The sequence below is a fragment of the Agromyces luteolus genome (assembly GCF_009729855.1).
Lineage (GTDB): Bacteria > Actinomycetota > Actinomycetes > Actinomycetales > Microbacteriaceae > Agromyces > Agromyces luteolus.
This window is the reverse complement of sequence record NZ_WODA01000016.1, coordinates 1-57,671: the sequence shown is the minus strand read 5'-3', so window position 1 is coordinate 57,671 and position 57,671 is coordinate 1. Positions and strand designations below refer to the sequence as shown.

The 57,671-nt window shown below is 72.5% G+C and carries 47 protein-coding genes; 13 read left to right on the top strand and 34 right to left on the bottom strand.

What is annotated here, in order from left to right:
- Positions 1-40: 40 nt before the first annotated feature.
- Positions 41-406, bottom strand: a complete 366-nt coding sequence (locus GLX25_RS08335; RefSeq protein WP_271192406.1) for a YrdB family protein — start codon at positions 404-406, stop codon at positions 41-43.
- A gap of 96 nt (positions 407-502) precedes the next feature.
- Complete coding sequence (locus tag GLX25_RS08330) at positions 503-1,747, bottom strand: ABC transporter permease (RefSeq protein WP_155842056.1); 1,245 nt, start codon at positions 1,745-1,747, stop codon at positions 503-505.
- A gap of 86 nt (positions 1,748-1,833) precedes the next feature.
- Here GLX25_RS08330 and GLX25_RS08325 point away from each other — a divergent pair, with 86 nt between their 5' ends.
- Entirely contained in the window at positions 1,834-2,427 is a 594-nt protein-coding gene (locus GLX25_RS08325) for a TetR/AcrR family transcriptional regulator (RefSeq protein ID WP_155842055.1), read from the top strand.
- A gap of 94 nt (positions 2,428-2,521) precedes the next feature.
- Here GLX25_RS08325 and nagB read toward each other — a convergent pair whose 3' ends face one another.
- From nagB to GLX25_RS08280, 9 genes are all read right to left on the bottom strand, one after another.
- Positions 2,522-3,307 (bottom strand): glucosamine-6-phosphate deaminase, encoded by a 786-nt coding sequence (gene nagB / locus GLX25_RS08320; protein WP_155842054.1) that lies wholly within the window; start codon positions 3,305-3,307, stop codon positions 2,522-2,524.
- Positions 3,292-4,230 carry an ROK family protein gene (locus tag GLX25_RS08315; RefSeq protein WP_166548613.1) on the bottom strand — a complete coding sequence of 313 codons (939 nt, stop codon included), beginning with the start codon at positions 4,228-4,230 and terminating at the stop codon, positions 3,292-3,294. Before GLX25_RS08315 ends, nagB begins: the two co-directional genes overlap by 16 nt.
- Positions 4,227-5,774, bottom strand: a complete 1,548-nt coding sequence (locus GLX25_RS08310) for a glycoside hydrolase family 3 protein (RefSeq protein ID WP_155842053.1) — start codon at positions 5,772-5,774, stop codon at positions 4,227-4,229. Before GLX25_RS08310 ends, GLX25_RS08315 begins: the two co-directional genes overlap by 4 nt.
- Positions 5,771-6,673 carry a carbohydrate ABC transporter permease gene (locus GLX25_RS08305; protein WP_271192407.1) on the bottom strand — a complete coding sequence of 301 codons (903 nt, stop codon included), beginning with the start codon at positions 6,671-6,673 and terminating at the stop codon, positions 5,771-5,773. The genes GLX25_RS08310 and GLX25_RS08305 overlap by 4 nt, the downstream gene beginning before the upstream one ends.
- Positions 6,670-7,668 (bottom strand): carbohydrate ABC transporter permease, encoded by a 999-nt coding sequence (locus GLX25_RS08300; RefSeq protein ID WP_155842052.1) that lies wholly within the window; start codon positions 7,666-7,668, stop codon positions 6,670-6,672. Before GLX25_RS08300 ends, GLX25_RS08305 begins: the two co-directional genes overlap by 4 nt.
- Before the next feature lie 160 nt (positions 7,669-7,828).
- Positions 7,829-9,094 (bottom strand): extracellular solute-binding protein, encoded by a 1,266-nt coding sequence (locus tag GLX25_RS08295; RefSeq protein WP_155842051.1) that lies wholly within the window; start codon positions 9,092-9,094, stop codon positions 7,829-7,831.
- Between the two features lie 70 nt (positions 9,095-9,164).
- Positions 9,165-10,400, bottom strand: coding sequence for an ROK family transcriptional regulator (locus GLX25_RS08290; RefSeq protein ID WP_420837647.1), 1,236 nt, complete (start codon positions 10,398-10,400; stop codon positions 9,165-9,167).
- Positions 10,401-10,571: 171 nt separating this feature from the next.
- Positions 10,572-12,455, bottom strand: a complete 1,884-nt coding sequence (locus tag GLX25_RS08285; protein WP_155842050.1) for a heavy metal translocating P-type ATPase — start codon at positions 12,453-12,455, stop codon at positions 10,572-10,574.
- A 172-nt stretch (positions 12,456-12,627) separates the two neighbouring features.
- Positions 12,628-13,845, bottom strand: a complete 1,218-nt coding sequence (locus GLX25_RS08280; RefSeq protein WP_155842049.1) for an NADP-dependent isocitrate dehydrogenase — start codon at positions 13,843-13,845, stop codon at positions 12,628-12,630.
- A 250-nt stretch (positions 13,846-14,095) separates the two neighbouring features.
- Here GLX25_RS08280 and GLX25_RS08275 point away from each other — a divergent pair, with 250 nt between their 5' ends.
- Together GLX25_RS08275 and GLX25_RS08270 are read left to right on the top strand one after the other, a co-directional pair.
- Complete coding sequence (locus tag GLX25_RS08275) at positions 14,096-14,554, top strand: GNAT family N-acetyltransferase (RefSeq protein WP_155842048.1); 459 nt, start codon at positions 14,096-14,098, stop codon at positions 14,552-14,554.
- Positions 14,555-14,588: 34 nt separating this feature from the next.
- A complete protein-coding gene (locus tag GLX25_RS08270) occupies positions 14,589-14,903 on the top strand; it encodes an MGMT family protein (protein WP_155842047.1) in 315 nt (104 codons plus the stop codon).
- A 49-nt stretch (positions 14,904-14,952) separates the two neighbouring features.
- Here GLX25_RS08270 and GLX25_RS19350 read toward each other — a convergent pair whose 3' ends face one another.
- Positions 14,953-16,824: a sensor histidine kinase gene (locus tag GLX25_RS19350; RefSeq protein WP_155842046.1), complete on the bottom strand. Its 1,872-nt coding sequence runs from the start codon at positions 16,822-16,824 to the stop codon at positions 14,953-14,955.
- Between the two features lie 52 nt (positions 16,825-16,876).
- Positions 16,877-17,548, bottom strand: coding sequence for a response regulator transcription factor (locus GLX25_RS08260; RefSeq protein WP_205719850.1), 672 nt, complete (start codon positions 17,546-17,548; stop codon positions 16,877-16,879).
- A 217-nt stretch (positions 17,549-17,765) separates the two neighbouring features.
- Here GLX25_RS08260 and GLX25_RS08255 point away from each other — a divergent pair, with 217 nt between their 5' ends.
- The 3 genes from GLX25_RS08255 to GLX25_RS08245 all read left to right on the top strand — a co-directional run bounded on the left by GLX25_RS08255 (position 17,766) and on the right by GLX25_RS08245 (position 23,502).
- Positions 17,766-21,440 carry a DUF3376 domain-containing protein gene (locus tag GLX25_RS08255; RefSeq protein ID WP_166548612.1) on the top strand — a complete coding sequence of 1,225 codons (3,675 nt, stop codon included), beginning with the start codon at positions 17,766-17,768 and terminating at the stop codon, positions 21,438-21,440.
- Positions 21,441-21,550: 110 nt separating this feature from the next.
- The gene (locus tag GLX25_RS08250) at positions 21,551-22,141 is read left to right on the top strand and encodes a hypothetical protein (RefSeq protein ID WP_155842044.1); all 591 of its coding nucleotides are present in this window, start codon (positions 21,551-21,553) and stop codon (positions 22,139-22,141) included.
- Positions 22,138-23,502 carry a type III PLP-dependent enzyme gene (locus tag GLX25_RS08245; protein WP_155842043.1) on the top strand — a complete coding sequence of 455 codons (1,365 nt, stop codon included), beginning with the start codon at positions 22,138-22,140 and terminating at the stop codon, positions 23,500-23,502. Before GLX25_RS08250 ends, GLX25_RS08245 begins: the two co-directional genes overlap by 4 nt.
- A gap of 56 nt (positions 23,503-23,558) precedes the next feature.
- Here GLX25_RS08245 and GLX25_RS08240 read toward each other — a convergent pair whose 3' ends face one another.
- From GLX25_RS08240 to GLX25_RS08195, 10 genes are all read right to left on the bottom strand, one after another.
- The gene (locus tag GLX25_RS08240) at positions 23,559-25,367 is read right to left on the bottom strand and encodes an ABC transporter ATP-binding protein (RefSeq protein WP_155842042.1); all 1,809 of its coding nucleotides are present in this window, start codon (positions 25,365-25,367) and stop codon (positions 23,559-23,561) included.
- Positions 25,364-27,247, bottom strand: a complete 1,884-nt coding sequence (locus tag GLX25_RS08235; RefSeq protein WP_155842120.1) for an ABC transporter ATP-binding protein — start codon at positions 27,245-27,247, stop codon at positions 25,364-25,366. Before GLX25_RS08235 ends, GLX25_RS08240 begins: the two co-directional genes overlap by 4 nt.
- A gap of 478 nt (positions 27,248-27,725) precedes the next feature.
- Positions 27,726-28,982: a dimethylargininase gene (ddaH, locus tag GLX25_RS19140; RefSeq protein ID WP_155842041.1), complete on the bottom strand. Its 1,257-nt coding sequence runs from the start codon at positions 28,980-28,982 to the stop codon at positions 27,726-27,728.
- A gap of 130 nt (positions 28,983-29,112) precedes the next feature.
- On the bottom strand, positions 29,113-30,210 hold the full coding sequence (locus GLX25_RS08225) for a Glu/Leu/Phe/Val dehydrogenase dimerization domain-containing protein (protein ID WP_155842039.1): 1,098 nt from the start codon (positions 30,208-30,210) through the stop codon (positions 29,113-29,115).
- A 111-nt stretch (positions 30,211-30,321) separates the two neighbouring features.
- Entirely contained in the window at positions 30,322-31,932 is a 1,611-nt protein-coding gene (gene purH, locus GLX25_RS08220) for a bifunctional phosphoribosylaminoimidazolecarboxamide formyltransferase/IMP cyclohydrolase (protein WP_155842037.1), read from the bottom strand.
- Entirely contained in the window at positions 31,929-32,522 is a 594-nt protein-coding gene (purN, locus tag GLX25_RS08215; protein WP_166548611.1) for a phosphoribosylglycinamide formyltransferase, read from the bottom strand. The genes purH and purN overlap by 4 nt, the downstream gene beginning before the upstream one ends.
- Positions 32,523-32,668: 146 nt before the next feature.
- Positions 32,669-34,264 (bottom strand): APC family permease, encoded by a 1,596-nt coding sequence (locus GLX25_RS08210; protein WP_155842033.1) that lies wholly within the window; start codon positions 34,262-34,264, stop codon positions 32,669-32,671.
- Positions 34,265-34,397: 133 nt separating this feature from the next.
- Complete coding sequence (locus GLX25_RS08205; protein ID WP_155842031.1) at positions 34,398-35,738, bottom strand: cell division protein PerM; 1,341 nt, start codon at positions 35,736-35,738, stop codon at positions 34,398-34,400.
- 104 nt (positions 35,739-35,842) lie between these two features.
- On the bottom strand, positions 35,843-37,243 hold the full coding sequence (locus GLX25_RS08200; RefSeq protein WP_155842029.1) for a hypothetical protein: 1,401 nt from the start codon (positions 37,241-37,243) through the stop codon (positions 35,843-35,845).
- Positions 37,244-37,345: 102 nt separating this feature from the next.
- Positions 37,346-37,849 carry a hypothetical protein gene (locus GLX25_RS08195; RefSeq protein WP_155842027.1) on the bottom strand — a complete coding sequence of 168 codons (504 nt, stop codon included), beginning with the start codon at positions 37,847-37,849 and terminating at the stop codon, positions 37,346-37,348.
- A 362-nt stretch (positions 37,850-38,211) separates the two neighbouring features.
- Here GLX25_RS08195 and GLX25_RS08190 point away from each other — a divergent pair, with 362 nt between their 5' ends.
- Positions 38,212-40,059, top strand: coding sequence for a hemagglutinin (locus GLX25_RS08190; protein ID WP_205719849.1), 1,848 nt, complete (start codon positions 38,212-38,214; stop codon positions 40,057-40,059).
- A 117-nt stretch (positions 40,060-40,176) separates the two neighbouring features.
- On the opposite strand, the gene sucD is transcribed toward GLX25_RS08190, so the two are convergent.
- Together sucD and sucC are read right to left on the bottom strand one after the other, a co-directional pair.
- Positions 40,177-41,085: a succinate--CoA ligase subunit alpha gene (gene sucD, locus GLX25_RS08185; RefSeq protein ID WP_155842025.1), complete on the bottom strand. Its 909-nt coding sequence runs from the start codon at positions 41,083-41,085 to the stop codon at positions 40,177-40,179.
- Between the two features lie 24 nt (positions 41,086-41,109).
- The gene (gene sucC, locus GLX25_RS08180) at positions 41,110-42,276 is read right to left on the bottom strand and encodes an ADP-forming succinate--CoA ligase subunit beta (protein ID WP_166548610.1); all 1,167 of its coding nucleotides are present in this window, start codon (positions 42,274-42,276) and stop codon (positions 41,110-41,112) included.
- A gap of 231 nt (positions 42,277-42,507) precedes the next feature.
- On the opposite strand from sucC, the gene GLX25_RS08175 reads away from it, so the two are divergent.
- Positions 42,508-43,233, top strand: coding sequence for a VIT1/CCC1 transporter family protein (locus tag GLX25_RS08175; protein WP_155842021.1), 726 nt, complete (start codon positions 42,508-42,510; stop codon positions 43,231-43,233).
- Between the two features lie 11 nt (positions 43,234-43,244).
- Positions 43,245-44,102, top strand: a complete 858-nt coding sequence (locus GLX25_RS08170) for a DUF72 domain-containing protein (RefSeq protein WP_166548609.1) — start codon at positions 43,245-43,247, stop codon at positions 44,100-44,102.
- A gap of 1 nt (position 44,103) precedes the next feature.
- On the opposite strand, the gene GLX25_RS08165 is transcribed toward GLX25_RS08170, so the two are convergent.
- The 6 genes from GLX25_RS08165 to GLX25_RS08140 form a co-directional block, all read right to left on the bottom strand.
- Complete coding sequence (locus GLX25_RS08165; RefSeq protein ID WP_240898246.1) at positions 44,104-44,916, bottom strand: FAD:protein FMN transferase; 813 nt, start codon at positions 44,914-44,916, stop codon at positions 44,104-44,106.
- Entirely contained in the window at positions 44,916-45,455 is a 540-nt protein-coding gene (locus GLX25_RS08160; protein ID WP_271192408.1) for an FMN-binding protein, read from the bottom strand. Before GLX25_RS08160 ends, GLX25_RS08165 begins: the two co-directional genes overlap by 1 nt.
- Positions 45,452-46,870 (bottom strand): ferredoxin reductase family protein, encoded by a 1,419-nt coding sequence (locus GLX25_RS08155; protein WP_155842019.1) that lies wholly within the window; start codon positions 46,868-46,870, stop codon positions 45,452-45,454. Before GLX25_RS08155 ends, GLX25_RS08160 begins: the two co-directional genes overlap by 4 nt.
- A gap of 66 nt (positions 46,871-46,936) precedes the next feature.
- Positions 46,937-47,524, bottom strand: a complete 588-nt coding sequence (locus tag GLX25_RS08150; RefSeq protein WP_166548608.1) for an NUDIX domain-containing protein — start codon at positions 47,522-47,524, stop codon at positions 46,937-46,939.
- Positions 47,521-50,040: an ATP-dependent helicase gene (locus GLX25_RS08145; protein WP_155842017.1), complete on the bottom strand. Its 2,520-nt coding sequence runs from the start codon at positions 50,038-50,040 to the stop codon at positions 47,521-47,523. Before GLX25_RS08145 ends, GLX25_RS08150 begins: the two co-directional genes overlap by 4 nt.
- 67 nt (positions 50,041-50,107) lie before the next feature.
- Positions 50,108-51,187 carry a glycerophosphodiester phosphodiesterase family protein gene (locus tag GLX25_RS08140; protein ID WP_155842015.1) on the bottom strand — a complete coding sequence of 360 codons (1,080 nt, stop codon included), beginning with the start codon at positions 51,185-51,187 and terminating at the stop codon, positions 50,108-50,110.
- A 160-nt stretch (positions 51,188-51,347) separates the two neighbouring features.
- On the opposite strand from GLX25_RS08140, the gene GLX25_RS08135 reads away from it, so the two are divergent.
- Positions 51,348-52,157 (top strand): Bax inhibitor-1/YccA family protein, encoded by an 810-nt coding sequence (locus GLX25_RS08135; protein WP_155842013.1) that lies wholly within the window; start codon positions 51,348-51,350, stop codon positions 52,155-52,157.
- A 60-nt stretch (positions 52,158-52,217) separates the two neighbouring features.
- On the opposite strand, the gene GLX25_RS08130 is transcribed toward GLX25_RS08135, so the two are convergent.
- Positions 52,218-53,525: an RNA polymerase sigma factor gene (locus tag GLX25_RS08130; protein ID WP_166548607.1), complete on the bottom strand. Its 1,308-nt coding sequence runs from the start codon at positions 53,523-53,525 to the stop codon at positions 52,218-52,220.
- Between the two features lie 31 nt (positions 53,526-53,556).
- Positions 53,557-54,012, bottom strand: a complete 456-nt coding sequence (locus GLX25_RS08125; RefSeq protein ID WP_155842011.1) for a YciI family protein — start codon at positions 54,010-54,012, stop codon at positions 53,557-53,559.
- 149 nt (positions 54,013-54,161) lie between these two features.
- Here GLX25_RS08125 and GLX25_RS08120 point away from each other — a divergent pair, with 149 nt between their 5' ends.
- Together GLX25_RS08120 and GLX25_RS08115 are read left to right on the top strand one after the other, a co-directional pair.
- Positions 54,162-54,395, top strand: coding sequence for a type II toxin-antitoxin system Phd/YefM family antitoxin (locus tag GLX25_RS08120; RefSeq protein WP_155842009.1), 234 nt, complete (start codon positions 54,162-54,164; stop codon positions 54,393-54,395).
- Positions 54,392-54,802, top strand: coding sequence for a type II toxin-antitoxin system VapC family toxin (locus GLX25_RS08115; protein WP_166548606.1), 411 nt, complete (start codon positions 54,392-54,394; stop codon positions 54,800-54,802). Before GLX25_RS08120 ends, GLX25_RS08115 begins: the two co-directional genes overlap by 4 nt.
- A 13-nt stretch (positions 54,803-54,815) precedes the next feature.
- Here the strand turns inward: GLX25_RS08115 and GLX25_RS08110 are convergent, their stop codons facing one another.
- A complete protein-coding gene (locus tag GLX25_RS08110; protein WP_155842008.1) occupies positions 54,816-55,760 on the bottom strand; it encodes an L-lactate dehydrogenase in 945 nt (314 codons plus the stop codon).
- A gap of 181 nt (positions 55,761-55,941) precedes the next feature.
- Here GLX25_RS08110 and GLX25_RS08105 point away from each other — a divergent pair.
- On the top strand, positions 55,942-57,671 hold a 1,730-nt coding region (locus GLX25_RS08105), incomplete at its 3' end, for a carboxypeptidase regulatory-like domain-containing protein (protein ID WP_205719848.1).

Genomic DNA, 57,671 nt, shown 5'->3' with positions numbered 1-57,671 from the left:
TCGATACGCGCCTCCGGTGCTCCTCGACCACCGGGGGCGGTCAGTCGCGGAACTCGCGGCGCCCGTTGATCACGCCGCTCACCGCGGCGACGACGGCGAAGACGACGGCCACGACCGGCTGGCCCATGATCCACCACGCGATCGCGGCCGTCGAGAAGACGGCGATCTCGACGAGCGCCTTCACGAACGGGTCGACGTGGAAGACCGCCTTCGGCGACCGGAAGAGTCCCCACAGGAGGATCGCGAGGAGCGGCAGCCCGATGCCGATGAACACGCCCGGCCACGGCAGCGCGAACGCGGCGAAGCCGAAGATGCCGAGGGTCACGATCGCGAAGATCTCGAGCAGGAAGCGCAGCAGGTCGTTGGCGCCGACCTTGGGGTTGGGCTCGGGGGTGGCATCGTTCACGAGGTTCAAGCCTAACCGCGCCCGCCGCACGCCGACGCCGCGGCATCCATCGAGCGGATGCCGCGGCGCGGCGATCGTGCGGACGCGATGCGGTCGTCAGCCCACGGGCGCCGCGTCGCGCCCCGAGGACACGCCGGGCTCGACGTCGGTCGAGCCGTCGGCGGCGCGGTCGACGTGCGCGTCGGCCGCGGCGAGCTCCTCGTCGGCGTGCGCCGCCTCGGCGTCGGGCTCGGCGCCGCCGGCCGTGCGGAAGTGGCCGATGAGCGAGAGCACGATGCCCACCGCGGCCCACGTCGCGAGGACGAGCCACGGGAACGCCATGGGCGCGTCGGGGAAGTACGACAGGTCGCGCAGCAGCGTGCCGGCAGCGCCCGGCGGCATCCACTGGCCGATCGCGCCCCACGGCGTCGCGAGGAACTCGACGGGGACGGTCGCGGCCGAGATCGGGTTGCCGACGAGCACGAACAGCGCGGCGCCGACGGCGATGCCCGCGCGGCCCATCAAGGCCACGAGCCCGGTGATCGGGGCGGCGATCGCCGCGACGGCCAGGGCGATGGCCGAGGCGTTCAGCCAGAAGTCGCCCTGGAGTGCGCCGAACCACCCCTGCAGGATCCCCGCGAGCACGAGCCCGCCGGCCACCGAGTAGGCGACGACCGCGACGACCCGGCGCATCGCGCCGATCACGGCGAGCGAGATCGCGATGCCGCCGAGCATGCCGCCGAGTACGAGCGGGAACATCGCGGCGGCGAGACCGGTGCCGCGCGGGTCGGAGTCGGCGAGCGGCACCACGTCGGTGACCGTCACGGTGACCTGCGGGATCTCGGGGAGCGACGGCGCGGCCGGGGCATCGCCGGGCTGGCCGGATGCGGCCTGCTGGAGCGCCGCCTGCACGGCGGCCTGCACGACCTGCTGCAGCTGCTCGGGCAGCGCCGCCTGCACCTGCTCGTCGATGCCGGCCTGGAGCCGGGTCGCGAGGCCGTTCAGCAGCTGGGCGACGGCCGGGCTCGCGGCGGTCGCCGTGAGCACCTCGGGCGCATCGGTGGGCGCGTCGCCGAGGACGATCGCGCCGTAGACCTCGCGCTGCTCGATCGCGGCCACGGCCGCGTCGCGGTCGTCGTAGCGCTCGAGCGCGACGGCGCCCTCGGCTTCGTCGGCGACGCGGTCCTCGACCTGGGTCACGGAGGCGTCGGGGCCGACGATGCCGACCGGGAGGTCCTTCGGCTCGGACGTGACCGACGGCCACGCGAACGCGAGCAGGACGACGCCGACGACGAGGGAGAGGACGGCGCCGATGCCGATCGCGCGGCCGATCGGCGTCCGGTGCGTGGTGTGGGAGGACATGAGCTCGGCTCCTTCATAAAAAACGAATGCTCGTTCTTTATAATGGACCTGCGACGTAGGATCGTCAAGCGACGGGAGGATGCCGGATGCCGAAGGTGAGCGACGAGTACCGCGCGGCGCGACGCGAGGAGATCCTCGACGTCGCGCTCGGATGCTTCGCGGAGCGCGGCTATGCGAAGACCTCGATCGCCGACCTCGTGGAGGCGTCGGGGCTCTCGGCGGGCGCGATCTACGGCAACTTCCCCGACGGCAAGAAGGAGCTCTTCGCCGCGGCGGCCGCACGCGTGCTCGAGTCCCGTCGGATCGAGCTCGCCGAACGTCGGCGGGACGGCGGCCCGCTCGCGCCCGGCGAGATCATCGCGACCCTGCTCGGGGGCATCCGGAACGAGCCGTTCAGCGCGGTGCTCCCCCAGCTGTGGTCCGAGGCCATCATCGACCGCGAGATCCGCGATCTCGTCCAGGTCGTCTTCCTCCGCCTGCGCGGCGCGGTCGGCCTGCAGCTCGCCGAGTGGGCGCGCACGCACCCCGACCGCGTCGAGGGCGAGCCCGAGGCCTGGGCCGAGCGCGTCACGCCGGTGATCCTCTCGGCGGCACCCGGGTTCATCCTGCAGCGCGCGCTCCTCGACGACTTCGACGAGGAGGCCTACCTCGCCGCACTCGGCGAGGCGCTCGTGCACTGAACCGTCCGGTGCATCCGGGCGCTGCGACCGGGTCGGCGGCGCGGCGACGCGGTCCGAGTGCGCCGACGGATGCCGCGGCATCCGCCCGGTCGGCTCAGATGCCCTGCCAGTCGGGCTTGTTCGCCCAGGCGTGCCGGTAGTACCCGGCGTGCGCGAGCTTGGACGCGGCCGCCTCGTCGACGATGACCGTGGCGTGCGGGTGCAGCTGGATCGCCGAGCCCGGCTGGCTCGCCGAGACCGGCCCCTCGACCGCCGCCGCGATCGCCTCGGCCTTGCCCTCGCCGAAGGCGAGCAGCACGAGGTGGCGCGCGCGGAGGATCGTGCCGATGCCCTGCGTGATGCAGTGCATGGGCACGTCGTCGATCGAGTCGAAGAAGCGCGCGTTGTCGGCGCGGGTCTGCTCGGTCAGCGTCTTCACGCGCGTGCGCGAGGCGAGCGAGGAGCCCGGCTCGTTGAACCCGATGTGCCCGGTGCGCCCGATGCCGAGGACCTGCAGGTCGACCCCGCCCGCGGCGTCGATCGCCGCCTCGTAGTCCTCGGCCGCGGTGCGGATGGTGGCCGGATCGCCGTTGGGGACCCGGATGAGCTCGGGCGTCAGCCCGAGCGGCTCCACGACCTCGCGCGCGATGACCTGGCGGTAGCCCTCGGGGTGTCCGGCGGGCAGCCCGACGTACTCGTCGAGCGCGAAGCCGCGCACGCCGGCCACGGAGACGCCCTCGGCGGCGATGCGACGCGCGAGCGCGCGGTACGTGCCGAGCGGGGTCGAGCCGGTGGCCAATCCGAGCACGGCGTCGGCACGGGCCCGCAGCAGGTCGACGACGGCGGATGCCGCGAGCTCGCCGGCCTCCTCCTCGTCGCGCACGATCACGACCTCTGCCATGCCGGCTCCTCCAGTTCCTCTCCGATCAGGGCGGCGCCGACGGCGGCCGCGGGGAATCCGCGCGGGATCACCTGCACCCGGCGGGGCAGGTCGAGCGAGGCGAGGAACGCGGAGTCCTCGGCCCAGTCGGCGAGCACGCGGCGCGTGCCCGCGAGCAGTCGGTCGCCGAGCGCCGAGAGCCCGCCGCCGATCACGATGTCGTCGACGTCGGTCGTGAGCGCGAGCAGGCGCACCGCCGAGGCGACGCCCACCAGGAAGCGCTCGCGCGCAGCGACGGCCGCCGGTTCGCCGGCATCCGCACGGTCGAACAGGTCGATCGCCGGGTATCGGTGCGCGCTCGGCCACAGCGTCGCGAGCGCCGAACCCGACGCCAGCGTCTCGAGGCACCCGCGCTGCCCGCACGCGCAGCGCTCGCCCGCCGGGTCGACCGGGATGTGCCCGATCTCGCCGGCGACCCCGCGCCCGCCGCGGAGCAGGTGACCGTCGAGGACGATGCCCGCCGCGAGTCCGGTGCCGAGGTTCAGGTAGGCCATCGAGTGCGCCCGGATGCCGTCGGCGACGCCGAGCAGGTGGTGCGCGCCGAGCGCGGCCGCCTTCACGTCGTTCTCGATCCGCACCTCGACGCCGAGCCGGTCCGCGAGCCGCGGGCCGAGGTCGAGCCCCTCGAGCCCGAGGTTCACGGCGTGGGTCACGCGACCGGTCCCCGAATCGACCGAGCCGGGGATGCCGATGCCGATCGAGCGGAACGCGTGCGGGTCCACGCCCGCGAGCTCGGACATCCGCTCGACCGTGGCCAGCGCCGTGGCGACGACCGCCTCGGCGCCGAACCCGGTCGGCATGCGGACCTGGTCGCTCAGCTCGCCGTCCTCGCCGATCGCGACGGCCGCGGTCTTGGTGCCGCCGATGTCGATCCCGAGCCTCACGACACCTCCGCCGCGGCGGTCAGCGCGTCCTGGACGAGCTCGGCGAACGTCGCGGCGACGCCCCGCGAGGCGCCGAACGTCGCGAGGTCGGCGTATGCGAGGTCGTCGCTCGGCCAGCCCATGTCGACCGTCACCACGTCGGTGCGCGCAGCGCGGAGTCGCTCGATCGCGTCGACCGCGAAGGCGTGCCGGTGCAGGTCCTTGCCGATCACGACGACCGGGCCGGCGAGGGCGGCCGGGTCGGGCAGCGGCGACGCGGCGTCGACGACGAGCTCGGCGGCACCCGTCAGCCAGGTCGGTGCCGGGCGGCCCGGGTCGGGCGCCGCGACGAGGGCGAAGGGCCCCCACGGCACGGCTCCGACGGCGATGTTCGCGACGGTCTCGATGCGGACGATCGTGCCGACCGAACCGGTCGCGCAGAGCCGGTCGAGCGCACCCGGCGCGACGTGGAACGACGCGGCGACACGGTCGGCGAGGCCGGCGGGCAGGCCCGCCTCGGGCGACGCAGCGGATGCCGCGGGCTCGCCCGCGGGACGTGCGACGACCGCGAGCGCGCGCACGCGCGCCGCGGCATCCGCCACACGCTCGGCCGCGAGGCGGCCCGACGCAACGGCATCGGCGATCGCCTGCGCGATCTGCTCCATCTGCTCGCCCGTGTTGTCGGTGCCGATGCACAGCAGGTCGCAGCCGGCGGCGAGCGCGAGCACGGCAGCCTCGGGGATGCCGCGCCCGCCGCTCGCCCCGGCCATGTCGAGGGCGTCGGAGACGATGACGCCCTCGTACCCGAGCTCCCCGCGGAGCAGGCCGTGCAGGATGCGGGGAGACAGGGTGGCAGGGTGCTCCGCGTCGAGCTGCGGGAGCAGGATGTGGCTCGTCATGATCGAGCGCGTGCCGGCCGCGATCGCGGCGCGGAAGGGCGCGAGCTCGCGCTCGTGCAGCGCCTCGAGCGGCAGGTCGACGACGGGCAGCGCCAGGTGCGAGTCGGTCGCCGTGTCGCCATGGCCCGGGAAGTGCTTCGCGCTCGCGTCGATGCCGACGGACTGCACGCCCTCGACCCACGCCGCCGTGTGCCGGGCCACGAGCCCGGGCTCCGCGCCGAAGCTGCGCACGCCGATCACCGGGTTCGCTGCGTTCGAGTTGATGTCGGCGTCGGGCGCGAACGTCATGGTGCAGCCGACTGCGACGAGCGCGTCACCCACCGCGCGCCCGACGGCGCGAGTGAGCTCGACGTCGTCGATGCGGCCGAGCACGGCGTTCCCGGGGTACGGGGCGCCGCGGTCGAAGAACAGGCGCGTGACGTCGCCGCCCTCCTCGTCGATCGCGACGACCGCGAGCGGGTTCGCCGCGCGCAGCTCGGCCGTGAGGCCGGCCAGCTGCACGGGCGAGACCACGTTCGAGCCGAAGACGCACACGCCGCCGAGGCCCTCGCCGAGGAGGCCGAGCAGCCATTCGGGCGCCTCGGGCCCGGCGAATCCGGGCAGGAGGGTCGTGAGGATGTCGCGGCGCAGGTCCCGCCCGGCGCCGCCCTGGATCACGTCGTTCATCCCTTGACCGCTCCGCTCACGAGGCCGCTCGTCATCCGCCCCTGGACGATGAGGAAGAACACGATCACCGGGATCGCCATGAGGGTCGAGCCCGCCATGATGGCCGCCCAGTTCGTCGTGCCGTTCGCCACCAGGAAGGTGCGGAGCCAGACGGGCAGCGTCATCATCTCGGGCCGGGCGTTCAGCACGAGCGCGATCACGAACTCGTTCCACGCCTGGATGAAGCCGAACACGCCGGTCGCGACGAGTCCGGGGGCGAGCAGCGGGAACGTGACCCGCCAGAAGGCGCCCGCCCTGGAGCATCCGTCGATCATGGCCGCCTCCTCGAGGTCGGCCGGCACGCCGTTGACGAACCCGCGCAGGGTCCAGATCGTGAACGGCAGCACCGTGGCGACGTACACGATCGTCAGGCCGATCAGGGTGTTCAGCAGGTGCCATCCGTCGATGACCCGGAAGATCGCGACGATCATCGCCTCGCCCGGGATCATCTGGATCACGAGGATCATCACGATGAACCCGCGCCGGCTCTTGAACCGGAACCGGGTGACCGCGATCGCCGCGAGGAACGCGAAGACCAGCGCCACCAGCACCGTCGTGAGCGTCACGACGAGCGAGTTGACCGCGGCCGGCGCGAACGGCGTGCGACCCGGGTCGAAGAGCACCGTGGCGTAGTTGCGGAGCGTGAAGTTGTCGGGCCAGAAGTGGATCTCGGAGCCGCGGATCTCGTTGTTCGGCTGGAACGACGTGTTCACCATCCAGTAGACGGGGAACGCGAACAGGGCGAAGAGCACGACCGACAGGGCGCTCCAGAGCGCGGTCGAGAGGCGGTTGCGGCCGCGCCGGCGGCCGGGAGCCGGGCGCGTGCTCGACCCCGTCACGATGGCGGTGGTGGCGCTCACAGCTCCTCCTCCTTGATGGTCTGGCGGACGTAGTAGAGCGAGACGGTCATCAGGATGATCGCCGTGATCACCGCGATCGCACCGCCCGTGCCGAAGTCGCCGCCCGCGATCGAGACCTGGTAGATGTACACGCCGAGCGTGTTGGTGAGGGCGCGGATGCCGCCGATGTCCTGGAGCGCGAAGATCTGGGTGAACACCTTGAGGTCCCAGATGATCTGCAGGATCGTCGTGATCAGGAAGATCGGCTTGAGGTACGGGAACGTGATGAGCCGGAAGCGCTTGAACGCGCCGGCGCCGTCGAGCTGGGCCGCCTCGAGCACCTCGTCGGGCACCTGGGTGAGGCCGGCGTAGATCGTGAACGCCACGAACGGCACGGCGCCCCAGACGATGATGATGCCGGCGACGAGGAAGAAGCTCAGCGGGTCGATGAGCCACGAGTGCTGCTGGAACTGCTCGAGCCCGAACCCGTTCACGAGGACCGAGTTGACGATGCCGTAGTCGGTGTCGAACATCCAGCCCCAGACGATGGTCGCCGAGAGCGGCGGCATCGCCCACGCGAGGAGCATGCCGAGCGAGAGCAGCAGGCGGAAGCCCTTGGGCAGGCGCTGCAGCAGGAGCGCCATCAGCGTGCCGAGGACCATCGTCGTCACGACGCAGACCGCGGCGAAGACGAGGCTCCGGCCGAGCACCTCGTAGAAGGTGACGTCGGTGAGGACGGAGACGTAGTTCTCGAACCACACCCAGGTGGGCGGGGCGCCGAAGACCTGCGCGCGGCCGAACTCCTGCATCGAGGTGATGAGCAGCTGGATGAGGGGCCAGCCGACGATCGCGGCGAGCACGAGCGAGGCGGGGACGAGGAGGCCGTAGGGGGTGAGTCCTCCGGCGCGGCGGCTGAAGCGGCGTCGCTTCGGCGGCGGGGCGGGCTGCGGGGTGACGATGCGTTCGCCGTCGACCGCGCTCACGGCCGGGGGGAGGCCGGTGTCGGTGGTGGTCATGTGGGGCTCCTGCGTCTGACGGCGAGGTGGGGATGCCGCGGGCGGTGCCCGCTCATGGTGCCGGGCCGGCAGCGTGTGTGGGGCACTGCCGGCCCGGGGCCTGTGGGAGTCGGTGCGGCCGCACGTCAAGTGTGCGCGCGGCCGCACCGCGGGGGAAGGACTAGCCGTTGAGGATGTCCTCGATCTGCTGGTCCGCCTCCTCGGCGAGCTGGGCGACGTCGCCGCCCTGCGCGATGTTGACGAAGAGGTCCTGCAGGATGCCCGCCGCCTCGACGTCGGCCCACTTCGGCGAGGCCGGGGTGAGCTTGGCGTTGCCGGCCGCGGCGGAGATCGCCTGGGCGACCTCGTCGGTGCCGACCGTGTCGCCGAGCGAGAGCTTCGCCGGCACGAGGCCGTTCTCGCCGTAGATCGTCTGGAACTCGTCCGAGAGGATGATCTTCAGCGCGTCGAGCGCGAGCTCGGGGTGCTTGGTGTTGGCCGAGATGCCGATGTTCGAGCCGCCGGCGAACACCTGGGCGGCGTCGCCGTCAGCGCCGGGGAGCGCGTAGACGCCGAGGTTCTCCTCCTGGTCGGGGCAGCCGGGGGTCTCGGCGTCCTCGGGGGCGAGGATCGACCACTTCACCCAGGCCGGAGCCGCGAGCTGCAGCGACGTGCCGTCGCAGAAGCCCACCTGCGGGTTCGACTCGTTGGCGTCCTTCGGGGCGCGCGAGGCCTCGGTCATGACCTTCTGGACCATCTCGAGGCCCTCGATCGACTCGGGCGAGCTCAGCTGGGCGTCCCACTCCTCGCCGTCCGGGACCGCGACCTCGCCGCCGGCCTCCCAGATGTAGGGCAGCGCGGCGTACCAGTTCTGGCCGGGCCACCAGACACCCGACTTGCCGGGGTTGTCGTTCGCGAGCTGGATCGCCTGGTCGACGTACTGGTCGAGCGTGGTCGGGACCTCGATGCCCGACGCGGCGAACGCGTCCTTCTTGTAGAACACGAGCGACGAGCCCGAGTAGAGGGGCGCGGCGTAGAACTTCTCGTCGTACGAGCCCACCTCGACGAAGCCGGGGAGGAGGTCGTCGCCGCCCAGCTCGTCGTAGTGGTCGGTGAGGTCCATGAAGGCGCCCGCCGACGTGAAGGCCGGGGCCTGCGTGTTGCCCACCTCGACGACGTCGGGGCTGTCCGAGCCGGAGAGGCTGGTGGTGAGGCGGTCGACGAGACCGTCCCACGACTGCTCCTCGATCACGAGGGTGGAGCCGGGGTGCTCCTCCTCGAAGGTCTCGACGAGCAGCTCGCGCGCCGCGTCGGGGGTGTCGGTGCCGACGAGCCAGACGCGGATCTCCGCGCCCTCCTCGGAGGCCGCGTCGCCTCCGGTGGTGGCGCACCCGGCGAGGGTCAGCGCAGCCGCGGCGCCGAGCGCCACGATGCCGAGGTTCCTCATTGCGTGGTTTCCTTTCGTAGGGGGAAGGTGGGAGCGGGGGTGCTGCCACCCGTGGTGCAGGGGGGTGGGGTCAGGAGACCCCGAGTTGGCCGGAGAGGACCATGACGGCCGCCCCGCGCAGGACGATGTCCTGCCCGTGCGCGGTCATCCGGAGCCTCAGTTCCCGGTGGTGTTCCGTCATCGTCCGGTTCCGGACCGTCTCGACGGCCGCCTCGAGCAGCGGGCCGTCAAGCAGTTCCGTCGGTCCGCTGAGCACGACCTCGGAGAGGTTCAGCGCACCGACGACGGGGGCGAGCACGATGCCGAGGCGTCGGCCCGCTTCCCGCAGGGTCTCTTCGCGAGCGGATGCCGCGGCATCCGCATCGCCGAGGCGTTCGAGCTCGGCGGTGAGTCGGGGCACCGCGAGCCAGGCCTCGAGGCAGCCGTGCTTGCCGCACGCGCACCGCGGGCCGCCGTCGGTGCCGACCACGACGTGGCCGATCTCGCCCGCGGCGCTCCCGGCGCCGAGCACGGGTCGACCGCCGACGATCAGGCCGGCGCCGACGCCGTGGCCGACCTTGACGAGCAGGAGGTCGCCGGGCGCGCCCGCGTGCTCGGCGAGCACCGCGACGTTCGCGTCGTTCGCGACGTGCACGGGCAGGTGGAAGGCCGCCTGCAGCCGCTCCTGGAGCGGGAGGTCGGTCCAGCCGAGGTTCGGGGCGGAGTGGACGACGCCGTTGGGCTCGACGACGCCCGGGGAGCCGACGCCGATGCCGAGCACCGGCGCGGTCGTGAGAGCGAGGAGTCCGTCGAGGAGCTCGGTGACGAGCTGGACCGCGCGCTCCCCCGTCGCGCCCTCGAGGGCGACCTCGGCGCGCGCGACGGTCGTGCCGTCGAGGTCGAGCACGGCGCCGCGGAAGCGCGTGTGCTCGGACAGGTCGAGGGCGACCACGTGGTGGCCGGTGCGGTCGATGTCGATGAGCGTCGCGGGCTTGCCGGGTCGCGCGGCCTCGCGGTGGCCGAGCTCGACGACGAGGCCCTCGCCGATGAGCTCGGCGACCAGGTCGGAGACGGTGACGCGCGTGAGGCCGGTCTCGCGCGAGACATCCGCCCGGCTCTGCGCACCCTGCGTGTAGAGGGTCTGCAGGACCAGCGAACGGTTGTGGCTGCGGGCGTGCTCGGGGAGCACCTTGCCCGAGGTGCGGAGCGCGCGGCCCGCGAAGAGCTGGCCCGCGGCCGTCGCCGGCGTCGCCGGCCCTGCCGTGCGCTCGCCGCCGAGTGCGATGCCTGCGGGCGCCTGCCCGGGTGCTGCTTCCGTTGCCGTCACGTTTGTTAGTACACCTTACGAACAAACCTCCGCGCAACCCCTCGGACGAAATTCGTTCAGGTTCTTTACAAACCCGTGACCTGCTGGTGCGGCCGGTCGGCGGCGACAGGGGCCCTGAGTGCGCCCGGCGCCCAGCAGGGCGAGTCCGAGCATGGCGCCGGCGCGAGTCGGTCAGCGAGCGGATGCCGCGGTCCGCTGCCGTTCGGCCGCGTCGGCGCCCGCGCGCGCATCGCGCCGCCCCCCGATCGCGCGGAGCGCGGCGAGGATCGTGATGAGGTCGACGACCTCCTGCAGGAGCGCGCCGACCGTCGCGGGGATGACCCCGAAGGTCGCGACGAGCATCAGCGCGATGCTCACGGCGATGCCGATCCAGATGCTCTGGAGCGCGATCCGCACGGTGTCGCGGCCGATCTCGACGGCCTTCGCGGTGCGCGAGACGTCGTCGACGAGGATCACCGCGCTCGCCGACTCGCTCGCGGCCGTCGCGCCGCGCGCGCCCATCGCGATACCGACGTCGGCGGCGGCGAGCACGGGCGCGTCGTTCACGCCGTCGCCGACCATGATCACCGGGCGGTCGGCGATGCCGGCGACCTCCTGGACCTTGTCGGCGGGCAGGCACTCGGCGCGCACGCGCTCGATCCCGAGCTCGGCGGCGATGTGGTCGGCGGTCGCCTGCGCGTCGCCCGTGAGCATCATGGTGTGGCGCACGCCGAGCTCGTCGAGCCGGGCGAGCGTCGCGGCGGCGTTGCCGCGCAGCCGGTCCCGCGCGAGCAGCGCGCCCGCGTAGGTTCCGTCGACCGCGACGTAGACCGCCAGCTCTCCGGGCGCGATCCCCGTGCGCCGGGTCTCCGGAGCGTGCTCGGCGACGAACGCGAACTTGCCGACCACGACCTCGCGTCCGCCGATGCGGGCGACGACGCCGTTCGTGGCCGCTTCGCGCGCGGCCGCGGCCTCCTGCAGGCGGATGCCGCGCTCGCGCGCCGCGTCGATCATCGACTCGGCGAGCACGTGCGACGAGTACTGCTCGGCGGAGGCCACCAGCCCGAGCAGCTCGTCGGCATCGAAGCCCGCCTCGGGGCGGACGGCGACGAGCTCGGGCGAGCCGTGCGTGAGGGTGCCCGTCTTGTCGAAGACCGCGGTGCGCGCCCGGGCGAGCTGCTCGAGCACGCCGCCGCCCTTGACGATCACGCCGTTGCGCGCCGCGCGGCTCATGCCGCCGATGAACGCGACCGGCGCGGCGATGAGCAGCGGGCACGGCGTCGCGAGCACCAGCACCTCGGCGAAGCGCACGGGGTCGCCCGAGATCCACCACGCGAACCCCGCGAGCAGCAGCGAGAACGCCGTGAACGGGACCGCGTAGCGGTCGGCGAGCCGCACGACCGGCGCCTTGCTCGCCGCCGCCTCCGCGACGAGCGCGACGATCTGCTGGTACTGGCTGTCGGCCGCGCGAGCCGTCGCCGTGATCTCGATCGCCGCGAGCCCGTTCACCGAGCCGCTCAGCAGCCCGTCGCCCGCCCGCTTCTCGACGGGCACGCTCTCGCCCGTGATCGACGACTCGTCGACGGAGGCCTCGGCCGAACGCAGCTCGCCGTCGACGGGCACGATCTCGCTCGGTCGGACGAGGAGCACGTCGCCGGGCTCGACCTCGTCGACGGGCACGTCGACGAAGTGGTCGTCGACCACACGGTGCGCGTGCTGCGGCGCCCGCGTCAGCAGCGCGTCGAGTTCGCGCTTCGCGCGACGCCCGGCGTAGTCCTCGAGCGCCTCGCCGCCGGTGAGCATGAGCACGACGATGAGCGCGGCGACGTACTCCCCCACGACCACGGTCGCGACGATCGCGGTGACCGCGAGGATGTCGAGGCCCCAGTGCCCGCGCAGGATGTCGCGCACCATGCCCACGGCCTGCCAGGCGGCCACGGCGAGCGCGTACACGCTGAAGATCCAGGCGACGAGCCATCCGGCACCCGCCAGCGCGAGCACGATCCCGACGAGCCCGATCGCGAGCGTGAGCGCGACGACGGGGTAGCGACGGACGAGACGGATGCCGCGGGCCATGCCCCCATCCTCGCCGACTCCCCCGCTTCCACCGCGACGAAGGTCCGTTTCTGCGGTGGAGTGCGGGTTCGACGCGTCCTCCACCGCAGAAACGGCACTCGGATGCCCCGGAGACGGCGAAGGGCCGGATGCACGAGGCATCCGGCCCTTCGGACCGGGCGAGCGCGACCGCTCAGGCGCCGAGGCGCGCCTTGAGGTTCGCGTCGATCGTGTCGAGGAACTGCTCGGTGGTCTGGAACTCCTGGTCGGGGCCGACGAGGAGCGCGAGGTCCTTCGTCATGGCGCCGGACTCGACCGTCTTGATGATGACGTCCTCCAGCGTGTGCGAGAAGTCGATCAGCTCCTGGTTGCCGTCGAGCTTGCCGCGGTGCGCGAGGCCGCGCGTCCAGGCGAAGATCGAGGCGATCGGGTTGGTCGAGGTCGGCTTGCCCTGCTGGTGCTGGCGGTAGTGGCGCGTGACGGTGCCGTGCGCCGCCTCGGCCTCGACGATGCTGCCGTCGGGCGTGGTGAGCACCGAGGTCATGAGGCCGAGCGAGCCGAAGCCCTGCGCGACGGTGTCGGACTGCACGTCGCCGTCGTAGTTCTTGCACGCCCAGACGTAGCCGCCCTCCCACTTGAGCGACGCCGCGACCATGTCGTCGATGAGGCGGTGCTCGTAGGTGATGCCGGCGGCCTCGAACTTCTCCTTGAACTCGGTGTCGAAGACCTCCTGGAAGACGTCCTTGAAGCGGCCGTCGTAGGCCTTCAGGATCGTGTTCTTCGTCGAGAGGTAGACCGGGTAGTTGCGGTCGAGGCCGTAGTTCAGCGACGCGCGCGCGAAGTCGCGGATGGACGCGTCGAGGTTGTACATGCCCATCGCGATGCCCGAGCCGGGCGCCTGGAAGACCTCGAACTGCTGCGGCTCGGAGCCGTCCTGCGGAGTGAAGGTCATCGTGAGCGTGCCGGGGCCCTCGAACTTGAAGTCGGTGGCGCGGTACTGGTCGCCGAACGCGTGGCGGCCGACGATGATCGGCTTGTTCCACCCGGGCACGAGCCGCGGGATGTTCGAGATGATGATCGGCTCGCGGAAGATCACGCCGCCGAGGATGTTGCGGATCGTGCCGTTCGGCGACCGCCACATCTTCTTCAGGCCGAACTCCTCGACGCGAGCCTCGTCGGGCGTGATCGTCGCGCACTTGACGCCGACGCCGTGCTGCTTGATCGCGTTGGCCGCGTCGACCGTGATCTGGTCGTCGGTCTCGTCGCGCTTCTGGATGGAGAGGTCGTAGTACTCGAGGTTGACGTCGAGGTACGGGTGGATGAGCTGGTCCTTGATGGCCTGCCAGATGATGCGGGTCATCTCGTCGCCGTCGAGTTCGACGACGGTACCTTCGACCTTGATCTTCGACAAGGGGCGGTCTCCTTGGGATCTCGTGGGATTGCTTGGGAAGCGAGGAAGTCTCGGGGGTGTCCGGACACGCCGTCGACCAGCTTACCGCGTCGGCGGAATATCTCGACATCGAGAGATCGGATGCGCCTCGGACGCTCGTCCGCAAGCGGCGCGCCGCGCGCCGTCGGCGGCTCGACCGCGACCAGCCGCCGTCGCATCCGGTCGCATGAGGGTTACCGGCGCGCCACCTCATGCGGTTAGGCTGCGATGCATGGCTGATCTGCGACTCGAAGAACTGAACGCGACGAACATCGTCGCCGCGAACACCCTGTCGCTGAAGCCCGGCCAGGAGCAGTTCATCGCGCCGGTCACCTACGCCGCGGAGTCCTCCGTCGTGAACCCGGCCACCGCCTGGCAGCGCGTCGCGCTGAGCGACGACAAGGTCGTCGGCTTCATCCACGGCAACTTCGACCCCGAGAACGAGCACGAGGAGTTCCGGGCCTGCATCTGGCGCATCAACGTCGACGCCGAGGCGCAGGGCAAGGGCGTCGGCCGGTTCCTCGCGCACGCGCTCGCCGAGGAGGCCGAACGACGCGGGTTCGACCGGATCACCGTGCTGTGGGAGCCCGGCGAGGGCGGCCCCGGCGAGTTCTTCCACCGCATCGGCTTCCGCGACGTCGGCGAGACCCAGTACGGCGACGTCATCGGGGCGCTCGAGCTCGCCGGCTGAGCCGACCCGCAACGACCGGCTCGAGGGGCGACGGATGCCGCGGCACGGCGAGGGCTTCGTCGACGCCGTGCTCGCCGTGGTGTCCGACATCCCGCCCGGACGGGTCATGACCTACGGCGACGTGGCGGCGACGCTCGGCTCGCGCGGCGCGCGCGCCGTCGGGCAGGTCATGGCGCGCTACGGGGGCGACGTGCCCTGGTGGCGCGTGATCCGCGCCGGCGGCCGACCGCCCGCGGGGCACGCCGACGCCGCACGCGAGCGCTACCTCGCGGAGGGGGTTCCGATCCGGCCCGTCGACGACGAGGACGGGTACCGGATCGACCTCGCGGCGTGTCGCTGGCGAGGCTGACCGTTCCGCAGCAGCGCGGTCGGGGCCGCCACGGCTCCGGCGCCCGCCGTCAGAGGTCGGCGGGCGAGGACACGACGCCGGGCGCGACCGAGTTCGCGGGCGCCGGCGAGGACGCGGCATCCGGCGGCTCGACCCCGGGCTCGGCCGCGACGAGGAGTCCCGCCCCGGATCCCGGGAGGTCCTCCGAGGCCTCGAGGTGGGCCGGCATCCGGATCGAGACCGTCGTCCCCGCGCCGGGCGGGGAGTCGAGCTCGATCGCACCGCCGACCGCGTCGATGCGGTCCACGATGCCGAGCATGCCGGTGCCCCGGTCGAGCGACGCTCCGCCGACCCCGTTGTCGCGGATCGTCAGCACGAGCTCGTCGCCCTCGACGTACGCCCGGACCCACGCGCGCGTCGCGCGCGAGTGCTTGGCCACGTTCGCGAGCGACTCGGCGACGGCGAAGTACGCCGTGGACTCGACGAGCTCGGCGAGCCGCCCCTCGGGCTGGACCGCGATGTCGACCGGCACCGGGCACCGGCCGGCCAGCTCGGGCAGCGCGAGCGCGAGACCGCCCTGCGACAGCAGGCTCGGGTGGATGCCGTGCGCGAGCTCGCGCAGCTCCTTGAGCCCCTGGTTCAGCGTGGCGATCGACTCCTCCAGCTCGCTCGCGAGCGCATCGTCGTCGGCGGCGCGCGCCCCGTTGGCGGCGATGCGGAGCTGCATGCCCACGGCGACCAGGTGCTGCTGCGCGCCGTCGTGCAGGTCGCGCTCGATGCGCCGCCGCGCCTCGTCTCCCGCCTCGACGATGCGCTGGCGCGACTGGCGGACCTGCTCGAGCGTCCGCTCGATCTCCGACCTGAGCCGGCCGTTGTCGACCGAGAGCCGGAGCGCGCTCGACACCCCGTCGAGCAGTCGCATGTTGTCGGTCAGCACGCGGTCGTGCCGGATCAGGGCGATCGGCAGGCCGCTCGGCGAGGCGACGGGCAGGATGCTGTGGCTCCGGCCCTCCTCGGCGGAGTCGATCGGGCGCCCCGCGGCGTCCACGTATCGCCCGCGCTCCTCCTCCCACCAGAACACGCGCACCGAGTCGTCGCGCAGCGTGCGCGCGAGCGACTCGGCCCAGATCCCGCGGTCGGCGCCCTCGCGCGTGATGCGCATGAGGTCGGCGACGCGTGCGCGCATGTTGCGCGCGTGCGCGATGCCCGCGACGAAGCACACCGGCACCGACGCCATCGCGATGAGCGAGACGGTCTCGAGCGCGAGGTTGGGCGGGGCGCCGGTGGCGTACCGGACCATCTGCGCGGCGAGCGTGCTCACCCAGGACAGCAGCGCGACGGGCATGAGGAACGCGACCGTGCGGGCCGGCACGCTACCGCGGACCCAGCGCAGGAGCAGCCGGAGCGCGATCGCGACCGCCAGCGCGACCCCCACGAACCGGTACCCGATGTCGACGATCGCGAACACGGTCGGCGCCTCGGCGAGCCGGTAGGGATTCGGCACGCAGTCGCACGGCACCGAGTCGGGCCCGGCCAGCGCGAGGACCGTGAAGAAGTTCACCACCGTCGCCACGAGGGCCGTCGACGCGATGAACCGGTCGAAGCGGTCGCCGAGCCCGCCGCGCGGGTACACGAGCACGAGGATGCCGGCGACCACGGCCCAGCCGAGATCGACGCCGCGGAGGATCGGCCAGAGCCATCCGAGCGATTCGATCACCGGGTAGAACGCCTGCGGGATCCAGAACAGGACGAACACGATCATGAGCCGCGCCGGCACCGGGTTCGGCCCGATCGCCCAGGCGACGCCGGCGCACGCCGCGAACACGAGGGGCACGATCGCGTGCACCGTCGTCCAGGACAGCTCGGGCCGCAGGGCCTCCGGCGTGGCGAGGTAGCCGGAGACCTCCATGAACAGGCTGATCGCGACGACGGCCGCGATCACGGCGCTCCGTCGTGCGATGCGCCCGCGCCGGCCGGGGGCCATCACCTGGGCATCACCTCTGGCCGAGGAGCGTCAGCACCGCGAGCACGCGGCGGTGGTGCTCGGGCGACTCCTCGAGGTCGAGCTTCTGCAGGATGCTCCGGACGTGCGTCTCGACGGTCTTCAGGCCGAGGAACAGGGTCTGCGCGATGCCGCCGTTCGAGTACCCCTGCGCCATGAGCTCGAGCACCGACCGCTCGCGTTCCGTGAGCCGCGCGAGCGGGTCGTCGGCGCGCGTCCGCTGGACGAGCTGCTCGACGACCTCGGGGTCGACGACCGACCCGCCGGATGCCACGGTCTGCACCGCGCGCACGAGCGTCTGCGGCTCGGACACGCGCTCCTTGAGCAGGTACCCGGTGCCACTGCCGGCGCCCATCACGCGGAGCGCGTACTCGGGCGTGGCGTACATCGAGAGCAGGAGGATGCCGATGTCGTCGCCGTTCTGCCGGATGCGCTCCAGCGCCACGATGCCCTCGTCGCGGTGGGTCGGCGGCATGCGGATGTCGAGCACGGCGGCGTCGAGGTCGAGGTCGTCGAGCACCGCGAGGAGCTCGTCGCCGGTGCCGACCGAGGCGACGACCTCGATGCCGCCGCCCTCGAGCACCTTCGCGATCCCCTCGCGAAGCAGCAGCGCGTCGTCCGCGATGGCGACCCTCAGGGGCCGTTCCTCCGTGCGCTCAACCATCCAGGCACCTCCGATCGAAGGCGTGCCTGAGCCCCCGACGTCCATGCGCCGCCTGCTCCCGACGATACGCGCCGTGCGGGGCGCCCGGGGGACCCCGTTGTGGGGACAGTCCCGTGCATCCGAGGCCGCGGCCGTGCCACGCTGGGAACAGGTCGCGCACCCTGCCTGCCGCGCGGCCCCCGAGGCGCCGGCCCGCGCCGTCCATCCGAGGAGCGTCATGGTCCGATCCGGTTCGTCGCCGGCATCCGCTGCACCCGCGAGCGCCGTCGCCGCGACGGCGGTCCCGCCCCCGACCGGGGTCACCACCTCGGAGCGGCCCGTCAGGCTCGTCGTCGTCCGGCCGGACGAACTCGTGGACGACGTGCTGGCGCGGGACCACCCGGGGGCCGTCCCATCGTTCAACCGCACGCTCCGCGTCGCACTCGCGATGCGCGGCGGCGTGAGCCTCGCGGTCTGGATCGGCGGCACGGTCGCCGAGCTCGACCTGCTCCGCCGCATCCGCCTGTTCGACGTCGGCGACGAGACGCTCGCCCTCGTCCCCGAGACCGCGAAGCGCCCCCTGACCGCGCCCGTGCTCACGCGCCTGCAGGCGTACGCCGAGCTGATGGATGCCGCGCGCTACGACCGCGTCGAGTTCGACCTGCTCGCCGGCGCGAGCGCGGGCGGCCTGAACGCCGTCGTCTACGCAGTGGCGCAGCGCGCCGGCACCGGGCTGGACCTGCTGCTCAGCACGTGGGGAACGGTCGGCGGGTTCTGGGGGCTGCTGCACCCTCCCGGCGCACGCGGCATCCTGGCCCTCATGCAGGGCGAGGCGTACTTCCGCGAGGAGACGGCGAAGGCCCTCACCGGGATCTACGACACCGAGGACCGGCACCCCGACCTCGCGTCCGAGTACACCGCCGTCGACCTCTCGGTGACCGTCATCGACTCCGGCGACGAGTACGAGGAGGACGCCAACGAGGGGCGGGGCCACTTCCGGTTCGTGGGCCACGAGGCGCACGTGCTCGACAACCGCATCCCGGCACGGCATCGCGAGCGGGAGTCGCGGGAGCATCCGCAGCCCGCCGACGAGCGCGAGGACGACCTGGTCAACCTCAGCAGGCTCGCACTCGCCGCCCGCTCGACCTCGTCGCTTCCGGGCGGGTTCGAGCCCGGACACGTCGAGTCGTTTGGGGGCGAGGCGAACGCCGGCGACGAGGGAGGGATCGATGGCGGCCCGGGCATGCGGTTCGCGTTCGCCGGTCACCGCGAGGGTGCGGCGACGCCGTACCGCGTCGTCGACGGGGCGGTCTTCGACAACGTCCCGATCGAGCGGGCGCTCCGCGCGGCCCGGTCGCGGATGTCTCAGCGCCGGGCCGACCGGGCGATGATCTTCCTCGACCCCGAGCCCGACCCGCCCCTCGGCGGACGCGTGGACTGGGATCCGAACGCATCCCGCTTCTTCCGCGCCATCAAGGCCATGACCGATCGGCAGCTGCGACGCGAGTCGGTCACGCGCGAGGTGGCCGAGCTCGAGCGGTTCAACACCGCCCAGCAGGTCGCGCGGGCGCGTTTCGAGAGCGCGGCGCCGCTCATCGCGAGCTCCCTGGCCGATCCCGCCTCCGTGACCGACCGGCGCCGCGCCTACCGGCGCGCGCTCGCCGTCGACCTGGCCGACCACCTGGCCGAGACGATCGCGGCACCGAGCCTCTGGCAGTTGCACTCCTCGCTCGAGCACCGACGACGCTACCGTCCGATCCCGCTGGTCGACCTCACCGCGCTGGCGGATGTCGCCGTGGAGCGGGTCGCGGCCCTTCCCACCACGCACCGCGAGGCGTTCGCGCGCTCGCCGCTGGCGCTCGCCGATGCCGCCAACTGCCTCCTCGGCTGGGCGCGGGCCCTCGAGGCGCTGCCCGCCGAACCCGGCGCCCGGCACGGCTTCGCGTTCGGCGCGGTCCGCACGGCCGCGTACGACGCGCTGAGCGCGGCGATCGCGTGGCGGGACCGGGCCACCGCGCGGGTCCTGGAGCGGACCGCGGCGTTCGCCGAGGGCGGCCGGGAGCCCGGCCTTCCCGACGTCGGCGCGTGGGTCGACCTCTGGCTTGCCGAGAGCCGGCGGCATCGCGAGCGCGATCTCTGGGACAACCTCGACCGCGCCGTCGCCCGCCTCCGGATCGCCGCCAGGACGGTCGAGACCGAGATCGCCGACGGCACTCGACCGGCCGACCCCGTCTGGGAGGCGTCCGCGTGGCGGCCCCTCGCGGCGGCTCCCGTGCTCTCGGCCGCGGACCTGCCCCCGCTCTACCACGCTGCGGGCATCCCGCCGGCGCTCTCGAACGTCCGCTACTGGCCGATCGGCGTCGACGAGGCGCCCGCCCACGTCGCCGACTTCGACGCGCTCGTGACCGACCGCTGGTACACGATGCTGAGCACGGTCCTCAGGAAGGGCGACCTCGACGCGAAGGGTGCCGCCGACGCGATCCGGGCGGCCTCCAAGACCAAGACCCTCGATCGCGGCTCCAAGCTCGCCGGGTACGGCATCGGGAACTTCCTCGGGTTCCTCGCGCGGGACTGGCGGGTCAACGATTGGTGGTGGGGCCGGATGGACGGAGCCGCCGGCGTGACCCGGTTCTTCTCGTCCCTCGCGCCCACGAAGGTGCTCGCCGATCGCGCGGTCGGCACCCTCCAGGACGCGGTGCTCGCCGAGGCCGACGACCCCGCCTACGCGAGGACCCGGCTCAGTCCGCTCGAACCGGTCTCCCCCGGCGAGCCGGAGCCCCCGACGGCCGAGGCGGCGAGCGCCGCGCGCCGCGGGCGCGTGCGCGCCGGCACCGACACGATCTTCAACCTCGATCCGGCGTACCGGTTCGCGATGGCCTCGCGTGCCGTGCGCCTGCTGGATCGCGTGATCGTCCAGCCGACCCGCAGGGGAACGCGCTGGGTCGCGGCGGCGGTGCTCGCGGTGCTCCGCCCGATCCTCGTCGCCGTGCCCACCGTGGTCGATCCGCCGCGGCTCGCGCTCGTGTCGGCGTTCGCTGCGGCGACCGCCTGGCTGCTGACCTGGGACGACATCGAGCTCGAGTCCGGCCCGTGGATGGCGCTCGCCCTGCTCACCGGGCTGGCGGCCGTCGCCGTCGTGGTCGGGCAGGTGGCGTCCCGGTTCCGCCACTGGAAGGCGGTGGTGTCCCGCCTCGAGGGCACCGCCCACGACGATGCGGAGTCGGCCCGGCTCAGGGCGCGGCGGCCCGCCTGGTTCATGACCGGGGTCGCGATCGCGAGCGTGGTCCCGCTCATGATCGCGATCATCGGCAGCAACTTCCTCCTGATCCTGCTGTGCCTCGGCGTCACCGTCACGCTCGGCACGCTCGCCGCGCACTTCGCGACCACGGCGACGCGCGCGCCGATCCCCGGCCGGGATGCGCGGACGATCGGGATGATCGCGGTCTTCGCCCTGCTCGGCGGCGTGCTCCCGTCCGTCCAGCTCGTCGCGGAGCTCGTCACCGACGACCGCACGCCCGCGGTGCTCGACATCCCCCCGGAGCTGAACTGGATCGCCCTCGCCGCCGGCGCCGCGGCGGTCACGATCTCGTTGACCTGGGACTGGCTGCTGATCCGGTTCCGTCGTCCGGAGGACGTGGGCGACGGGGAGGGCGCGACGGACGAGGCCGCTCCGTGGAGCTCGCCCGTCAACCTCGTCAACTGGCTCACCGTCACGCTCGCGTCGGTCGCGGCCGGGCTCGCCGCCTACGCACTCGCGAAGGTCGTCACCGACGGCATCGCGCCGCTGCTCGCGGACGCCGTGGCGGCGACGCTCTTCATCGTGGCCTGGGCGAACGTGGTGTGGTGGATGCCGGACGCCGTCCGCCGGCTTCCGTGGATGGACGATCGCGTGGACCGGGCTCCACTGCACTGAGGACGGACGGTCGGGCCCATCCCACGGCGGGCGACCTTCAGTGACCTCCCGGACGCGTTCCGGGTGACCGCCCCGATCCGGCGCACGCGCGACGTCGCGACGCTGGTCGCATGCTCGGATCGCAACGGGGACGCGTCGCGCGGTGGATCGCGCGCTACCTGCCGCTGGAGGTGCTCGGCACCGTCGCAGCGGTCGCGGGCGCCGCGGCGGGGTACGAGGCCTCCGGGTCGCTCGTCACGGCCGCGGTCGTCGGCACGGTCGCCGAGGGCGTCGGCTACTACGCGCTCGTCGTGGTCAGGGGCATCCGCAGCCACCTCGCCTCGAAGCGCGTGCGGCGCCACGCGGGCAGGCCCCGGCGGGCGTTCGTGGCGGTGGTCCTCACGCTGCGCGGGCTCGTCGCGGAATTCGGCCCGGCCGAGGCCCTCGACACCTTCCTCGTGCGGCCCGCGCTCCTCGTCGCGGCGACGGCCGCGCTCGGCCCGAACCCGACCGGATGGCTCGTCGGCAAGCTCGCCGCCGACGCCGTGTTCTACGCCGTCGCGATCGTCTCGTTCGAGACGGGGCGTCGCCTGATCCTGCCCGACGGCGGGGCGGATGCCGCGAGGCGGCCGGCCACGGCGCGGCCGGGTGCCACGGAAGCCGCGCCCGATCCCGTCGCCCCGGCGCCGTCGCCGCCCCGACTCGAGGGGGCGCTCCGATGACGCTCGCACCCCACTCCCCGACGGACCTGGCGCGGCTCGCGCCGAGCCTGCCGGACGCGCCCGCGGAGGTGGGCGCGCTGCGACCACGTCGACCCCGTCCGACCCACCGCCGCCTCGGCGCGACGACGGGCCCGCTGCCCGAGCTCCCGCCGCACCGCGAGCTCGCGCGGCGCGAGCTCGCCGCGTACGCGCAGCGCATCCGCCTCGGCGCGCTCGTGCGCGAACACGGGTCGCCGCTGTTCCTGCTCGACGTCGACCGGGTCGCGACGCAGCTGCTCGCGCTGCGACGCGAGCTTCCGCGGGCATCGATCCACTTCGCCACGAAGTCGCTCCCCCACCCCGCGGTGATCCGCGCGGTCCACGGCTTCGGCGCGTCCTTCGAGGTCGCATCGCGCGGCGAAATCGACCTCCTCGAACGCGAGGGCGTGCCGATCGGGCGATGCCTGCACACGCACCCCGTCAAGACGGTGGCCGACATCACGGGCGCGTACCTGCGCGGCATCCGCACCTTCGTCGTCGACAGCCCGTCGGAGGTCGCGAAGTTCGCGGGGCTCCCGACGCACGACGTGGGCGTGCTCGTGCGCCTGTCGTTCCCCAACCCCGAGGCGAAGTCCGACCTGTCGTCGAAGTTCGGCGTCGCGCCCGAGGACGCCCCGGCGCTCGTGGAGCGCTGCCTGCGGTCCCGCCTCGCCGTGCGCGGGTTCACCTTCCACGTCGGAAGCCAGACCGCATCGGCGGCGCCGTGGGTGCGCGCGATCTCGACGACGGTGCAGCTCATGCGCGCGCTCGAGGCACGGCACGGCACGCGCTTCGACGTGCTCGATCTCGGCGGCGGATTCCCGGTCGCCTACGACGAACCGGTGCCGCCGCTGGCCGAGCTCACCCGCGGCATCCGCCCGGCCCTGGCCGCCGTGCCCCCGGACGTGCGCATCGTCATCGAGCCGGGCCGCTTCGTCGCCGCACCCGCGATGACGCTCGTCACGCGCGTGATCGGCACGAGCGACCGCGCCGACGGGCGCTGGCACCACCTCGACGAGGGCCTGTACGGCGCGTACTCGAACATCCCCGCGGAGGACGTGCACGCGCTCGTCTTCGCGGCCGCCGAGCTCGGCGTCCGGCCCGTCGGCGACGAGGCGGCCGAACGCGCCACGCGGCGCGTGCTCACGCGCACGCGCGTGCCGGTCACGCTCGCCGGGCCGACCTGCGACAGCGTCGACGTCGTCGCACGCCGCCTGCCCCTTCCGCCGCTCGCCGACGGCGACCTGCTGGTCTCGCCGATGATGGGCGCCTACACGTGGGCGACCGCCACCGGCTTCAACGGCATCCCCCGGACACCGGTCGTGGAGGTGTCCCCCGCCTGACCCGCGAACGGGCGGATGCCCCGGGCCGGCGCCCGGGGCATCCGCCCGCCGCACCCCTACACGAGCGAGTCGCGCCAGGCCGCGTGCAGCGCCGCGAACCGGCCCGTGCCGCCGATGAGGTCGGCGGGCGAGCCGTCCTCGACGATGCGGCCGTGCTCCATGACGAGCACGCGATCGGCGATCGCGACCGTCGACAGGCGGTGCGCGATGATGACCGCGGTGCGGTCGGCGAGGAGGGTCTGCAGGCCCTCCTGCACGAGCCGCTCGCTCGGGATGTCGAGCGAGCTCGTCGCCTCGTCGAGGATCAGCACCGCGGGATCGGCGAGGAACGCGCGCGCGAACGAGATCAGCTGGCGCTGGCCCGCCGACACGCGCCCGCCGCGCTTGTTCACGTCGGTGTCGTAGCCGTTCGGCAGCCCCTCGATGAACTCGTGCGCGCCGACCGCCTTCGCGGCCGCGACGATCTCGTCGAAGGTCGCCTCGGGCTTGCCGAGCGCGATGTTGTCGGCCACCGACCCGGAGAAGAGGTACGCCTCCTGCGTGACCATGACGATCGCGCGCCGCAGGTCCTTCGGGTGCATGCGACGGAGGTCGACCCCGTCGAGCTCGACGACGCCGTCGCTCGGGTCGTAGAACCGCGAGATCAGCTTCGCGAGCGTCGACTTGCCCGCCCCGGTCGATCCCACGAGCGCGACCGTCTGCCCGGCCGGCACGTCGAGGTCGAACCTCGGCAGCACGACCCGGTCGGGCGTGTACGCGAACTCGACGGACTCGAACCGCACGCGGCCGTCGGCCGTCCAGAGGTCGACCGGCTCGGTCGGATCGGGCACGCTCGGCTGCTCCTCGAGGACGCCCGAGATCTTCTCGAGCGCCGACGCGGCCGACTGGTAGGAGTTGTAGAACATCGCCAGCTCCTCCATCGGGTCGAAGAAGCGCTTCGTGTACAGCACCGCCGCGAGCAGCACGCCGACCTCGAGCGCCCCGTCCGCCACGCGGAAGCCGCCGATGAGCAGGACCCCCGCCACCGCGACGTAGCCCATGAAGTTGAGCGCCGGGTTGTAGACGGCGAACAGCCCGAGCGCGCGGGCGTTGACGTCGCGGTAGTCGTCGACGAGGTCGCCGAAGACGCGCTCGTTGCGCCGCTCCGACCGGAACGCCTGCACGGCGCGGATGCCCGTCATCGTCTCGACGAACTGGACGATGAGCTTCGCACTCGCGACGCGCGAGCGCCGGAACAGCTTCTGCGAGCGCACCTGGAACCAGCGCGTGAGCGCGGCGAGCGGGAGCAGCGTGACGAGGAGCACGAGGCCCGAGAACCAGTCCAGCCACACGAGCGCGATCGCCGTGAACAGCATGTACAGCACGCCGCGCACGAGCTGGTTGATGCCCTCGTCCATGAGCTCGCGGATCGCGTCGAGGTCGCTCGTCTGCCGCGAGATGATGCGGCCCGAGGTGTACGACTCGTGGAATTCGAGCGAGAGCTTCTGGGTGTGCAGGAACACGCGCGTGCGCAGGTCGATGAGCACGGCCTGGCTGATGCGCGCGGCCATGCGGATGTACCACGCGATGAGGAACGCGCCCGCCGTGCCCGTCAGGAGGTACGCGAGCCCGGCCAGCCCGACCGGCAGCCAGTCCTGCTGCATCAGCGCGGGCAACCCCTGGTCGATGCCGTACGCGATGATCGCCGGCCCGGCGACCTGGGCGGCGGTCGAGACGACGACGACCGCCATGGTCAGCCAGAGCTGCGCACGCAGCGGATGCAGCAGCGAGCCGAGCAGGCGGAGGCTCCGCCGTCGGATCCAGCGGGACTCCGCCTTCGTGTACTCGTCGCGCTCCTCGCCGCGCACCCCGGTCACGGTGCTCATCGGATCGCCTCCTTCGGTTCGGTCTGTTCGGCCTGCTCCGGTGGTCGAGCAGCGACCGACGCAGTCGGCCGCGTGTCGAGACCCTCGTCGATCAGGTCGGATGCCTCCGCCTGCGCGCGACGCTCCTCGTCCTCGAGGCTCGAGATGACGAAGCGGTAGTGCTCCGACTCGCGGAGGAGCTCGGAGTGGGTGCCGACCGCGGTGATGCGGCCGTCCTCGAGGAGGGCGACCCGGTCGGCGAGCATCACCGTCGACGGGCGGTGCGCCACGATGAGCGCGGTCGTCGAGGCGAGCACGGTCCGCAGCTCGGCCTCGACGCGCGCCTCGGTCGCCACGTCGAGCGCCGACAGCGGGTCGTCGAGCACGAGTACCGCGGGCCTGGCGGCCACCGCGCGCGCGAGCGCGAGCCGCTGGCGCTGCCCGCCCGAGAGGCTCATGCCCTCCTCGCCCACCTTGGTGTCGACGCCGTCGGGCAGGTCGTACGCGAATCCGGCCTGCGCGATGCGCAGCGCCTCGTCGAGCACGCGCTGCGCCTCGGCGGCCACCGCCGGGTCGGCCGCCGCCCCGCCGGCGAGCTCGGGTCGGCCGAGCAGGACGTTCTCGCGCACCGACGCGGAGAACAGCGTGGCATCCTCGAACGCCATGGCGACGTGCCGGCGCAGCTCCTCGCGGCGGAAGGCGCGCACGTCGACGCCGTCGAGGGTCACCGAGCCGCCGGTGACGTCGTAGAGGCGCGTGGTCAGCGCCGTCATCGTCGTCTTGCCGCACCCGGTGAGCCCGACGAGCGCCATGGTCTCGCCGGGTCGCAGCACGAGGTCGACCCCGTCGAGCAGGTCGCCGAAGCGCTCGGGCGAGTCCTGGTAGCGGAAGTGCACGTCGGTGAACGCGAGCTCGCCGCGCGGCGACGCGAGCGCGTCGGGCCGCTCCGGATCGCGGACCGTGTTCTCGCTGTCCATGATGTCGTAGAAGCGGTCGGTCGCGGTGCGCGCGTCGAGCGTGAACGCCAGCAGGAACCCGATCGACTCGATGGGCCACGCGAGCACCGCGGCCGTGGCGAAGAACGCCACGAGCTGTCCGACCGAGAGCTCGCCCTGCGAGGCGAGCTGGACGCCGAGCACGAGGCAGATCGCGAGCGCCACGGCGGGCACGATGAGGATCCACACCCAGATGTTCGCGTCGAGGCGCGCCTTCTCGATCTCGGTCGAGCGCAACTGCTCGGCCTGTGCACGGAACGAGCTCAGCGCGTGCTTGCCGCGGCCGAACGCCTTCAGCACGCGGATGCCGTGGACGGACTCCTCGACCGCGGTCGCGAGGTCGCCGGACTGGTCCTGGCTGCGCCGCGACACCTCGGAGTAGCGGCCCTCGAACCGGTAGCCGACGATCCACAGCGGGATCGAGCAGGCGAGGAAGACGAGACCCAGCATCCAGCTCATCGAGATCAGCACGACGGCGCCGACGACGATCACGACGAGGTTCATCACCAGCAGCACGAGGCCGAAGGCGAGCCACCGGCGGATGAGGCCGAGGTCGCTCACGGCGCGCGAGAGCAGCTGCCCGCTCGGCCAGCGGTCGTGGAAGCTGACGGGCAGGTCCTGGAGCTTCGCGTAGAGCGCGTCGCGCATGCGCGCCTCGACCCTGGTGGTCGGGCCGATCACGAGCCAGCGCCGCAGCGCGAACATGGCGGCCTCGCCGGTGCCGAGCGCGAGCACGAGCAGGGAGAGCGGGACGATCGCCGCGCGGTCGCCGTCGGCGAGCGGCCCGTCGACGATCGCCTCGAGCACCTGCGGGATCGCGAGGGCGATGAGCTGCGCGACGAGGTAGGCGGCCATGCTCCCGTAGATCGCGGGCATCGCGGGGCCGACGTACTCGCGCAGCCGCATGAGGGCGCGCACCGTTCCGGTGCGCTCGGCGTGGGGTGGGTGGAGGGTGGATTCGGTGGCGGTCACGCCGGGTTCCTTCCGGGAAGCGCGACGGGTCGCGAGGATGCGGACTCGTCGGAGGGAGACGCGGATGCCGCGCACGTGATCGCGCGCGGACGAGAGAGGCGAGGCGTCGGCCCCGCGGGAGACGGCCGGCGTCCCGCCGGCTGGACGGTGTCTGGAGCTAGCCCCGGGCGACCGTGACGGTGGAGGCGAGCGCCGGGACGAATGCACCGAACGCCGCGACGGTGCGGGCGGGAATGCCGGTGTACTTCATGTCGTCCTCCTGCGTCGTGGTCACGAGCCCATCGCCCGCCGGATGGTTCCCCGCGCGGGCAGCCCTTCAGGATATGCCCGGGCGCCGCAGAAGTACAACAGCGAATCTCGGGCGGTTCGCCCGGTCAGCGCGACGCGAGCCGGTCGGCGTGACGCGAGCCGCTCAGCGCACCCGCACCGACAGGCAGGTGACGCACCCCTCGAGCTTCTCGAACTCGCTGATGTCGACCGTGACCACGCGGTAGCCGAGCCCCGACAGGAGTTCCGCGGTCCGCGGCGCCGAGGCCGACATCAGCAGCGTCTCGTCCGACAGGACCACGACCGCGACGCCCTCGGGCTCGGGGACCGCGAGGAAGCGCGGGAACAGCGACGTCGACTCGAGGAGGTCGGGGAACCCGATGACGGTGCCGTCGGGCAGCGCCGTCACGGCGCTCTTCAGGTGCAGCGCCTTCGTGATCGGCACCGCGACGACCGTGTAGCCGAGCGGCGCGAGGATGCCGCGGAGCTGGCGGATGCCCTCGGCGTTCGTCCGCGAGGACGCGCCGACGTAGACCGTCGAGCCGATCTTGAGCACGTCGCCCCCGTCGAGCGTGCCGGGCGCGGCGATGCGGGCGACCGAGACGCCCGGGAAGGCGCGCACGGCGCGCTCCACGGCGTCGACCTCGGGCTTGCGGGAGTCCGCTCCGGGGTTCGCGAGCACCGCGAGCCCGTCGAAGAACACGACGGCGTCCTCGATGAACACGGAGTCGGGCAGGTCGGGTGCGGCGTCGACCTCGACGGTCTCCCACCCCTCGGCCACGAGGGCCGCGCAGTAGTCGTCCCACTGCTCGTCGGCGAGCGCGTGGTCGACGGGGCGGCGCTCGAGGTGCGTCAGCTCGGCCTCGTCGAGGTTCGACGCGGGGATGCGCACGAGCGCGACGCGTCGCGCGGCGCGGCGCGGTCGGTGCGCGAGCACCCATGCGGCCACGCGCGGGGCGACGAACACCTCGGCGATCACCGCGGCGACGATGAAGAGCAGGTTGAGCCCGAGCAGGCTGGAGAGCACGAGCGAGTAGACCTGCGCCGACACCTGGACGCCGCTCGTGAGCACGTTGGCGCTCGCGGCCAGCAGGGTGGCGAGGACCGCGGACGTGAGCGCGACCGGCAGCGCGAGGAACCACGCACGAAGCGCGCCGACGGCGTTGCCGATGCAGAGGAGGCCCCAGAGCACGACCGCCGCGAGCGCGAAGTAGGGCACGACCTGCGCGAGCACGACGGGGTTCTGGTCGCGCGAGACGAGGTTCGCCAGCACGCCCGCACCGAACGCGATGAGCGCGACCGCGCCGGCGGACGTGATCGCCGCGACCGAGCGTCGGGCGACCGTCGCCTGCGCGGGATCGAGGGCGGGCACGGCCGGAGGCTGGGTCGCGGGGGGCGTCATGCGGTCGAGCCTATCGGCCGGGCGGGAGTCGTCGCGCACCCGCCCGAGCCCCCCCGGACGTCGCCGGCTCCGCCGCCCGCGGACGGCGAGGCGGGGCGACGGACACCGTCGCCCCGCCCGGTGGATCAGGTCAGCGCGCCGCGTCGAGACGGGCCGCCGCGAGCCGTTCGGCGGCCTCGAGCGTGGTGATGCCGGCCGCGTCGGCGTCGCGGTGCACCGCACGGACGACGTCGCCGATGCCCGCGATGCGGCGGTCCAGCTCCTCCTGGCCGATGCCGGGAGCCGAGGCGAGGTCGAGGTAGACGACCCCGCCGGCGTTCACGACGAAGTCGGGCGCCCACGCGATGCCGCGGCCGCGGAGCATCCGGGCCACGTCGCGCTCGGCGAGCTGGTTGTTCGCCGCGCCCACGACTGCCCGCACGCGGAGCTCCTGGACGACCTCGGGCGTGAGCACGCCGCCGAGCCCGCACGGCACGAACAGGTCGGCCTCGACGCGGTGCGCGTCGGCCGGGGAGACCCATTCGGCGCCGAGCTCGTCGGCGAGGGCGCGCTTGCCCTCGTGCACGTCGGCGACCGTGAGGCGCGCGCCGCCCGCGGCGAGCGCGCGGGCGAGGCGTCCGCCGACCTGGCCGAGGCCGGCGATCACGAAGTGGCGACCGGCGACGTCGCTCGAGCCGAACACGTGGTCGAGCGTCGCGAGGATGCCCGCGTGCACGCCGGCCGCGGTGGCATCCGCCGGCTCGCCCACGCCGCCCTCGTCGGCGGGCAGGCCGCAGACGTGCTCGGTGCGCTCGTGGACGACCGACATGAGCTCGGCGCTCGTGCCGACGTCTTCAGCGGTCATGTAGGCACCGCCGAGCGACTCGACGGCGTCGCCGAGGTCGAGCATCGCGTCGTGGCGGCGCGCCTCGTCGAGCGTCTCGCCGGCGGGGATGCAGACGACCGACTTGCCCCCGCCGCGCGCGAGGCCGGCAGCGGCGTTCTTCAGGGTCATGGCCTGCGAGAGGCGCAGCGCGTCGGCGAGCGCGTCGGTCCAGTGCTCGTAGTGCCAGACGCGGGCGCCGCCGAGGGCCTGGCCGAGCGCGGTGGAGTGCACCGCGACGATGATGGTGAGCCCTGAGCGGGGACCCCGCGTGATGAGCACGCGTTCGTGGTCGGGGGCTTCGACGGGCAGTGCGGCGTGGACCCCGTTGGAGGGTGACGGCGCGGGGGCGTGGGTGATCGACATCGATCGGCTCCTTGACTTCATCGCCTTGTGGGCGCGGCTGTGCGGGCGCTTCGTGGGCGCCCTCACCTCAAGCGTACCGCCGCGGAGGCACCCCGCGGCGCCGCCCCGGCGTCAGTGGAAGAAGTGCCGCTCGCCCGTGAAGTACATGGTCACGCCGGCGGCCTTCGCGGCGGCGACGACCTCCTCGTCGCGCACCGATCCGCCGGGCTGCACAACCGCGGTCACGCCCGCGTCGAGCAGGATCTGCAGGCCGTCGGCGAAGGGGAAGAACGCATCGGATGCCGCGACCGACCCGGCCGCACGGTCGCCCGCACGCTCGACGGCCAGCTTGCACGAGTCGACGCGGTTGACCTGGCCCATGCCGACGCCCACCGAGGCGCCGCCGGAGGCGAGCAGGATCGCGTTCGACTTGACCGCCCGGCATGCGCGCCACGCGAACTCGAGGTCGGCGAGCGTCGCCTCGTCGGCCGGGTCGCCGGCGGCGAGCGTCCAGTCGGCGGCGGGCGCGAACGACCGGTCGGCCTGCTGCAGCAGCAGCCCGCCGGAGACCTGGCGGATCTCGGTGACCGGCGGCGAGAAGCCCGCGGGCAGCTCGAGCAGGCGGAGGTTCTTCTTCTGCGTGAGGACCTCGACCGCCTCGGGCTCGAAGCCCGGCGCCACGAGCACCTCGGTGAAGATGCCCGAGACGGTCTCGGCCATCTCGCGCGTGACCGTGCGGTTGGCCGCGATGACGCCGCCGAAGGCGGAGACGGGGTCGCACTCGTGCGCTCGACGGTGGGCGTCGGCGATCGGGTCGGCCGCACCGGATGCCGCAACGGCGATGCCGCACGGGTTGGCGTGCTTGATGATCGCCACGGCCGGCGCGTCGAAGTCGTACGCGGCCCGCACCGCGGCATCCGCGTCGACGTAGTTGTTGTACGACATCTCCTTGCCGTGCAGCTGCCGCGCCTGGGCGATGCCCGGGCGGCCGCCGACGGCCGAGTAGCGCGCGGCCTTCTGGTGCGCGTTCTCGCCGTAGCGGAGGTCGGCGTCCTTGGTCCAGGCCGCGCCGACCCACGCGGGGAACGGCGACTCCTCGACCGCCTGGTCGGGCGCGACGACGCTGCCGATCCACGAGGCCACGGCGATGTCGTAGGTCGCCGTGTGGCGGAACGCCTCGCGCGCGAGGTCGCGGCGCTGCGCGAGCGTGGTGCCGCCGTCGCGCACGGCGGAGACGACCTCGCCGTAGCGGTCGGGCGAGACGACGACGGCGACGTTGGCGTGGTTCTTCGCCGAGGCGCGCACCATCGCGGGCCCGCCGATGTCGATCTGCTCGACGATCTCGTCGGCCTCGGCGCCCGAGGCGACGGTCTCGACGAAGGGGTAGAGGTTCACGACGACGAGCTCGTACGGCGCGATCGCGAGCTGCGCGAGTTCGCGCTCGTGGTGCTCGAGCCGCAGGTCGGCGAGGAGGCCCGAGTGCACGGCGGGGTGCAGCGTGCGCACGCGACCGTCGAGGTGCTCGGGGTAGCCGGTGACGTCGGCGACCTGCGTCACGGGGAGGCCCGCGTCGGCGATCGCCTTCGACGTGCCGCCCGTCGAGACGATCTCGACGCCGGCATCGACGAGCGCCGAGGCGAGTTCCACGAGCCCGGTCTTGTCGCTCACGGCGATGAGCGCCCGCTTGACGGACACGAGGTCCCGCTCGCGGTAGAGGCCCGGGTCGATGCGTGCTCCGCTCATGAGGCAGCGAGCTCCTTCAGGTCGAGGTGCGAGTTGGCGATGTCGAGGACGGCCCGGATGAGCAGGCGCCGCTCGACGGGCTTGATGCGGTCGTGGAGCGTCGACTCGGTGTCGTCGGGCAGCACCGGCACGCGCTCCTGCGCGATGATCGGGCCGCCGTCGACGGAGTTGTCGACGACGATGAGGCTCGCACCGGTCTCGGTGGCGCCCGCGGCGAGCGCGTCGCGCACGCCGTGCGCGCCGGGGAACTCCGGCAGGTACGCGGGGTGCGTGTTGATGAGGTTCGGGCTGAACGCGTCGACGACGGCGGGCGGCACGAGGCGCATGAGCCCCGACAGGATCACGAGGTCGGCGCCCCACGCGCGGACCTGCTCGATGAGCGCCTCGCCCCACTCGTCTCGCGAGTCGTAGGCGGTGAAGGGGACGGTGAAGGCCGGGATCCCGAACTCCTCGCCGAGCGCCAGCCCCTCGCAGTCGCGGTCGGCGCCGATGGCGACGACCCTCGCGGGGAACTCGGCGTCCTCCGACGCCTCCAGGAGCGCGCGGAGGTTCGATCCCGTGCCCGAGATCAGCACGACGAGCTTCAGCACCCTACGAGGGTACCCGTCGCGCAGGTGAGCGGATGACACGGGCCCTCCCGCGCAGCTGCGCAGTCGACCGGCACCCGTGCCCGGGACGACGCGAGCGGATGCCGCGGGCTCGCGCCGCGGCATCCGCTCGCCGTGCCGGACCGGGACTACCGGCCCGCGACCTGACGCTCCGCCTCGGCGATGACGAGCTCGTCCTCGTCGGGCACGAGGACCTCGGTCTCCTCGTTCAGGGACTCGCCGCGGAAGAACGGCCGCGAAGCCGGGAACGCGGCCCACACGAGCATGAGCACGACGCCGAGCGCGAGCGACCCGACCCCCACCACGAAGACCCCGCCGACGCCGAAGAGCACGGTGTACCCGTAGTCGGGGTCGAGCATGTCGACGACCGAGAACACGAACGCCGCCGAGAGCAGCAGCGCGCCGATGAAGGGCAGGATGCCGCGGAACCACAGGTTGCGGGCGCTGTCGCGCAGCGTCCTCCGGAAGTACCAGACGCACGCGAACCCGGTGATCGCGTAGTAGAACGCGATCGCGAGGCCGAGCGAGAGGATCGTGTCCTGCATGAGGTTGTCGCTGATGAGCGACATCCCGACGAAGAAGAGGATCGCGACGGCGCCCATGAGCAGCGTCGAGAACGCCGGAGTCCTGAACCGCGGGTGCACGCTCGCGAACTTCTCGGGGAGCGCGCGGTAGACCGCCATCGCGAGGGTGCCGCGCGCGGTGGGCAGGATCGTCGTCTGGGTCGACGACACCGCCGAGATCATCACGGCGACGACGAGCAGCCACGACCACGGCCCGAAGACCGCGTCCTTCAGTGCGAAGAACACGTCGTCGGCGTTGGCCTCGTTGCCGAGCCCGAAGCCCTCGCTGCCGAGGCCCGCGTACGCCATCGCGGCTACGGTGACGCCGACGTAGGTGACGAGCAGGATCGCGGTCGTGAGCACGGCGGCACGGCCGGGCGTGCGCTTCGGGTCCTTCGTCTCCTCGTTGAGGGCGAGGCAGGTGTCCCAGCCCCAGTAGATGAAGAGGGCGAGCAGGATCGCCTCGACGAAGCCCGAGAAGTCCTCGAAGCCGAACGGGTTGAACCACTCGAGGCTCGGCAGGGTGGCGGTGGCCGGCGCGGTGCCGGTGGCGAACTGCACGATGACGAGCACGACGAACGCGGCGAGCGCGACGTACTGGATGGCGAGCAGCACGTTCTGCAGGCGCTCGCCGATCTCGAGCCCGCGCCAGCTGATCCAGGTCATCGCGGCGATGAAGACGACGCCGGTCACGGTCACGACGACCGGGTCCTCGGCGAGCGACTCGTCGATGAGCAGCCAGAAGTAGATGCCGCCGATCTGCGCGAGGTTGGCGAGCACGACGACGCCGGCGACCGCGACGCCCCAGCCGCCCATCCAGCCGATCCACGGGCCGAACGCCCTGGTGCCCCACGTGAACGTGGTGCCGCAGTCCGGGATCTCGCGGTTGAGCTCGCGGTAGGCGAAGGCGATGAGGAGCATCGGGGCGAACGCGATGATGAACGCGATGGGCGCCTGCGCCCCGACCGCGAGCACGACCCAGCCGAGCGTCGCGGCGAGCGAGTAGACGGGCGCGGTGGAGGCGAGGCCGATGACCGTCGAGCCCCAGAGGCCGAGGGTTCCGGTGGCGAGGCCCTTGCCGTCGTGTCCGCCGGAGGCGCCGGGTGCCGTGGCCGGGTCGGGGGCGGAGGCGGGCCGCGGTCGGGCAGCGGTCTCGGTCATGTGACTCCTCATCGAGTGCGGTGCGGGGTGGCGCGGTGGTGCGCAGCCGCCGGGGCGCGCCGCAGCGCGTCAGGGGATCCGGGGGCTTGTTGTCCGCGAGGATAACACGGTGCCGGATGGCGCCGAAATCGCCTCAGCGGCCGCGGCTCCCACGCGTCAGGCCCTCGAGCTCGACCGTCTCGACGTCGTCGGACGAGTCGCGCCCGTCGTCCGCGGGCTCCGACCATCGGTCGTCGCGCCGCGGCGCCTCGTCGTCGTCGCCCTGCCGGGATCGCGCGCGAGCGGCGAACGCCCCCGCGATCGCCCCGACGCCGACGCTCGCGGCGGCCACGCCGCCGACCAGGAGGGGGTCGGGTCCGACCTCGGCCAGGTTGCCCGGTCCGACCGCCCCGCCGGCCCCCCACGCGAGCGCGCCGAGGACCAGGCCGGCGACGACGCCGGCGCCGGCGCCGACCGAGAGCGTCGCCCACCACGGCTCGCGGTCGCGCTCGCGCTTGCCGCGGCCCACCAGCACCGCCCCGCCGAAGCCGAGGAGCACGGGCAGCGCGAGCCAGAGCACGCCGAGCGGCGCCCCCTCGGCCGGGAGCGCGCCGAGGATCGGCAGCCCCGGGACCGGCCCGATGAGGGTCACGCTCGGCGACACGATCGTGCCCGCGCCGAGCGCGAAGCCGGGTCCGAGCATCCACGACGCGGCCCAGACGACGAGGTTCGGCAGGAGCGCGAGCTCGATCAGCGTGATCGCGATGCCGCCGTCGACGCCCGCGCCGAGCGCCTGGGAGAGGCCGATGATCGTCGGATGGTCGATGACGATGCGCACCGCGAGGAGCGCTGCGGCCACGCCGACCACCCCGACCGCGGACCCCACGCCGATCCGGATCGCCGAGCGGATGCCGGCCCAGGCGACGAACGGGAGCGTGTCGAGCCGGTCGCGCACGGCGCTCGTCGCGGCATCCGTCGCCCAACCGGATCGACCGAAGGCGACCATCACGCCCGCGAGCACGCCGCCGCCCATGACGAGCCCTGGCAGCACCGCCGCCTGCCACACGACGGGTTCGGCGACCGGCGCCGACGCCAGCACCGCGAGCGCGGCGCCGAGCAGTCCGGTCACGAGCACCGCCGACACCGCACCCACGATCGGCGTGCCGGTGGCGGTCGCACGGCGGCCGATGCGCAGGCCGAAGACGAACGTGACCAGCGCGAACCCGAGCAGGGCGATGCCGATCGTGAACGGCGCATCCGCGCCGGCCACGCCGACGGTCGCCGCCGTCGCCGCATCGAGGTGCACGACGACGTCGACGCCGTGGCCGATGAGCCACGCGTCGGCCGCGGCACGGAAGAACGCGTCGACCGGGGCGGCCAGGCCGAAGTGGACCGCCCAGAGCAGCATCAGCGGCACGAGCGCGAAGCCGAGGCCGACGAGCACCGCGACCGTGGCTTCGAGCGCGGCCAGCAGGGCGATCGTCGTGCGTCTCATCGCACGCGAGCCTAACGCGGGCACGGCCCGGCGCCCCGCACGACGTGCCCGGTCCGGGCGAGCGGATGCCGCGCCCGCGCGTCAGCCGGCGGGAACCGGCGGTGTCACGGACTCGCGAGCGGTTCGGACTCGAGCTCCGCCTCGGGTTCGGGCTCGACCGTTTCGGGGCGCCGCAGCAGCTCGACGAGGAGCACGGCCACCAGCGCGATCACCACGGTCCAGGCCACGGCCGACACCGTGAGCGGGCGCGTGAACCAGAGCACGAGCGAGGCGATCACCGCGATCACCGTGTACGCCGCGACCCGCCAGCGGTGCAGCCCGGCGCCGAACCGACCCGTCGTCATGCCGTGATCCGCGGCGCTCTTCCGCACCGCGCCGAACGTGTCGTCCGAGAACCCGCGCACCCGCCGCGCGGCGGACCACGGCCCGGACAGCCAGGCGATGATCGCGAGGGCGATCGAGAGCACCGTGAGCGCCGTGATCGTCGACACCATGAGCTCGGTGAGTCCGCCGAAGATGGCCTCCGCGGCGCCCCTCGTCATGATCGTCGGACTCACCGTGCCGACGAAGAAGATCCGCCCGGTGCCGAAGCCGGCGAGGGTCAGGAGCATGACGAGCGCGAACCCGCCCGCCGTCCAGGCGAGCGCGACGCTGCGTCGCTTCGCGACGACGACGCCGGCGGCGAGGATCAGGAGCGTGATCAGCGGCAGCCAGGTACCGACGCCCACGGCGAGCGCGTAGACGGTCTGCACGAGCACGAGGGAGTCGGCCTGGGCGATCTGCACGCTGCCCTCGATCACGGGGATCGCGGCCGCGAAGCCGACGCCCTGTTCGCTCAGGCGATCCTTCACGGCCTCGATGATCGGCCCGAGCTGGACGGACAGCGTGCCGTCGCCGCCGATCTGGAGCATCGCCTCGGGGTCGCCCTGCAGGGCGGCCACGAACTGGGTGTGGCTCGCCCGGAGCGCGGCGTCCCAGACGTTCGCGAACGCCTCGGAGGCGATGAAGCCGTCGATGGTGGACGACAGCAGGGCGCTGAGGCCCTGCGCGGCCGGGACTTCGAGCAACGACAGCGCGTCCTCGGCCCTCGGCGGCAGGTCGAGCGTGCGGATGCCGTCGAACAGGTCGGAGGTGAGCTGCGGGATGTCGACCTGCTGCTCGATCGCCGTGGTCACCTCGTCGGCGAGGAACGCCTGCACGTCGGGGTCGTCGGCGAGCGGGCCGAACGTCGCCACGAACCGGTCGGTGTCGACGAGCTCGGCGCGCGCCCACGCGCTGATCACCGCGACGGGCGCGAGCAGCAGGCCCACCACCACCAGCACGACCGCGGCGACGGTCCGGCCGCGGCGGCGCTTCGGGCGCTCGGGCGAGGCGGATGCCGCGGCCGCGACGTCGGCCGACAGGTCGCGCGTCTCGGCGGCGTCCGCCCGCAGCCGGGCGTTCTCGGCCTCGAGCTCGGCGATCCGCGCGCGCAGGTCGTCGTCGGAACTCGTCGAATCGGTCATCGCGCACCACTCCCCCGGTCGGCCACGCTGCCGACGATATCGACCACCGGGGGCCGGGGGAAGACGATGGTCCCGTGACACGCCGTGCCGCGGCATCCGTCGTCAGTGGATGATGGCCTTCAGCAGGATCATGGCGATGCCGAACGTGGCCGTGCCGAGCGCGCCGGCGACCTGGACGAGCAGGCTCGACCCCCGTCGACGGAACGCGATGAACCCCAGCACGGCGAGGACGATGACGCCGACCCAGAGCGCCGTCCAGATGGCGAGGAGGTCGGGCACGACGCGCGCGGCGCCGAACAGCAGGATCGACGACGGGATGAGCGCCGCGACGAGCATGCCGAACGACCGCCGGAGCGCTCCGCGGAACGCCTCGCCGAGGCTCACCATGCGGTGGTCGTCGAAGCCGTGGTGCGCGACCGTGCCGGCGTAGACGTGGGCGGCCCAGAACACGAGGACCGTGAGGACGACGGTCCAGAACACGATCCACGAGCTCTCGCCGTGCCCGCCCGCGACGACGATCATGCCCGAGACGAGGATCACGCCGTAGACCGACTCCTCGGTGACGAAGCTCGTGCGGAGGACCTCGGCGGGACTCTGCTGGGTCATGACACCATGCTGCCACGTGGGGCGGCTGCGTCCCCCGATCTGGGGTATGAGTATTCCTCATTAACGGATGCGGGCTCGCAGCGACGCGAGTAACGTGCCGACTGGCATTGAAACTCCCCTACGGCGCGATGCACGCCTGGCGAAGCTCTACCCACCTCGCCCGACGCGCCGACGGAAACCCGATCTCACCCGCCTCGTCGCCCCGCAGAGGACCGTCCGGCCCGCCCGGACCGGACGAAGCTGCGACACCGGAGGCGATGATGCCCCACACACCCGGAACCCGAACGCGCGAGCGGCCGAGAAGGCCGCTTCGGCGCGTGCTCGCTGCAGGCGCGGCGGGCTGTCTCACGATCGCGATGGTCATGGTCGCGAGTCCGGCACTCGCGGCGGATGGTCCGTTCGACATCAACGGCGTCGTGCCCGATACCAGCCCGGCCCCGGGCCCCGCCGAGATCAACGACCCGTTCGGGAACATCAAGGAACTCGGACCTGAGAACGGAAGCTCGACGAAGATCGGCGTCATCCACAACGACCCCCTGCCCACGCTCGGGCTCACCAACCCGAACGCCCAGGTCGACCTGCGGCGAGCCTGGCTCCAGGTCGCGCAGGAGTCGGGGAAGGACTGGCTCTACTTCGCGTGGGAGCGCGACAAGAACACCGGCAGCGGCTTCATCGCCTACGAGTTCATGAAGGAGAAGGCGCCCGAGGCGTGCGCCTACGAGACGGCGAGCGAAGCGCAACTCATCGCGAACTGCAACCCGTGGGCCAACCGCGACGCCGGCGACTTCATGATCCTCTGGGACCAGCAGGGCAACAGCCTCGACCTCTACCTCCGCATCTGGAGCGGCACGAAGCCGAACCTGACCCTGGGTGCGCCGATGCAGCTCAACGCGACGGTGTCCCAGGCGGCGTACAGCCCGGACGGGTTCAGGGGGGAGGCGGCCGTCAACCTGACCGACACCATCTTCGGCGGTCAGACCAAGTGCCTCGCCTTCGCCAACACGATTCCGAGCACGGTGACGGGCAACTCGGACACCGCGGACTACAAGGACACGATCCTCGCGACGACACCGCCGATCAGCAACTGCACGTCGACGACGGTCACCACGCCGAAGACCGGCGCGGGTGCCGACATCCCGGGCGGTGGGCTCTCGATCGGTACGGGCGTCGTCGCGGTCAAGGACTCCGCCGTGGTGGACATCACCGGCGGCACCGCCGCACCGGCGGGCTCCGTCGCGTTCCACCTGTGCAAGGTGGATGCGCCCGGACTCTGCACGACGGGTGGCACGAGCGTCGGTTCGACGAACCTCGGCGGTGCGGCGTATCCGGCGACCGTGACGTCGCCGACCGCCTACGTGACCTCTGCGGGACGGTACTGCTGGCGCGCGGTGTTCAGCGGCGACTCGGCGAACGGCATCCCGGGGTCGAGCGACTCGACCGCAACCGAGTGCTTCGTCGTGAACCCCGTGACACCGAGCCTCGCGACAACCGCGGGCGACGACGTCTTCGTCGGCGGCGAGCTGACGGACTCGGCCGACCTGAGTGGGCTCGCCACGGAGCCGGCGAATCCGGTCATCAACCTGGACGGCACCGCCGGCCCGGCAGCAGGAGGGACGATCAAGTTCACCCTCTACGGACCGGATGACTGCTCCACGGTCGCGTACGAGACGGATCCGGCGGACACGCCGGTCGACGGGAACGGCACGTACGACACGCCCGACCCGCAGTTCGTCGCCACCGCTGCCGGTGACTACCACTGGGTCGCGATGTACGACAACGCGGACTCGCCGAACAACAACGACGTCACGCACAACGCCGAGTGCGACGACCCGGACGAGGACGTCACGGTCAGTTCCGTGCCGTCATCGCTGTTCAGCGAGCAGAACTGGGTGCCGAACGACTCGGTGACGGTCTCGGCCAGCGCCGGCGGAGACCTCTCGGGCACGGTGTACTTCGACCTGTACGACAACGCCGACTGCTCCGAGGTCTCGGGTGATGCGGCCATCTACAGCACGTCGCAGGCCGTGAGCGGCGCTTCGCCGCAGGAGGTGTCGACGTCCAACACGACGGCGGTCGAGGCGTCGGGCTCCTTCTCGTGGAAGGTGAGCTACGACAGCGACAACGCTGCTCAGGAGGACATCGGCGAAACCTGCCACGAGACCTCCGAGCTGACCATCACGAACGGAGGCACCGTCAGCAGCGACGACTGATGAGAGGAGCGTGATCCCGCTCGGGATCGAGCGAGGGGCCCCGCCGGCATCGCCGGCGGGGCCCCTTCCCGTGGAACGCGACCGGGCGTCGAGCGCCCGGCCGCGGCATCCGCTGCCTTACGCGCCGAGCGCCTCGTAGACCTCGCGCAGCAGGCGGGCGGTCTCGGACGGCGTCTTGCCGACCTTGACGCCCGCGGCCTCGAGGGCCTCCTTCTTCGCCTGCGCGGTGCCGGCCGAGCCGGACACAATGGCGCCCGCGTGGCCCATGGTCTTGCCCTCGGGCGCGGTGAAGCCCGCGACGTAGCCGACGACCGGCTTGGTCACGTTCGCCTTGATGAAGTCGGCCGCGCGCTCCTCGGCGTCGCCGCCGATCTCGCCGATCATGACGATCGCCTTCGTCTCGGGGTCGGCCTCGAACGCGGCGAGCGCGTCGATGTGCGTCGTGCCGATGATCGGGTCGCCGCCGATGCCGATCGCGGTCGAGAAGCCGAGGTCGCGCAGCTCGTACATCATCTGGTACGTGAGCGTGCCCGACTTCGAGACGAGGCCGATCGGGCCCTTGCCGGTGATGTTCGCCGGGGTGATGCCGACGAGCGACTCGCCGGGGCTGATGATGCCGGGGCAGTTCGGGCCGATGATGCGGGTCTTCTCGCCCTGCTCCTTGGCGTAGGCCCAGAACTCGGCCGAGTCCTGCACGGGCACGCCCTCGGTGATGATGACGAGGAGCGGGATCTCGGCGTCGATGGCCTCGATGACGGCGTCCTTGGTGAAGGCCGGCGGCACGAACGCGATCGAGACATCCGCCCCGGTCGCCTCGATGGCCTCGGTGACCGACGCGAAGACGGGCAGCTCGACGTCGTTGCCGTCCTTGTCCGTGTGGAGCACGGTCGTGCCGGCCTTGCGGGCGTTCACGCCGCCCACGACCTGCGTGCCCGCCGCGAGCATGCGCGCGGTGTGCTTCGAGCCCTCGCCGCCGGTGATGCCCTGGACGATGACCTTGTTGTCCTTGTTCAGGAAGATCGTCATTGCAGTGATCCTGTCCTTCTGCGCTTACGCGGCGTTCGCCAGCTCGGCGGCCTTGTCGGCGCCCTGGTCCATGTTGTCGGCGAGGGTGACGAGCGGGTGCGCCGCCTCCTCGAGGATGCGACGGCCCTCGGCCACGTTGTTGCCGTCGAGGCGCACGACGAGCGGCTTGTTCGCCTCGTGGCCGAGCTCGGCGAGCGCGCCGACGATGCCCTTGGCGACCTGGTCGCACGCGGTGATGCCGCCGAAGACGTTCACGAACACGGCCTTGACCTGCGGGTCGCCGAGGATGATCGAGAGGCCGTTGGCCATGACCTCGGCCGACGCGCCGCCGCCGATGTCGAGGAAGTTCGCGGGCTTCACGCCGCCGTGGTTCTCGCCGGCGTACGCGACGACGTCGAGCGTCGACATGACGAGCCCCGCGCCGTTGCCGATGATGCCGACCTCGCCGTCGAGCTTGACGTAGTTGAGGTCGAGCTGCTTGGCCTTGGCCTCGAGCGGGTCGGCCGCGGCCTTGTCCTCGAGGAGGGCGTGGCCGGCGTGGCGGAACTCGGCGTTCTCGTCGAGCGTGACCTTGCCGTCGAGGGCGATGACGTCGCCCTCCTCCGACAGGATGAGCGGGTTGACCTCGACGAGCGTCGCATCCTCACCCGTGTAGACGTCGTAGAGCTTGACGAAGACGTCGGCGACCTTGTCGACGAGCTCGGCCGGGAAGTTCGCGGCGACCGCGATCTCACGGGCCTTCTCGGGGCTGATGCCGGTGCCGGGGTCGACCTCGATGCGGGCGAGCGCCTCGGGCTTCTCGACGGCGAGCTGCTCGATCTCCATGCCGCCCTCGACGCTCGTGAGCGAGAGGTAGGAGCGGTTGGCGCGGTCGAGCAGCACCGAGAAGTAGAACTCCTGCGCGATGCGCGCGCCGCCGGCGACCATGACGCGCTTGACGACGTGGCCCTTGATGTCGAGGCCGAGGATCGCCTTCGCGGCCTCCTCCGCCTCATCGGCGTTCTTGGCGACCTTGACGCCGCCCGCCTTGCCGCGGCCGCCGGTCTTCACCTGGGCCTTGACGACGACGACGCCGCCGAGCTTCTCGGCTGCGGCGCGCACGTCTTCGGGGGTGTCGGCGACGATGCCCGGGAGCACCGGCACTCCGTACTTCTCGAAGAGGTCTCTGGCCTGGTACTCGTAAAGATCCACGCTCTGCTTCCTATCGTTCCGCGCGGATTGCGCGCAGGGATGGGTGGGTGAGAGGCCCGGCTGTGAGAGTCTCGACGTCAAGATACCTCGATGTCGAGATAAGTCGAGCCGCGACCATGGTACTCCGTCGCCGACGGGCCGCCGAACCCGCGGTCGGCGGGCGTCACGGCGGCCCTTCAGGTGAGCCTCACCATGCTGGCGGGCGATCCTCCGCTTTGCGAGACTGCCGACATGACGGATGCCACGGCCGAACCGGTGCACCGCACCGATCCCCACGACGGGAAGGTCCACGAGAAGCTCAACTGGCTGCGCGCGGGCGTGCTCGGCGCGAACGACGGCATCGTCTCGGTCGCCGCACTCGTGGTGGGCGTCGCGGCCGCGACGACGGATGTCACGGCCATCCTCATCGCGGGCGTCGCCTCGGTGATCGCCGGCGCGATCTCGATGGGCCTCGGCGAGTACGTCTCGGTCTCGAGCCAGCGCGACACCGAGCACGCGCTCATCGCGAAGGAGAAGGACGAGCTCGCGACCATGCCCGAGCAGGAACTCGCCGAGCTCGCCGAGATCTACCGCGCGAAGGGCCTGACGCCCGAGACCGCCGACCTCGTCGCGCGCGAGCTCACCGAGCACGACGCGCTCGCGGCCCACCTCGAGGCCGAGCTCCACATCTCCGAGATCGACGTCGTGAACCCGTGGCACGCCGCGTGGGCGTCGGCCGCGTCGTTCCTCATCGGGGCGGTGCTGCCGATGCTCGCGATCCTGCTGCCGCCGCCCGAATGGCGCGTCGCGACGACGTTCGTCGCGGTCATCGTCGCGCTCGCGATCACCGGGTGGCTCGCGGCGTGGATCGGCGGGGCGCCGCGCACGCGCGCGATCATGCGGGTGGTCATCGGCGGCGCGCTCGCGCTGGCCGTGACCTGGGCGATCGGCGCACTGCTCGGCGGTGCGGTGGTCTAGTCGGGGCGGTCGTGGCCGACGCGCGCATCGGCATCTCCGGCTGGCGCTACGCCGGCTGGCGCGGCGTCTTCTACCCGAGCGGCCTGCGGCAGGCCGACGAACTCGCGTACGCCGCGGCGCGCATGACGTCGATCGAGCTCAACGGCTCGTTCTACGCGCTGCAACGACCGGCGAGCTGGCAACGCTGGCGCGACGGCACGCCCGACGGCTTCGTGTTCTCGGTGAAGGGGCCGCGTTTCGTGACGCACGTCAAGCGCCTGCGCGACGTCGACGCGCCGCTGGCGAACTTCTTCGCCTCCGGCGTGCTCGACCTCGGCGCGAAGCTCGGGCCCGTGCTCTGGCAGCTGCCGCCGACGCTCGCGTTCGACGCCGAGCTGCTCGACGCGTTCCTGGCGCGGCTGCCGCGGTCGAGGGCGGATGCCGCGGCGCTCGCGTCACGGCACGACGAGCGGATGTCGGGGCGCGCGTCCTTCGCCGTGGGCCACGACGCACCGCTTCGGCACGCCGTCGAGGTGCGCCATCCGTCGTTCGAGGACGCCGCCGACCGGTGGGCCGGGCTGCTCGAGCGTCACGGCGCGGCATCCGTCACCGCGGACACCGCGGGGAAGTACCCGCGGATCGACCGCACGACGGCCGACTTCGCCTACGCCCGCCTGCACGGCGAGGAGGAACTCTACGCCTCGGGCTACGACGACGACTCGCTCGATCGGTGGGCGGCGTGGGCGCGGGCGCACCTCGACGCCGGTCGCGACGCGTACCTGTTCTTCGACAACGACGTCAAGGTGCGAGCGCCGTTCGATGCGATGGCGCTCATCGCCCGGCTGCCGCGGCCGTCGGCGCTCGCTCCCCCCGGACCGGCCTCGGGCTGAGTCAGGCGTCGGCCCCGCTCGCGCGCCGTGGCCACCCCGGCGTCGCGAGCAGGCCGCCGTCGCGCATGACCGCGAGCACGTCGATGTCGTGACGGTCGGCGAGGTCGTCGAGCGACGGCCGCCCGCCCGCGACGATCGCGGTCGCGAGCACGTCGGCCGCGACCAGCTCGGCCGCGGCGACGCTCACCTGCCCGAACGGCGACGGGCCGGATCCGGGCAGGGTCCAGATGTGGTCGCCGCGTTCGACGCTGCCGGACGTCGCGACCGCACGCCTCCGCGGCGGATCGATATCGATGCGCGAGAGCAGCGTCGACCGGTCGGCCGGATCCACGATCCCGATCGGCAGTCCGCCGCCATCCGGGCCCGCGGGCGTCGCGGCGACGAGGACGTCGCCGCCCGCGCCGATCGCCCATCCCGCGAACCCGGCCCGGTCGAGGGCCTCCCCCGCCTCTTCCACGGCGAGCGCCTTGACCACGCCGTTCAGGTCGATCAGACCGTCGCCGCGGTGCGGCGTGAAGGCGCCGTCCGTCGCGTCGCGCCAGTGAAGCGCGAGCGCGTAGGCGTCGCGGACCTCGGCGCTCGCGTCGACGAGGGCGAGCTCGCCGCGGCCGACGCGACTGAGTTCGGAGCGCGGGTCGAACAGGCTGCACCGCGCCTCCCACCGGGCGAAGACAGCCGCGGTGGCGGCCACCGCGGCATCCCCGTGCGCGGCATCCGCTCCGACAATGACGCTCACGACCGTGCCCATGGCCGGGAACGCCCGCCGCGGCAGCGTCAGGTCGGCGCGACCGCCCGCGGGCGATGCTCCGGACATCAGAACCCCGCCGCGTCGAGGGCCGCCTGCAGTGACTGCAGGTAGGCCGAACTCGTGTAGGTCGCCCCGCTCACCATCGCCACCGAGGACGACTGCGCCTGCAGCACCTCGGACTGCAGCACGGTCGCGGCGCGGTTGCTGAGCTGGACGGAGCGCCCGTCGTGGTCGGGCAGCTGCAACGCCGTCACGTCGGTGATCGCGCCGCCCGAGATCGTGACCTGCACCTGCGCGTCGCCGAACCGGGTCGAGACGGTGGTGCCCGCGTAGGTCCCGTCGGACGCGCCGGAGGACGAGGTCGCCGCGTCGGCGGATCCCGCGGCATCCGTCGACTGCGTCGCATCGCTCGATCCGCTCGAATCGGCCGACGACGAACCCGAGCTCGCCGAACCGTCGGGTGACGCGTTCGCGCCGGCCGGGCCGTCCGTCGTCGTCCCGCCCGACGCCGTCAGTCCGTCGGTCGCGGCCGTGCCGAGTTGCCAGCCGCCGAGGATGGCCGCGGCCGAGGCCGCCGAGGCCAGGAGCATCGCACGTCGTCTCACCAGTCGAACCTCTCGTGATGGATCTGCTCGTCGGACAGTCCCGCGGCGCGGGCCTCGGAGATGACGCCCTCGGACCACCCGCGCGGGCCGCAGACGTAGAGATCGCTGTCGGCGACGGCGGGCACGAGCGCGACGAGGTCGAGCCCCTGCCGCTCGGCCGACGGCGTCAGCCAGCCGCGGCCGCGCCCGCCCGGGATCGTGATCAGCGTCGCACCGCGTCGAAGGCAGAGGTCGCGCACCTCGTCGAGCAGCCACCCCTCGGCCGGCCCATGCGTGCGCAGCACGACGGTCGCTTCGCCGGGCCGGAACGTCGCCGACTCGAGCAGCGACCGGATCGGCGTGACCCCGATGCCCGCGGCCACGAGCGTCAACCGACGCCGGCTGCGGGATGCCTCGCTGAAGACGCCGTACGGCCCCTCGAGCGCGACGCGTGTGCCCGGGCGGATGCCGGCGAGGCTCGCCGACCCGTCGCCGAGCGCCCGCACGGTGATGCGGAGCCGGTCGCCGCGCGGCGCGGCCGACAGCGAGTAGGGGTGCGCCTGCCACCACTGGTCGGCGGCGAGGAAGCGCCAGACGAAGAACTGCCCGCCGGTCGCGCGGAGTGCGTCGAGCCGGCGCCCGCGCATCGTGACCGACACGACGCCGTCCCGGGGATCCCCGACCGGGTCGATGCGATCGACCACGAGCGCGTGCCGGAGCGTCGCGACGAGCGGCGCGACCACGCGCCATCCGACGACCGCCGCGAACGTGCCGAACGTGATCACGAGCCAGTACGCCCACTGCCAGGTCCCGACGGCGAACAGGCCGCCGACGCTGAACTGGTGCGGCAGCGCGGCGAGCACCGCGACGTAGGCGAGCAGGTGGACGACGTGCCACACCTCGTACCGGAGCCTCCGCCGCACCGCGACGAGCGAGCTCACGACGACCGCGACGAAGAGCGCGAATCCGAGGATCGCGAGCGGCAGGTCGGGCAGGTTCCAGACGGCGACCGCCTCCGCCCAGATGTCGATGCCGTCGGCGATCGAGTACCCCGCCAGCAGCAGCGCACCGTGCGCGATGAGCAGGTAGAGCACGGGCTTGCCGAGCCGGTTGTGCAGCGCCATCGCGGCGTCGTGGCCGACGGCGCGCTCGATGAGCGGCACGCGGGCCGCGAGCAGGAGCATGACGAGCACGAGGTCGGTCGCGGCGAGCCCCGCGACGATGCCGAGCGACGTGATCGCCGAACCGGGGTCGCCGAACCGCGTGGCCCCGCCCTCGGCGAGGAACAGCGCCACGGCCACGGCGACGGATGCCACGGCCGCCGCCTGCAGCAGGTCGACGCGCCACGCCCGGCGCCCGGCGCGCGAGCGCTCGTCGCCGCCGACCGGACGCGTGGGGCGCTCGAGGTGTCGGGCGTCGTGGACGAGGAATGCCATGTCCCGATGGTGCGCCCGGGGTCTATCGGCTCCCGATGCGGCGCCTATGCGGTCGCTGGGAAGCCGTCAGGTCACGCGACCGAGCGCGAGCGCCGCGTACATGAGCGCTGCGACGCTCTCGCCGTCGCGGATCTCGCCGGCCTGCACCATCCGCATGACCTCGGCCCACGGGACCGCGCGCACCTCGTGGATGCCCTCCTCGACCTGGCCTCGCGCGTGACCCGGAGCCTCGCCGTGCCCGTCGCCCGGGTCGTGCCCGTCGGCGTGCGCGGCGGGCCGCAGCCCGGTCGCCAGCCAGACCGATTCGGGCGCGCGGCAGATGCCGTTCAGCGCGCTCATCGCCCCGATCTCGCGCCAGTGCTCCGCCTCGAACCCCGTCTCCTCGACGAGTTCGCGGCGGGCGGCGACGAGCGGGTCCTCGCCGTCGGAGCCGCCGGCCGGCACCTCGATCGACCGGCCGACGGTGTGCCGGTCGACGGTGACGAGCAGCACCTCGTCGGCGTCGGTCATCGCGACGACGAACACGGCCGGGTGGCGCATCTCGACGACGCCGTAGATGCCCTCGGTGCCGTCGGGCCGCACGACGTCGTCCTCGACGACCCGGATCCACGGGTTCTCGTAGACGGTGCGTTGCGCGCGGATCGGCCAGGTCACAGCTTCTCGATCGGCGCGATCTTGATGAGGAGCTTCTTCTGGCCGGCTGCGTCGAACGCGACGTGCGCGATGCGCTTGGTGCCCTCGCCGGTCACCTGGCGCACGGTGCCCTCGCCGAAGTCGGTGTGGCGGATGCGGTCGCCGGCCTCGAGGGTGAGGTCGCCGTTGTCGCGCACGGTGCCCGTGACCCGGTTCGCCCACTCGGTCTTGGGCGCCGCGGACTTCGTGACGCTGAAGCGCTCGAGGTCGCGGTCGCGCGTGCCCCAGGCACCGCCGCCTCCACTGCCCGCGCCGCCGCCGAAGCCGCGCCGCGCGTTGAGGGCGCGGGGCTGGCTGCCGCCGCGGCTGTTGGCCATGCCGGGCGACTGCTTCCAGTCGACGAGCTCGTCGGGGATCTCCTGCAGGTACCGGCTCGGCATCGCCACCGACACCTCGCCGAACTGGGCGCGGCTCATCGCGAGCGAGAGGTAGAGGCGCTTGCGCGCGCGTGTGATGCCGACGTAGAACAGGCGACGCTCCTCGGCGGGGCCGCCGGGCTCCGACGCCGACATCTGGTGCGGCAGCAGGCCCTCCTCGAGCCCGGTGAGGAACACCGCGTGGTACTCCAGGCCCTTCGCGGTGTGCAGCGTCATGAGCGAGACCGTGCCCGACGCGTCGTCGAGCTCGTCGGCGGCCGCCACGAGCGAGACCTGCGTGAGGAAGTCGACCAGGCCCGCACCCGGGTTCTCACGGTCGAAGTCCTTCGTCTGCGCGAGGAGCTCCTCGACGTTCTCGGCCCGCGTCTCGTCCTGCGGGTCGCGGCTCGTGCGCAGCGTCTCGACGAGCTTCGAGCCCTCGATGAGGAACGCGAGCACCTCGGAGACCTTCGAGGCGCCCTCGTTCGTGCCCTCGTCGATGCCCTTCTGCGACGGCACGAGCATCGCGGCCGCCGCGTCGAGCAGGTTCGCGAGGTCGAGGATCGCCTTCGTGACCTTCGGCCCGAGCCCGAGGCCATCCGCCGCCCGCATCGCCTGCCGGAACGACAGGTCGTTCTGCTCGGCGAAGCTCGCGATCGACGTCTCGGTCGCCGGCCCGATGCCGCGCTTCGGCGTGTTCAGGATGCGACGGATGGCGAGCTCGTCGAGCGGGTTCGCGACCGCGATGAGGTACGCCATCGCGTCCTTGATCTCTGCACGTTCGTAGAACTTCGTGCCGCCGACCACGCGGTACGGCAGCGCCGAGCGCACGAAGATCTCCTCCAGCGCACGCGTCTGCGCGTTGGTGCGGTAGAACACCGCGATGTCGCGGTACGCGACGCCGGCCCGGTGCAGCGCCTCGATCTCGTCGGCGACGAACTGCGCCTCGTCGTGCGCCGAGTAGCCGGTGTAGCCCGTGATCTTGTCGCCGTCGCCGTCGGCCGTCCACAACTTCTTGTCCTTCCGGTCGAAGTTGTTCGAGATGACCGAGTTCGCGGCGCTCAGGATGTTCTGCGTCGACCGGTAGTTCTGCTCGAGCAGCACGACCTTCGCGCCCGGGAAGTCGCGCTCGAACTCGACGATGTTGCGGATGTCGGCGCCGCGGAACGCGTAGATCGACTGGTCGGAGTCGCCGACGACGGTGAGGCTCGCGCCCGGGATCGCGCCCGTGGCATCCGTCATGCCCCGCACGAGCACGCCGTGCGCGTCGAGCTCGGCGACGACGTCGGGCTCGACCGGCCGCGTGAGCTCGCGGATGAGCGCGTACTGCGCGTGGTTCGTGTCCTGGTACTCGTCGACGAGGATGTGCCGGAACCGCCGCTGGTACAACGCCGCGACCTTCGGGAACGCCCGGAACAGGTAGACCGTCTCGCTGATGAGGTCGTCGAAGTCGAGCGCGCTCGCGTCGCGCAGCCGGCGCGTGTACTGGCGGAAGATCTCGAGGAACATCACGTCGTTCGGATCGTTCGTGTTGACGTTCCGCGCGTACGTCTCGACGTCGCTCAGCTCGTTCTTCAGCTTGGAGATCTTCGCCTGCGCGCTCGCGGGCGTGAAGCCCAGCGTGTCGGCGTCGAGCTCCTTGATGATGCGCTTCAGGATGGTGCGCTGGTCGGCCGAGTCGTAGATCGTGAACGTCGACGACAGCCCGATCGCCTCAGCCTCGCGGCGGAGGATGCGCACGCACGCCGAGTGGAACGTCGAGATCCACATGCCGCCCGCGGCCTCGCCGAGCAGCGCCTCGACGCGCTCGCGCATCTCGGCCGCGGCCTTGTTCGTGAACGTGATCGCGAGGATCTGGCTCGGCCACGCCTCGCGCCCGTCGATGAGGCTCGCGATGCGGTGCGTCAGCACGCGCGTCTTGCCCGACCCCGCGCCCGCGACGATGAGCAGCGCCTGGCCGCGGTACTCGACCGCCTCGCGCTGCTGCGGGTTCAGCCCGGCCGTCAGGCGATCGGATGCCGCGTGGCCGGCGCCGCGCGGCTCGTCGGCTCGCTCGCGGTCGGCCGCGCCGGGCGCCTCGCGCCAGCCGGTGGGGTCGTCGGGGTCGAGGATCAGCGTCATGTCCCGACAAGTCTAGGCGCGGCATCCGACAGCGCGGCGCGGCCGCCGGCGGACCGGAGCGAGGGCCTCAGAGCAGCTCCTCGGAGTCGAAGTACGACCGCCGCGCCTCGAAGCCGAGGTCGGGGTGGTCGAGGAAGACGCCGTCGACGCCCGTGTCCATGATCCGGGTGAACTCGCCGAGCCAGTCGCCCCACGCGCCACGCGACGAACCGCGCCGGAACTCGGGCGCGAGGAATCGGTTCTCGGGGCGGAGGGTCCAGGTGTAGACCGCGAGCCCGGCCGCGTGCGCGGCGTCGACGAGGTCGGACCCGCGCAGCGGGGCGTCGGGGCGGGGCCGCCGCGGCGGCGCGCCCTCCGCCGGCTCCGTCCTGCCGCCCACCAGTCGCCCCTTGCCGACGCTCACCCCGTGCACGATGCCGCCGAGCTCGAGCAGCCCACGCTCGCTGACGAACGCGTCGTACCGCTTCGCCGACGACCCGTCGGCCGCCACGAGGTCGTACGGCGCCCCGCGGTCCTCGACGAGCAGCACGCGCGTTCCCCGCACGCCCGCCGACACGAGCCGGTCGAGCAGCCCGGGCTCGAACGACTCCGAGACCAGACGGTCGTCGCCGCGACCCCAGCCCGCGGCCGAGAGCTCGGCGGCGAACAGCTCCTCGAGCGGCAGGCCCAGGGCCGCGAAGTGCGTCGCGTGCTTGAACTCGGCGACGAGGCGGATGATCCGCCGAGACTCGTCGGTCGCGGCATCCAGCAGGCCGAGGAGGTCGCGGAACCGCAGGATCGGGTACCGACCGTCGAAGCTCCCGCTGTGCGGCCGGATGCCTCCGAGCCGCTCGGTCGCACGGAGCGTCGCCAGCTCGGCCCACGTGAAGTCCTCCGTGAACCAGCCCGTGAGGGGGCGCCCGTCGACCTCGCGGATGGTGCGCCGCGACGCGAACTCGGCGCGGGACGCGACATCCGTCGTGCCCGAGATCTCGTTCTCGTGCCGCAGCACGAGCACGCCGTCGCGCGTCGCCACGAGATCGGGCTCGACCGCGTCGGCGCCGAGCGCGAACGCCATGCGGTACGCGGCCTCGGTGTGCTCGGGGCGGTAGCCGGACGCGCCGCGATGCCCGATGACGAACGGACGCTCGGCGAGATCGCGCAGCATGGGGCAAGCGTAGCGAGGGCCGAAGCGGCATCCGCCCCGGAATGCCGGGGGATTTCACGGCGTTGTCACCGCTGGAACGGGTAGATTTGATCAACGCGACCGCGAGGTCGTGCGATTCCCCTCCACACGACGGAAAGCCGAAAGCAGAGGAACCACAGCAATGGCTCTCAACAACCCCGCCTTCTCACGCAACGAGGCGTTCACCTCCGGCCAGGGGGCGGTGGCTGTCGCACAGGACATGTCCGCCCAGCAGCTGCAGGACATGTACAACCAGCCCGCGACGCTCCCCGACCGCGACGTCATGACGATCGAGGACTCGATCGCCAAGTCGGCCGCCGCCTTCGGCGTGCTCCTCGTGGGTGCCGCGATCGGCTGGCTCACGGTCCAGTCCGTGCCGTTCCTCTGGATCGGCGCCGGCCTCGTCGGCTTCGTGCTGGCGCTCGTCAACATCTTCAAGAAGGAGCCGTCGCCCGCGCTGATCCTCGCGTACGCGGGTGTCCAGGGCATCTTCGTCGGCGGCATCTCCGCGTGGTACGAGCTGGCCTACGGCGGCGGCATCGTCGCGCAGGCCGTGATCGCCACGCTCGTGGTCGTCGGCGTGACGCTCGCACTCTTCGCCTCGGGCAAGATCCGCGCGTCGAAGAAGGCGACGAAGATCTTCCTGGTCGCGATGGTCGGATACCTGGTGTTCTCGCTCGTGAACTTCGGCCTGATGATCTTCGGCGTGACCGACGACCCGTGGGGCCTGCGCGGCGCCGAGATCGCCGGCATCCCGCTCGGCCTCATCATCGGCGTCCTCGTCGTGATCATGGCCGCGTACTCGTTGGTGCTCGACTTCGACTTCATCCAGCAGGGCGTGCGCAACCGCGCCCCGCGGAAGTACGGCTGGACCGGCGCCTTCGGCATCATGGTCACCGTCATCTGGCTGTACCTCGAGATCCTGCGCATCCTCGCGATCGCGCGCGACTAGCGCTCGCCGCGCCGCAATCGCGAACGGGCCGTCCCCTCCGGGGGCGGCCCGTTCCGCGTCTCAGCGCGCGCCGGGGCGGGACGCGCGCGCGAGCAGCACCGCGCGCTCGCGCTCGTTCGCGGTGAGGCGCGCGGATTCCGCGAACGCCTCGCGCGCATCATCCGCTCGCCCGAGCCGCTCGAGCAGCTCGCCCCGCACGGCGTGCAGCGGGTGGTACCGCGCCAGCCGGCCGTCGGCGGCCAGCTCGTCGACGAGCGCGAGCCCGACCTCGGGGCCGTCGGCCATCGCGACCGCGACGGCGTGGTTCAGCTCGACCACCGGCGAGGGCGCCACCCGGCCGAGCGCCTCGTAGAGCGCGACGATCGCCGGCCAATCGGTGTCGTCGACGGATGCCGCGACGTCGTGCTGCTCGGCGATCGCCGCCTGCAGGGCGTACGGTCCCCGGCCGCGGCCGATCGCGTCGGCACGGGCGAGCGCCGCACGCCCCCGGGTGATCGCCGAGCGATCCCACCGACGGCGGTCCTGGTCGCCCAGCAGCACCGGGTCGCCGTTCGCGTCCAGCCGGGCCGGGAAGCGCGCCGCGGTGAGCTCCATGAGCGCGACGAGCCCGTGCACCTCGGGCTCACGCGGAACGAGTGACGCGAGCACTCGACCGAGCCGCAGCGCCTCGCGGCCGAGCTCGGGACGCATGAGGTCGGAACCGGCCGACGCCGAATGCCCCTCGTTGAAGATCAGGTAGAGCACGCCGAGCACCGTTCCGAGCCGCTCGGGGAACTCGTCGCGCGGCGGCACCTCGAACGGCACCCCGGCCGCGCCGAGCGTCTTCTTGGCCCGCACGATGCGCTGCTGCACGGTCGCCACCGGCGTGAGGAACGCGCGCGCGATCTCGTCGGTCGTGAGGCCGCCGACGACGCGGAGCGTGAGCGCGACGCGCGCTTCGCGCGAGAGCACCGGATGGCACGACACGAACACGAGCCGGAGCACGTCGTCGTCGATCGCGTCGGGGTCGTACGGCAGGTCGCCCGTGGCATCCGTCGCCTCGGCCTGCTCGCGCTCGAGGTCGTGCGCGATCGCGGCGAGCCGCTCGTCGTAGCGCTCGCGTCGGCGCCAGCCGTCGATCGCGCGGCGCTTGGCGACCGCGGTGAGCCAGGCGCCCGGGTTCGAGGGGATGCCGCCGGCCGGCCACTGTGCGAGCGCCTCGGCGAGCGCGTCCTGAGCCAGGTCTTCGGCGAGGGCGAAGTCGCCGACCATGCGCGTGAGCGTGGCGACGATGCGCGCGGACTCGATGCGCCAGACGGCGGCGACGGCGCGCCGTGCGGACTCGAGGTCCGTCGGGCGCGCCGTCGCGGCATCCGTCTCGTCGGTCACGTGCGCTCGTGCCGGTCAGCGGGTCAGTGGGTCAGGCTCGCGCCGCACCGCGACGGGCGTCCTCGGCCAGGCGCTCGGCCTGCTCCGCCCGCCAGCCCGCCTCCTTCTGGATCCACTCGTTGTCCTGCGGGAAGTCCTCGATGTCGTTCACGCGGCGCACCTCGAGCTTGGTGCCGGGGCCGAGCGGACAGCGGCGCGCCCACTCCGCGGCCTCCTCCTTCGAGGCGACGTCGATGATCCAGAACCCGTTGAACAGTTCCTTCGTCTCGCCGTACGGTCCGTCGGTGACGAGCGGCGGCTCGGCGGAGAAGTCGACGACGAAGCCCTCGCTCGCGTCGGACAGGCCCTCGCCGGCGAGCATGATGCCGGCCTTCATCATCTCCTCGTTGTAGCGGCCCATGGCCGCGATGACCTCGTCGAACGGCAGGTCCTGGAAGGCCTCGTAGGCCTCGTCGCTGCCGCGCATGATCATCATGTACTTCGTCATGGTGGTTCGCTCCTCGCGTGCTCGGGTCGCGTTTCGACCCTCTCACTGTTGGCGTCGAACGGGAAGGCGCCGGATCGACACGTCATCGGAATTCGTGTGAGAGGCCCACTTCCGTTCCACTCCGACCGGTCTCCGACTAGTCTGTCCTCATGTCCACCGTCGGAGCCTACGAGGCGAAGACCCACCTGCCCGCGCTGATCGAGCGCGTCGAGGCCGGCGAGGAGATCACCATCACGCGGCACGGCATGCCGGTGGCCCGGCTCGTTCCGGCCGACCAGCCGTCCGCCCCCGCAGCCGAGACCGTCGCCGCCCTGCTTTCGGCACGATCCGGGTCGCGCCTCGGCGCGGACGTGCGGCGCCTGATCGAGGAGGGGCGGGCGTGACGAGCGCCTTCGTGCTCGACGCGTCGGTCGCGCTCAGCTGGTGCTTCGAGGACGAAGCCCGGCCCGAGTCCGACGCGCTGCTGCATCGACTCGCCGACGGGGGCGCGATCGTGCCGGTCATCTGGGAGTACGAGGTCGCGAACGTCCTCGCCGTTGCGGAGCGGCGAGGCCGCCTCAGCGAGGCCGAGGTGGCCCGTCGCTCCACGCTCCTCCGCTCGCTGCCGATCCACGTCGTGCGAGACCTCGATCCCACCTCGCTCCTGCAGACGGCGCGGCAACACGTCCTGAGCGCCTACGACGCGGCCTACCTGATCGTCGCCGAGCGCGAGGGGCTCCCGCTCGCCACGCGCGACGCCGCGCTCGCGTCAGCGGCCGCTGCCGCAGGCGTTGCGACGCTCCCGGCGTGAGCCCTTCGGGGCGTCAGAGCCCGAGCGTCTGCATGGTCGCGCGGATCGCGTCGCCGGATGCAGCAAGCAGGCCGGCCTCGGTCTCCGATATCGGCGTCTCGGCGATCGGGAACGCCCCGTTCCCGCCGACGACCGACGGCATCGACAGCGCGATCCCGTCCAAGCCGAGGGCGCCCGAGTGCACGGTCGACACGGGCAGCACCGCGCGCTCGTCGTCGAGCAGCGCCTCGACGATCCGCGCGCCCGAGAGTCCGATCGCGTAGTTCGTCGCGCCCTTGCCGCGGATGACGGTGTAGGCCGCGTTGCGGACCTCGTGCGCGATGCCGTCGAGCTCGTCGATCGAGAAGCGCTCGCCGGCCGTCCAGTCGAGGATCGGCACGGGCCCGATCCGCGCGTTCGACCAGAGCGGGAACTCGGTGTCGCCGTGTTCCCCCACGATGTCGGCGTGCACGCTCGAGGTCAGCACGCCCGCGCGCTTGGCGAGCAGCCACCGCAGGCGCGACGTGTCGAGCACCGTGCCCGACCCGATGACCCGCTCGGCGGGCAGCCCGCTGATCTGCCGCGCGGCGACGGTCAGCACGTCGACCGGGTTCGTGACGAGCACGTAGATCGCATCTGGCGCGCGCTCGAGCAGCTGCGGCAGGAGCCGCTCGAGGATCCCGACGTTCGTGCCCGCGAGCTCCATGCGACTCTGCCCGGGCTGCTGCTTGGCGCCCGCCGTGATGACGACGACGTGCGAGTCGGCCACCACGTCGAGGTCCGACCCGCCGCTCACGCTCGACCGCGTGAACTGCGTGCCGTGCGCGAGGTCGAGCACTTCGGCCTCGACCTTCTCCGCCGCGATGTCGTACAGCGCGACCTGGTTCGCCGACTCGCGGATGAGCGACGCGTACACGAGGCTCGCGCCCACGCTGCCCGCTCCGATGACGCTGAGCTTGGAGTTCTCGATGACCGCCATGCGGCTCATGCTTCCAGAGGGCCGAGCGGATGTCACGACTCGGCAACGCCCTTCCGCCGGCGCCTTCCGATGTGGTTCGATCATCCCGAGCCCACCCCTCGTCATGCCCGATGACGCCGGGCCGACCCGACCCGAACACCGCCCGGAGACCCGCTTGCCCCTCCGCACTGCCGCGCGCCCCATGCTCGATGATCGACGTCGAGCCGCAGCTCGCAACCCGATCATCGCGATCGCCGCGATCCTGACCCTGCTCTCCCTCGTGATCGGCTCCCCGGCGGCGGTCGCCGCGATCGCTCCGGGCGAGGTTCGAACGGCGTCCGAAGGCACCGGCTCCGTCACCGGCGCCGTGGTCGACGACCTCGGAGCGGTGGTCGAGGGCGTGCACGTCTCGCTCTACGTCTCGGGGCACACGAGCAGCGCCCCCGTGGCATCGACCCGCACGGCGGCTGACGGGCGCTATCGGATCGACGCCGTCCCGCAGGGGACCTACTTCGTCAAGTTCTCTCTCATCGCCTCCGGCTACGTGCCCGTGTGGTTCGGCGGGCAGTCGTGGCCGGCGGGGGGCACGAAGATCGAGGTCGCCGCCGGCGAAATCACCTCGGGAGTCGACGTCGTCCTCCCCCGTGGAGGAACCGTCGTCGGAACGATCAAGGGCGAGAACGGCGATCACGTCCCGTCCGCACGTGTGTGGATCGAGGGCCCCAAGTGGGAGAACGGGTACGCCGACGGAATCGGGAGCTCGTTCGCCCTTGCGCCGGTCCTCCCCGGGGTGTACACCGCGCGCTTCACCGGTACCGGCTACCTCACCGAGTGGTGGAGGGATCAGCCCGAGACGACGGCGACGACGTTCGAGGTCCGCGCCGGAGAAACCGTCACCCTCGACGCTCGGTTGACCCGCGAATCCGTGATCGAGGCGGCGATCCAGGACGAATCCGGCGCTGAGATCAAGGGGACCCGGGCTGTGGCCTACGAGTTCGTCGACGGAAGCTGGGTGCAGCGCGGCTCCGGCTACAGCCCGTCCGGCTTCGTCCGGATCCCCGGCCTCACCGAGGGAACCTACGCGGTGCAGTTGTCGGCGACCGGCCCGCTGATCGCGGTCAGGAACTACGCCCCCGAGTGGTGGAACGACCGGCCCGACCGTGAGTCGGCCGATCTCGTCAGCGTCGGAAGAAGCGAAATCGTCCGGTTGGGAACGGTCAGGCTCGCGGACGCCGAACCGGCGCTCGAGACCCCGGTCATCGATGGCCTGCCCCGCGTCGGTGAACTGCTGCGGAGGACCTCAGGTGGGCCCGGAGGCGGTACCGAGGTGGAGAGCTCGTGGCAATGGTCCGCGGACGGCGTCGCGATCAGCGGCGCCACGGGCCCGGGCCTCTGGCTGGCCCCCGAGCACGTCGGAAAGCGCATCACCCTGTCGCTCACCGCATGGACTTCGAACCTGCCGTCCGTGACGCGGACGTCCGAACCGACCGAGCCCGTGGCACTCGGCGTGCTCGCTGCGGGGCAGCCGACGATCAGCGGTGATGCCCTCGTCGGTTCGACCCTGACGGGCTCCCCCGGGCCGTGGACGCCGGGTACCTCGTTCGCGTACCGATGGCTCGCCGACGGCGAGGAGGTCGAGGGCGCGACGTCGACGACGTTGATGCTCGGTCCTGACCTGCAGGGGCAGCGCATCGCCTTCGAGGTCGCCGGCGCCCAACCCGGGTACCTCGACTCGACGTCCCGTTCGCCTCAGACCCCGAACATCACGCTGCGCGATTGGGGTTCGACATCCCGGATCTCGGGCGCGGACCGGTACGCGACGTCCGCGGCGATCTCCGCGAAGAGCTTCGAACCCGGCGTTCCCGTCGTCTACATCGCCAACGGCACGAACTTCCCCGACGCCCTCTCCGGCGCACCCGTCGCCGGCGCCAC

Excerpts from the sequence above, each read along its gene's own strand:
- GLX25_RS08330 (WP_155842056.1), bottom strand. The coding sequence starts at position 1,747 with ATGTCCTCCCACACCACGCACCGGACGCCGATCGGCCGCGCGATCGGC.
- GLX25_RS08325 (WP_155842055.1), top strand. The coding sequence starts at position 1,834 with ATGCCGAAGGTGAGCGACGAGTACCGCGCGGCGCGACGCGAGGAGATC.
- nagB (WP_155842054.1), bottom strand. The coding sequence starts at position 3,307 with ATGGCAGAGGTCGTGATCGTGCGCGACGAGGAGGAGGCCGGCGAGCTC.
- GLX25_RS08310 (WP_155842053.1), bottom strand. The coding sequence starts at position 5,774 with ATGAACGACGTGATCCAGGGCGGCGCCGGGCGGGACCTGCGCCGCGAC.
- GLX25_RS08300 (WP_155842052.1), bottom strand. The coding sequence starts at position 7,668 with ATGACCACCACCGACACCGGCCTCCCCCCGGCCGTGAGCGCGGTCGAC.
- GLX25_RS08295 (WP_155842051.1), bottom strand. The coding sequence starts at position 9,094 with ATGAGGAACCTCGGCATCGTGGCGCTCGGCGCCGCGGCTGCGCTGACC.
- GLX25_RS08285 (WP_155842050.1), bottom strand. The coding sequence starts at position 12,455 with ATGGCCCGCGGCATCCGTCTCGTCCGTCGCTACCCCGTCGTCGCGCTC.
- GLX25_RS08275 (WP_155842048.1), top strand. The coding sequence starts at position 14,096 with ATGGCTGATCTGCGACTCGAAGAACTGAACGCGACGAACATCGTCGCC.
- GLX25_RS08270 (WP_155842047.1), top strand. The coding sequence starts at position 14,589 with ATGCCGCGGCACGGCGAGGGCTTCGTCGACGCCGTGCTCGCCGTGGTG.
- GLX25_RS08260 (WP_205719850.1), bottom strand. The coding sequence starts at position 17,548 with ATGGTTGAGCGCACGGAGGAACGGCCCCTGAGGGTCGCCATCGCGGAC.
- GLX25_RS08255 (WP_166548612.1), top strand. The coding sequence starts at position 17,766 with ATGGTCCGATCCGGTTCGTCGCCGGCATCCGCTGCACCCGCGAGCGCC.
- GLX25_RS08250 (WP_155842044.1), top strand. The coding sequence starts at position 21,551 with ATGCTCGGATCGCAACGGGGACGCGTCGCGCGGTGGATCGCGCGCTAC.
- GLX25_RS08245 (WP_155842043.1), top strand. The coding sequence starts at position 22,138 with ATGACGCTCGCACCCCACTCCCCGACGGACCTGGCGCGGCTCGCGCCG.
- GLX25_RS08240 (WP_155842042.1), bottom strand. The coding sequence starts at position 25,367 with ATGAGCACCGTGACCGGGGTGCGCGGCGAGGAGCGCGACGAGTACACG.
- GLX25_RS08235 (WP_155842120.1), bottom strand. The coding sequence starts at position 27,247 with ATGCGGCTGCGCGAGTACGTCGGCCCCGCGATGCCCGCGATCTACGGG.
- ddaH (WP_155842041.1), bottom strand. The coding sequence starts at position 28,982 with ATGACGCCCCCCGCGACCCAGCCTCCGGCCGTGCCCGCCCTCGATCCC.
- GLX25_RS08225 (WP_155842039.1), bottom strand. The coding sequence starts at position 30,210 with ATGTCGATCACCCACGCCCCCGCGCCGTCACCCTCCAACGGGGTCCAC.
- purH (WP_155842037.1), bottom strand. The coding sequence starts at position 31,932 with ATGAGCGGAGCACGCATCGACCCGGGCCTCTACCGCGAGCGGGACCTC.
- GLX25_RS08210 (WP_155842033.1), bottom strand. The coding sequence starts at position 34,264 with ATGACCGAGACCGCTGCCCGACCGCGGCCCGCCTCCGCCCCCGACCCG.
- GLX25_RS08205 (WP_155842031.1), bottom strand. The coding sequence starts at position 35,738 with ATGAGACGCACGACGATCGCCCTGCTGGCCGCGCTCGAAGCCACGGTC.
- GLX25_RS08200 (WP_155842029.1), bottom strand. The coding sequence starts at position 37,243 with ATGACCGATTCGACGAGTTCCGACGACGACCTGCGCGCGCGGATCGCC.
- GLX25_RS08195 (WP_155842027.1), bottom strand. The coding sequence starts at position 37,849 with ATGACCCAGCAGAGTCCCGCCGAGGTCCTCCGCACGAGCTTCGTCACC.
- GLX25_RS08190 (WP_205719849.1), top strand. The coding sequence starts at position 38,212 with ATGGTCGCGAGTCCGGCACTCGCGGCGGATGGTCCGTTCGACATCAAC.
- sucD (WP_155842025.1), bottom strand. The coding sequence starts at position 41,085 with ATGACGATCTTCCTGAACAAGGACAACAAGGTCATCGTCCAGGGCATC.
- GLX25_RS08175 (WP_155842021.1), top strand. The coding sequence starts at position 42,508 with ATGACGGATGCCACGGCCGAACCGGTGCACCGCACCGATCCCCACGAC.
- GLX25_RS08165 (WP_240898246.1), bottom strand. The coding sequence starts at position 44,916 with ATGTCCGGAGCATCGCCCGCGGGCGGTCGCGCCGACCTGACGCTGCCG.
- GLX25_RS08155 (WP_155842019.1), bottom strand. The coding sequence starts at position 46,870 with ATGGCATTCCTCGTCCACGACGCCCGACACCTCGAGCGCCCCACGCGT.
- GLX25_RS08145 (WP_155842017.1), bottom strand. The coding sequence starts at position 50,040 with ATGACGCTGATCCTCGACCCCGACGACCCCACCGGCTGGCGCGAGGCG.
- GLX25_RS08140 (WP_155842015.1), bottom strand. The coding sequence starts at position 51,187 with ATGCTGCGCGATCTCGCCGAGCGTCCGTTCGTCATCGGGCATCGCGGC.
- GLX25_RS08135 (WP_155842013.1), top strand. The coding sequence starts at position 51,348 with ATGGCTCTCAACAACCCCGCCTTCTCACGCAACGAGGCGTTCACCTCC.
- GLX25_RS08125 (WP_155842011.1), bottom strand. The coding sequence starts at position 54,012 with ATGACGAAGTACATGATGATCATGCGCGGCAGCGACGAGGCCTACGAG.
- GLX25_RS08120 (WP_155842009.1), top strand. The coding sequence starts at position 54,162 with ATGTCCACCGTCGGAGCCTACGAGGCGAAGACCCACCTGCCCGCGCTG.
- GLX25_RS08110 (WP_155842008.1), bottom strand. The coding sequence starts at position 55,760 with ATGGCGGTCATCGAGAACTCCAAGCTCAGCGTCATCGGAGCGGGCAGC.